This window comes from Methylorubrum podarium (genome assembly GCF_040270385.1).
GTDB lineage: Bacteria > Pseudomonadota > Alphaproteobacteria > Rhizobiales > Beijerinckiaceae > Methylobacterium > Methylobacterium podarium.
In genome coordinates this window covers 1-55,477 of the sequence record NZ_JBELQE010000052.1, presented here as the reverse complement: position 1 = coordinate 55,477, position 55,477 = coordinate 1, and the positions used below count along the sequence as shown (strand labels likewise).

At 71.5% G+C, this 55,477-nt stretch carries 54 protein-coding genes and 1 tRNA gene; 23 read left to right on the top strand and 32 right to left on the bottom strand.

Translation table 11 applies throughout. The features are described from left to right. Both ABS772_RS09120 and ABS772_RS09115 read right to left on the bottom strand, forming a co-directional pair. The coding region (locus tag ABS772_RS09120; protein WP_350393905.1) for a glycosyltransferase at nucleotides 1-611 on the bottom strand (611 nt) is incomplete at its 3' end. Between the two features lie 78 nt (nucleotides 612-689). Beyond that, nucleotides 690-1,532: a polysaccharide deacetylase family protein gene (locus ABS772_RS09115; RefSeq protein WP_350393904.1), complete on the bottom strand. Its 843-nt coding sequence runs from the start codon at nucleotides 1,530-1,532 to the stop codon at nucleotides 690-692. Nucleotides 1,533-1,734: 202 nt separating this feature from the next. Here ABS772_RS09115 and ABS772_RS09110 point away from each other — a divergent pair, with 202 nt between their 5' ends. Further along, entirely contained in the window at nucleotides 1,735-2,733 is a 999-nt protein-coding gene (locus ABS772_RS09110) for a lipid II:glycine glycyltransferase FemX (protein WP_350393902.1), read from the top strand. Between the two features lie 26 nt (nucleotides 2,734-2,759). After that, nucleotides 2,760-4,112 (top strand): lipopolysaccharide biosynthesis protein, encoded by a 1,353-nt coding sequence (locus ABS772_RS09105; protein ID WP_350393901.1) that lies wholly within the window; start codon nucleotides 2,760-2,762, stop codon nucleotides 4,110-4,112. 43 nt (nucleotides 4,113-4,155) lie between these two features. Here the strand turns inward: ABS772_RS09105 and ABS772_RS09100 are convergent, their stop codons facing one another. After that, nucleotides 4,156-4,863, bottom strand: coding sequence for a YoaK family protein (locus ABS772_RS09100; RefSeq protein ID WP_350393900.1), 708 nt, complete (start codon nucleotides 4,861-4,863; stop codon nucleotides 4,156-4,158). Nucleotides 4,864-5,008: 145 nt separating this feature from the next. Continuing rightward, nucleotides 5,009-5,215 carry a hypothetical protein gene (locus ABS772_RS09095; protein WP_238257262.1) on the bottom strand — a complete coding sequence of 69 codons (207 nt, stop codon included), beginning with the start codon at nucleotides 5,213-5,215 and terminating at the stop codon, nucleotides 5,009-5,011. Nucleotides 5,216-5,325: 110 nt separating this feature from the next. On the opposite strand from ABS772_RS09095, the gene ABS772_RS09090 reads away from it, so the two are divergent. Continuing rightward, entirely contained in the window at nucleotides 5,326-6,195 is an 870-nt protein-coding gene (locus ABS772_RS09090; RefSeq protein WP_350393898.1) for a LysR family transcriptional regulator, read from the top strand. 11 nt (nucleotides 6,196-6,206) lie between these two features. On the opposite strand, the gene ABS772_RS09085 is transcribed toward ABS772_RS09090, so the two are convergent. The 4 genes from ABS772_RS09085 to ABS772_RS09070 all read right to left on the bottom strand — a co-directional run bounded on the left by ABS772_RS09085 (nucleotide 6,207) and on the right by ABS772_RS09070 (nucleotide 12,742). Next, complete coding sequence (locus tag ABS772_RS09085) at nucleotides 6,207-7,232, bottom strand: patatin-like phospholipase family protein (protein WP_350393897.1); 1,026 nt, start codon at nucleotides 7,230-7,232, stop codon at nucleotides 6,207-6,209. A gap of 101 nt (nucleotides 7,233-7,333) precedes the next feature. Continuing rightward, nucleotides 7,334-10,543, bottom strand: coding sequence for an error-prone DNA polymerase (locus ABS772_RS09080; protein ID WP_350393895.1), 3,210 nt, complete (start codon nucleotides 10,541-10,543; stop codon nucleotides 7,334-7,336). Continuing rightward, nucleotides 10,540-12,042 carry a DUF6504 family protein gene (locus ABS772_RS09075; protein WP_350393894.1) on the bottom strand — a complete coding sequence of 501 codons (1,503 nt, stop codon included), beginning with the start codon at nucleotides 12,040-12,042 and terminating at the stop codon, nucleotides 10,540-10,542. The genes ABS772_RS09080 and ABS772_RS09075 overlap by 4 nt, the downstream gene beginning before the upstream one ends. Continuing rightward, nucleotides 11,957-12,742, bottom strand: coding sequence for an ImuA family protein (locus ABS772_RS09070; protein ID WP_350393893.1), 786 nt, complete (start codon nucleotides 12,740-12,742; stop codon nucleotides 11,957-11,959). Before ABS772_RS09070 ends, ABS772_RS09075 begins: the two co-directional genes overlap by 86 nt. 396 nt (nucleotides 12,743-13,138) lie before the next feature. Here ABS772_RS09070 and ABS772_RS09065 point away from each other — a divergent pair, with 396 nt between their 5' ends. Next, nucleotides 13,139-13,543 (top strand): response regulator, encoded by a 405-nt coding sequence (locus tag ABS772_RS09065; RefSeq protein ID WP_238257003.1) that lies wholly within the window; start codon nucleotides 13,139-13,141, stop codon nucleotides 13,541-13,543. Between the two features lie 126 nt (nucleotides 13,544-13,669). Here ABS772_RS09065 and ABS772_RS09060 read toward each other — a convergent pair whose 3' ends face one another. From ABS772_RS09060 to coaD, 4 genes are all read right to left on the bottom strand, one after another. Continuing rightward, entirely contained in the window at nucleotides 13,670-14,131 is a 462-nt protein-coding gene (locus ABS772_RS09060) for a peptidylprolyl isomerase (protein ID WP_012456782.1), read from the bottom strand. A 3-nt stretch (nucleotides 14,132-14,134) separates the two neighbouring features. Then, the gene (locus ABS772_RS09055) at nucleotides 14,135-14,566 is read right to left on the bottom strand and encodes a hypothetical protein (protein ID WP_350393890.1); all 432 of its coding nucleotides are present in this window, start codon (nucleotides 14,564-14,566) and stop codon (nucleotides 14,135-14,137) included. A 71-nt stretch (nucleotides 14,567-14,637) separates the two neighbouring features. Next, a complete protein-coding gene (locus tag ABS772_RS09050; protein WP_238257001.1) occupies nucleotides 14,638-15,177 on the bottom strand; it encodes a peptidylprolyl isomerase in 540 nt (179 codons plus the stop codon). Between the two features lie 25 nt (nucleotides 15,178-15,202). After that, nucleotides 15,203-15,706, bottom strand: a complete 504-nt coding sequence (gene coaD, locus ABS772_RS09045) for a pantetheine-phosphate adenylyltransferase (RefSeq protein ID WP_350393888.1) — start codon at nucleotides 15,704-15,706, stop codon at nucleotides 15,203-15,205. 185 nt (nucleotides 15,707-15,891) lie between these two features. Here coaD and ABS772_RS09040 point away from each other — a divergent pair, with 185 nt between their 5' ends. Further along, complete coding sequence (locus ABS772_RS09040; protein WP_350393886.1) at nucleotides 15,892-16,149, top strand: GIY-YIG nuclease family protein; 258 nt, start codon at nucleotides 15,892-15,894, stop codon at nucleotides 16,147-16,149. 219 nt (nucleotides 16,150-16,368) lie between these two features. On the opposite strand, the gene gyrA is transcribed toward ABS772_RS09040, so the two are convergent. From gyrA to ABS772_RS09020, 4 genes are all read right to left on the bottom strand, one after another. Continuing rightward, a complete protein-coding gene (gene gyrA, locus ABS772_RS09035) occupies nucleotides 16,369-19,095 on the bottom strand; it encodes a DNA gyrase subunit A (protein ID WP_350393884.1) in 2,727 nt (908 codons plus the stop codon). A gap of 326 nt (nucleotides 19,096-19,421) precedes the next feature. Beyond that, nucleotides 19,422-20,024 carry a molybdenum cofactor guanylyltransferase MobA gene (mobA, locus tag ABS772_RS09030; RefSeq protein WP_350393882.1) on the bottom strand — a complete coding sequence of 201 codons (603 nt, stop codon included), beginning with the start codon at nucleotides 20,022-20,024 and terminating at the stop codon, nucleotides 19,422-19,424. A gap of 44 nt (nucleotides 20,025-20,068) precedes the next feature. Then, nucleotides 20,069-21,202: an Mrp/NBP35 family ATP-binding protein gene (locus ABS772_RS09025; RefSeq protein WP_350393881.1), complete on the bottom strand. Its 1,134-nt coding sequence runs from the start codon at nucleotides 21,200-21,202 to the stop codon at nucleotides 20,069-20,071. 89 nt (nucleotides 21,203-21,291) lie between these two features. Next, nucleotides 21,292-21,564, bottom strand: a complete 273-nt coding sequence (locus ABS772_RS09020; protein WP_238257391.1) for a hypothetical protein — start codon at nucleotides 21,562-21,564, stop codon at nucleotides 21,292-21,294. Nucleotides 21,565-21,706: 142 nt separating this feature from the next. Here ABS772_RS09020 and ABS772_RS09015 point away from each other — a divergent pair, with 142 nt between their 5' ends. The 4 genes from ABS772_RS09015 to ABS772_RS09000 all read left to right on the top strand — a co-directional run bounded on the left by ABS772_RS09015 (nucleotide 21,707) and on the right by ABS772_RS09000 (nucleotide 24,593). Beyond that, nucleotides 21,707-22,210, top strand: a complete 504-nt coding sequence (locus ABS772_RS09015; protein WP_238257392.1) for a pyridoxamine 5'-phosphate oxidase family protein — start codon at nucleotides 21,707-21,709, stop codon at nucleotides 22,208-22,210. A 315-nt stretch (nucleotides 22,211-22,525) separates the two neighbouring features. Next, complete coding sequence (locus ABS772_RS09010) at nucleotides 22,526-23,824, top strand: nicotinate phosphoribosyltransferase (protein WP_350393878.1); 1,299 nt, start codon at nucleotides 22,526-22,528, stop codon at nucleotides 23,822-23,824. Between the two features lie 104 nt (nucleotides 23,825-23,928). Further along, the gene (locus ABS772_RS09005) at nucleotides 23,929-24,156 is read left to right on the top strand and encodes a hypothetical protein (protein ID WP_238254366.1); all 228 of its coding nucleotides are present in this window, start codon (nucleotides 23,929-23,931) and stop codon (nucleotides 24,154-24,156) included. Beyond that, nucleotides 24,153-24,593, top strand: coding sequence for a type II toxin-antitoxin system RelE/ParE family toxin (locus tag ABS772_RS09000; RefSeq protein WP_350393876.1), 441 nt, complete (start codon nucleotides 24,153-24,155; stop codon nucleotides 24,591-24,593). Before ABS772_RS09005 ends, ABS772_RS09000 begins: the two co-directional genes overlap by 4 nt. On the opposite strand, the gene ABS772_RS08995 is transcribed toward ABS772_RS09000, so the two are convergent. The 3 genes from ABS772_RS08995 to ABS772_RS08985 form a co-directional block, all read right to left on the bottom strand. After that, nucleotides 24,502-25,899, bottom strand: a complete 1,398-nt coding sequence (locus ABS772_RS08995; protein ID WP_350393874.1) for an RtcB family protein — start codon at nucleotides 25,897-25,899, stop codon at nucleotides 24,502-24,504. The genes ABS772_RS09000 and ABS772_RS08995 overlap by 92 nt on opposite strands. Before the next feature lie 67 nt (nucleotides 25,900-25,966). Further along, entirely contained in the window at nucleotides 25,967-27,574 is a 1,608-nt protein-coding gene (locus tag ABS772_RS08990) for a TROVE domain-containing protein (protein ID WP_350393872.1), read from the bottom strand. A 427-nt stretch (nucleotides 27,575-28,001) separates the two neighbouring features. Then, a tRNA-OTHER gene (locus ABS772_RS08985) sits at nucleotides 28,002-28,068 on the bottom strand. A gap of 728 nt (nucleotides 28,069-28,796) precedes the next feature. Between ABS772_RS08985 and ABS772_RS08980 the strand changes: the two genes are divergently transcribed. The 4 genes from ABS772_RS08980 (at nucleotide 28,797) to hisN (ending at nucleotide 33,076) form a co-directional block, all read left to right on the top strand. Further along, nucleotides 28,797-29,114 carry a helix-turn-helix domain-containing protein gene (locus ABS772_RS08980; protein ID WP_350393870.1) on the top strand — a complete coding sequence of 106 codons (318 nt, stop codon included), beginning with the start codon at nucleotides 28,797-28,799 and terminating at the stop codon, nucleotides 29,112-29,114. Beyond that, nucleotides 29,111-29,878, top strand: coding sequence for a LamB/YcsF family protein (locus ABS772_RS08975; RefSeq protein WP_350393868.1), 768 nt, complete (start codon nucleotides 29,111-29,113; stop codon nucleotides 29,876-29,878). Before ABS772_RS08980 ends, ABS772_RS08975 begins: the two co-directional genes overlap by 4 nt. A gap of 264 nt (nucleotides 29,879-30,142) precedes the next feature. Next, nucleotides 30,143-32,188: an AI-2E family transporter gene (locus tag ABS772_RS08970; RefSeq protein ID WP_350393866.1), complete on the top strand. Its 2,046-nt coding sequence runs from the start codon at nucleotides 30,143-30,145 to the stop codon at nucleotides 32,186-32,188. A gap of 96 nt (nucleotides 32,189-32,284) precedes the next feature. Beyond that, nucleotides 32,285-33,076: a histidinol-phosphatase gene (hisN, locus tag ABS772_RS08965; protein ID WP_350393864.1), complete on the top strand. Its 792-nt coding sequence runs from the start codon at nucleotides 32,285-32,287 to the stop codon at nucleotides 33,074-33,076. On the opposite strand, the gene ABS772_RS08960 is transcribed toward hisN, so the two are convergent. Further along, a complete protein-coding gene (locus ABS772_RS08960; protein ID WP_350393862.1) occupies nucleotides 33,066-34,049 on the bottom strand; it encodes an alpha/beta hydrolase in 984 nt (327 codons plus the stop codon). The genes hisN and ABS772_RS08960 overlap by 11 nt on opposite strands. 182 nt (nucleotides 34,050-34,231) lie before the next feature. Between ABS772_RS08960 and ABS772_RS08955 the strand changes: the two genes are divergently transcribed. Next, nucleotides 34,232-34,702 carry an Hsp20 family protein gene (locus ABS772_RS08955; protein WP_183436965.1) on the top strand — a complete coding sequence of 157 codons (471 nt, stop codon included), beginning with the start codon at nucleotides 34,232-34,234 and terminating at the stop codon, nucleotides 34,700-34,702. 77 nt (nucleotides 34,703-34,779) lie between these two features. On the opposite strand, the gene ABS772_RS08950 is transcribed toward ABS772_RS08955, so the two are convergent. Genes ABS772_RS08950 through ABS772_RS08940 form a run of 3 tightly spaced genes read right to left on the bottom strand, consistent with a single transcriptional unit; the run spans nucleotide 34,780 to nucleotide 35,991 of the window. Next, nucleotides 34,780-35,094, bottom strand: a complete 315-nt coding sequence (locus ABS772_RS08950; protein WP_350393860.1) for a hypothetical protein — start codon at nucleotides 35,092-35,094, stop codon at nucleotides 34,780-34,782. A gap of 45 nt (nucleotides 35,095-35,139) precedes the next feature. Further along, nucleotides 35,140-35,553, bottom strand: coding sequence for a cupin domain-containing protein (locus ABS772_RS08945; RefSeq protein ID WP_350393858.1), 414 nt, complete (start codon nucleotides 35,551-35,553; stop codon nucleotides 35,140-35,142). Nucleotides 35,554-35,556: 3 nt separating this feature from the next. Continuing rightward, complete coding sequence (locus ABS772_RS08940; RefSeq protein WP_350393856.1) at nucleotides 35,557-35,991, bottom strand: RNA polymerase subunit sigma-70; 435 nt, start codon at nucleotides 35,989-35,991, stop codon at nucleotides 35,557-35,559. 349 nt (nucleotides 35,992-36,340) lie between these two features. On the opposite strand from ABS772_RS08940, the gene ABS772_RS08935 reads away from it, so the two are divergent. After that, nucleotides 36,341-37,210, top strand: coding sequence for a Kdo hydroxylase family protein (locus tag ABS772_RS08935; protein WP_350393854.1), 870 nt, complete (start codon nucleotides 36,341-36,343; stop codon nucleotides 37,208-37,210). On the opposite strand, the gene ABS772_RS08930 is transcribed toward ABS772_RS08935, so the two are convergent. Then, nucleotides 37,200-38,294, bottom strand: a complete 1,095-nt coding sequence (locus ABS772_RS08930; RefSeq protein WP_350393853.1) for an AI-2E family transporter — start codon at nucleotides 38,292-38,294, stop codon at nucleotides 37,200-37,202. The genes ABS772_RS08935 and ABS772_RS08930 overlap by 11 nt on opposite strands. A 308-nt stretch (nucleotides 38,295-38,602) precedes the next feature. Between ABS772_RS08930 and ABS772_RS08925 the strand changes: the two genes are divergently transcribed. From ABS772_RS08925 to ABS772_RS08895, 7 genes are all read left to right on the top strand, one after another. After that, nucleotides 38,603-39,088, top strand: coding sequence for a hypothetical protein (locus ABS772_RS08925; protein WP_350393851.1), 486 nt, complete (start codon nucleotides 38,603-38,605; stop codon nucleotides 39,086-39,088). Nucleotides 39,089-39,338: 250 nt separating this feature from the next. Next, a complete protein-coding gene (locus tag ABS772_RS08920) occupies nucleotides 39,339-39,635 on the top strand; it encodes an acyl carrier protein (RefSeq protein WP_003601886.1) in 297 nt (98 codons plus the stop codon). Nucleotides 39,636-39,663: 28 nt separating this feature from the next. Then, nucleotides 39,664-40,128, top strand: a complete 465-nt coding sequence (locus tag ABS772_RS08915) for a 3-hydroxyacyl-ACP dehydratase FabZ family protein (protein WP_238256953.1) — start codon at nucleotides 39,664-39,666, stop codon at nucleotides 40,126-40,128. Next, nucleotides 40,125-41,270 (top strand): beta-ketoacyl-ACP synthase, encoded by a 1,146-nt coding sequence (locus ABS772_RS08910; protein ID WP_350393847.1) that lies wholly within the window; start codon nucleotides 40,125-40,127, stop codon nucleotides 41,268-41,270. Before ABS772_RS08915 ends, ABS772_RS08910 begins: the two co-directional genes overlap by 4 nt. 138 nt (nucleotides 41,271-41,408) lie before the next feature. Continuing rightward, the gene (locus ABS772_RS08905) at nucleotides 41,409-42,695 is read left to right on the top strand and encodes a beta-ketoacyl-ACP synthase (RefSeq protein ID WP_238256951.1); all 1,287 of its coding nucleotides are present in this window, start codon (nucleotides 41,409-41,411) and stop codon (nucleotides 42,693-42,695) included. Beyond that, entirely contained in the window at nucleotides 42,692-43,453 is a 762-nt protein-coding gene (locus ABS772_RS08900) for an SDR family NAD(P)-dependent oxidoreductase (RefSeq protein WP_350393845.1), read from the top strand. The genes ABS772_RS08905 and ABS772_RS08900 overlap by 4 nt, the downstream gene beginning before the upstream one ends. 12 nt (nucleotides 43,454-43,465) lie before the next feature. Further along, complete coding sequence (locus ABS772_RS08895; protein ID WP_238256949.1) at nucleotides 43,466-43,750, top strand: SH3 domain-containing protein; 285 nt, start codon at nucleotides 43,466-43,468, stop codon at nucleotides 43,748-43,750. A gap of 19 nt (nucleotides 43,751-43,769) precedes the next feature. Here ABS772_RS08895 and ABS772_RS08890 read toward each other — a convergent pair whose 3' ends face one another. Continuing rightward, nucleotides 43,770-47,354 carry a PAS domain-containing protein gene (locus tag ABS772_RS08890; protein WP_407942975.1) on the bottom strand — a complete coding sequence of 1,195 codons (3,585 nt, stop codon included), beginning with the start codon at nucleotides 47,352-47,354 and terminating at the stop codon, nucleotides 43,770-43,772. Between the two features lie 382 nt (nucleotides 47,355-47,736). On the opposite strand from ABS772_RS08890, the gene ABS772_RS08885 reads away from it, so the two are divergent. Further along, complete coding sequence (locus ABS772_RS08885) at nucleotides 47,737-48,759, top strand: zinc-binding dehydrogenase (protein ID WP_350393841.1); 1,023 nt, start codon at nucleotides 47,737-47,739, stop codon at nucleotides 48,757-48,759. Nucleotides 48,760-48,778: 19 nt separating this feature from the next. On the opposite strand, the gene ABS772_RS08880 is transcribed toward ABS772_RS08885, so the two are convergent. The 7 genes from ABS772_RS08880 to ABS772_RS08850 all read right to left on the bottom strand — a co-directional run bounded on the left by ABS772_RS08880 (nucleotide 48,779) and on the right by ABS772_RS08850 (nucleotide 55,253). Continuing rightward, nucleotides 48,779-49,666 carry a LysR substrate-binding domain-containing protein gene (locus ABS772_RS08880; protein ID WP_350393839.1) on the bottom strand — a complete coding sequence of 296 codons (888 nt, stop codon included), beginning with the start codon at nucleotides 49,664-49,666 and terminating at the stop codon, nucleotides 48,779-48,781. Between the two features lie 316 nt (nucleotides 49,667-49,982). Beyond that, complete coding sequence (locus ABS772_RS08875; RefSeq protein WP_350393837.1) at nucleotides 49,983-50,426, bottom strand: DMT family transporter; 444 nt, start codon at nucleotides 50,424-50,426, stop codon at nucleotides 49,983-49,985. An 18-nt stretch (nucleotides 50,427-50,444) separates the two neighbouring features. After that, complete coding sequence (locus tag ABS772_RS08870) at nucleotides 50,445-51,662, bottom strand: Gfo/Idh/MocA family protein (protein ID WP_350393835.1); 1,218 nt, start codon at nucleotides 51,660-51,662, stop codon at nucleotides 50,445-50,447. 117 nt (nucleotides 51,663-51,779) lie between these two features. Next, a complete protein-coding gene (locus tag ABS772_RS08865; protein WP_238255223.1) occupies nucleotides 51,780-52,220 on the bottom strand; it encodes a cupin domain-containing protein in 441 nt (146 codons plus the stop codon). Then, complete coding sequence (locus ABS772_RS08860) at nucleotides 52,217-53,878, bottom strand: DUF4166 domain-containing protein (protein ID WP_350393833.1); 1,662 nt, start codon at nucleotides 53,876-53,878, stop codon at nucleotides 52,217-52,219. The genes ABS772_RS08865 and ABS772_RS08860 overlap by 4 nt, the downstream gene beginning before the upstream one ends. Nucleotides 53,879-53,901: 23 nt before the next feature. Beyond that, nucleotides 53,902-54,801, bottom strand: coding sequence for a hypothetical protein (locus tag ABS772_RS08855; RefSeq protein ID WP_407942976.1), 900 nt, complete (start codon nucleotides 54,799-54,801; stop codon nucleotides 53,902-53,904). A gap of 14 nt (nucleotides 54,802-54,815) precedes the next feature. Continuing rightward, nucleotides 54,816-55,253 carry a hypothetical protein gene (locus ABS772_RS08850; protein WP_350393830.1) on the bottom strand — a complete coding sequence of 146 codons (438 nt, stop codon included), beginning with the start codon at nucleotides 55,251-55,253 and terminating at the stop codon, nucleotides 54,816-54,818. Nucleotides 55,254-55,477 lie beyond the last annotated feature (224 nt).

Below are 55,477 nucleotides of genomic sequence, written 5' to 3'. Positions count from 1 at the left end.
ATGTGTATACGACACAGGGCGGGGGGCGTCCAGGCGGGGAAGAGCGGGCTCAGGACGAACCGTCCGGGCGGCAGACCGTAGCGGGCGAGCACGGCGCCGCTGCCCTCGCTCGGCCCGATCCCGGCGGCGGCCCCCGAGACGATGGCGCGGCGCAGCCAGCGATGCGGGGCCGAGCGTTGACCGGGATCGGTCTCGATCACCCCGTCGGTGCGGACCAGGGTGGGGATCCGCCGCAGGCGCGTGGCCGCGGCGGCGAACAGCATGGTCGGCGAGAAGTCGTTGAGCACGACCGCCGCCGGGCGGAGGGCGGCGAGCCGCGGCACCACCGCCGGGTTGAGGTAGAGGTTGCGGATCGAGGAGCGGTGCCAGCGCAGGCCCGGCAGCACCGCGTGCCGATAGAGGCGCGGCGGCGGCATCACCCATTGCCGGGCGCTCTCGCGCGGCGTGCAGGACAGGACGTGAAGGGCCCGCCCGTCACGGTCGGCGAGCCGTTCCGCCAGGCGCTCGTAGAGGACATGCGTGTAGGGCGCGAGCGCCCCGGTCACGACGACGACCGGGGGCGGACCGGACTCACCGGAGACGATGGCGGACGGACTCGCACCGGCTGGCATGGATGGGCGACCTCGGATCGGGAGCCGCGGGGCTGGACCGGCCCGGCGCCGCTCGCCAGCGGTAGACCGGAAATCTTCTCAAGCCGTTCCTTTTGCCGTTCCTTTTGCCCACGATCCCGACTTCCGGCCGCCCATCAGGGCCTCGAAGTCGGAGACCGGCCAGTGCGGTTCGACCACGTAGCGGGGCATCGCGGAAAGGTCGGCGGCGCCCAGCGCCCGGCCGCGCCGCGTGGTGAAGAAGGTCCGGTAGCCGCTCTCCAGGGCCAGAGGCGGATCGAGCTCCGGGTTGAAATCGTGGCCGGCCACGCCCCAGGGGCAGGCGAAGTGACGGATCTCCCGGCCGGTGAGGGCGGCGAGGTCGCGCCGCGAGCGGGCAATCTCGTCCGCGACCGAGGCGCGGCCGAGCCGGCTCAGGCGCCGATGGCTGGCGGTGTGCGATCCGATGTCGAGGCCGTCCGTACACCAGGCCGCCACCTCGGCCCGGTTCATGTAGAGGCGGCCGCTCGGCGACAGGGATGTCGCCCGGTCGAGACCGGGCGGCGTGTCCGGCGGTGCGTCGATCCAGTCGCTGACGAGGAAGACGATGCCCGGAACGCCCAGGGCCTTGAGGACGGGCCGCGCCACCTCGAAGGTGTCGGCGTAGCCGTCGTCGAAGGTGACGAGGAAGGCGCGCTCACCGGCCGGCCAGCCCGCGGCGAGGCGCTCGATGGCCCCGTCGGCGTCGATGAAGTCTCCATATCGGCCGAGATGGCGCAGCTGCGCGGCGAACTGGTCCTGCCGGGCTTCCGGCACCTGATGGTAGCACAGGGTGTAGAGGCCGGCTTCGGCGCAGGCCAGCGACTTGAACAGGGCGCCGCCGCGCAGAGCGAGCGCGCGCAGCGCCGGCGCCCGGCGCAACGTCGTCTTGAACCAATGCTTCATCCCAGCCCCACCCTTTGAGTCAGGCGCTATCACAAAAATGTTCTGATGGCACCTGTACAATCCATCCCGGAATACGGCGGTTAATCTGGTCAATGGGTTTCACTATTGATGCGGGCGCCCTGGCTCGCGGCTTGCTGAGGAGCGGGAGGCAGGCCATGGAGTGTCCCGGTTCGGGATGTCCGGCACGCGAAGGGTTATCAGGGTGGGTCAAACAACGGTCGTCGACGTGACGGACGATCCCGATTGGGACGCGGCGGTCTGGCAGCAGCCGGGCGCCAGCCTCTACGCGTCGCGCCGCTGGGGCGAGTACAAGCGTCGCGTCGGCTGGGACGTGCAGCGGTTCACGATCCGCGCCGGCGACGGGCAGGCGCTCGCCTACGCGCAGGTTCAGCGCCGCCGCCGCTGGCTCGGCCACATCGTGCTGGCGCAGGGCTGCCCGATCCTGACGCCGCTGGGGGAGAAGCGGGCGGACGCCGTGTTCCGCGCCTTCCTCGACCATCTCCACCTCCGGCGCTTCGACCTGCTCGGCGTGAACTACCAGCAGTTCCAGTCGCCGGCAGCGGCGCTGGCGCTGCTCGGCCACGGCTTCGCGCCGGTCGTCACCACCCGGACGCACACGCTGGAACTCGATCTCACTCAAGGAACGGAGCGGATTCGCTCCGGCATGGAGGGCCGCTGGCGCGACGTGCTGAAGGTTGCCGAGCGCAACCCGGACCTCACGACCGGCTTCCCGAGCGGTCCGGCCGAGCGGCTGTCCGCCTTCGAGACCTTCGGCCGGCTCTACGCCGCCCTGAAACGGCGCAAGGGTTTCCGCAACAGCCTCGACACCGCGGCCTTCCGCGACTTGGCCGCGAACGACCCGAATCTCGTGTTCCTTGAGATCCGCGAGCGGAACGAACCGATCCTGGTGCGGATCATCCACCGGACGGCGAACCGCTGGACCGATTTCTACGTCGCCTCGAACGAGCGGGCCAAGGTCACCGGCGCCGGTCGCCTCGCGCTCTGGCGCATGATCGAGCGGGCCCGGCGCGAGGGGGCATCGGTGCTCGATCTCGGCGGGATCGACCCGGCCGGCAATCCGGGCGTCTACGAATTCAAGCGCGGCGTCAGCCGCAACGTCGTCGCGGCCAACCCGCTCTGGCTCTTCAGCCGGACCCGGCTGCTGCGCCGCGCCGCGACGGCCGTCCTGGCCACCCGCTGACCCAGGACACGAGCAGGAGATCCGCGATGACCGAAGCCTCGACCGCGCCCGGCCGGCTCACCGGCCTCGTCCGGCGCGTCGCCGGCCTCGTCCGGCGTCCGCCCGCCGCGCTCGCGGCCCTGGCCGATCAGGGCGTCGTCAGCGGCTTCGGCTTCGTCAGCGGCATCGCCGCCGCCCGCCTGCTCGGCATCGCCGAGTTCGGGCATTTCGCGATGATCCTGATCGTGCTCTCCTTCGCCCAGGCGCTGCACAACGCCCTCATCACCGCGCCGATGATGACGCTGGTCGGCGCCCGCAAGGGGGTCTCGACCGCCTACGCCGCGACCATCCTCGCGGGCGCCTTCCTGCTCTCGGTGCCCGGCGCCGTCTTCGTGGTGATCGCCCTGCTGATCGCCGGGATGTCGGGCGAGACGCTCCTCGCGGCCTGCGCCCTGATGCTGGCGCAGAACCTCCAGTTCACCCTGCGCCGCCTCCTGTTCGCGAAAGGCCGGGGCGTGCAGGCCCTGCTGATGGATTTCGCCCGCGCCGCGAGCTTCCCCCTCGTCGCCCTGGTGCTCTGGCTGGAGCATGACGTCATCGGCGGCAACGGCTTCGTCTGGCTGCTCGCGGCGACCTCGCTGGCCACCTGCCTGCCCTTCGTCATCTCGGTCGGCCGGCCGATCCTGCGCCGGCCCGGCCTCGTGCAGACCGGTGCGGTCTTCCGGCGCCACATCCCGCTCGCGCGCTGGCTCCTGCCGATCGTCTTCGTCACCTTCGTCCAGGAGCAGCTCATCTGGCTGGTGGCGGGCTCGACCCTCGGCCTGGAGGAACTCGGCGGCCTGCGGGCGGCGCAATACCTCGTCGGGACCGTTCTGCTGCTGCTCTCCGCCACGGAGAACGTCCTGCCCGTGGCCGCGGCCCGCGCCCAGGCCGAGGGCGGGGATGCGGCCCTGCGCAGCTACCTGCTGCGCGCGGGCGTGAAGCTCGGGGTGCCGATCATCACGATCCTGGCGGTCCTCGCCGTTCCCGGCGAGATGTGGCTGCGCCTGATCTTCGGGTCGGAATACGCGGCCTACGCCAACTGCCTGCGCATCCTCTCGGTCAGCGTCGTGATCGTGCTGGCCCGCGACCTCACCTCCAACTACTTCCGCGCCAAGCAGAACACCCGGGTGCTGTTCGAGTCGCTGTGCGTGAGCATGGTCGTGTCGCTCGCCGTGGTGGTCCCGCTGATGCGCGGCGGCGGCGTCAGCGGCGCGGCGGCGGCGGTGGGCGCCGGGCACCTCGCCTCCCTCGTCTACCTCGTGCTGGCGGCGCGGCGGCAATCCTGCCCGGCCCCGGCCTGGCCGTCGCCCGGCTGGTGGCGGCGATCCCTCGGGCTCGCCCGATCCGCGCGGACCTGAGCGGGGTTCAGGATCGGTCGAAGCTCGGCGGGCCTGACGCCGCTCACGTCGCGGCGTTCGCTTCGGCCGGCGCCATCGCGACGAGGGTGAACAGGCCGACCAGGACCATGATCGGCAGGACGACGGAGCCGAAGGCGAGGTGGGCGATCCCGAACGCGCCGCACAGGGCGCCGACGGCGAAGGCCGCGATGGCCGGCAGGACGCGCAGCAACCGCGCGCGGGTCTGAGCGGGGTTGCCGGAGGTTCTCAGGGCGAGATCCGTCGCGTCGATGACGGCTTGGCTCACGCTCACGGTCATCACCGTGGTCGGCGCGAGATGGCCGAGCGAGAGACGGCCGATCGCGTTCTGCACGCCCATGGCCGCGACGGCGAGCATGCCGACGGTCAGGGCCGGGGCACCGTCCGGCGCATCCAGCGGCGCCCAGAGGGTCCCGCACACGCCGAAGCCCGCGAGGAGGGCCGCCTCGAGGGCGAGCAGCCAGGGCAGCGGATCGGCCTCCCGCCGCTGCAGGAGCAGCGCGAGGATGCGGGCGCCCGCCACCGCCCCCATGAAGACGGGCAGCGCCAGAAGCTTCGCCAGCACGCCGGTCGAACTCGCGATCAGTTCGGCGCCGATGAGGACGAAGTTTCCGGTGACATGGGCCGTGAACAGGCCCGTCAGCGCGATGAAGGCCGCCGCATCGACGAAGCCGGCGACGAAGGCGAGGGCGGTTCCGGCGGACGTTCCGCCACCCGAGATCTGCGGCTTCAAGAGACCTCCCCTGATCTCCAGACGTTGGAGGGATTGCGATGCGCTAGATCCCTGCCCGACCTGATCGCATCGGGTCGGCGTCTCCGGACCCTTGCTCGGACGCGCATTCTCTCGACGAACCGGCGACCCTTCGCCGGACCGCGCGCTAATCGTCGACCGGGGTCGTCGTCACGGTGATCGGCACTTTGGGGTTGGCGTAGTAATCCGGCCAGCGATCGCAAGCGTAGATGATCGCAATCACCAGCACGAGGGTCGCCAGAAGGAAGAGGAGCCCTTCCGTGATCTGATGGGCCCATTTGCCGAAGGCGGGGATCGCGACAAAGCCGCCGATGAAGATCATGGTGATGGCCACGGGGGCGTTCATCGCGAGAAACCTGCCTCTGGTGATGGGACGCGGATTCGGCCCGGACCTTAAGCCTCCCGCGCGCCGCGCGGTAAGGATATCGGCTATCACGAACCATGATGAGCAACCTGAACGTCGAACAGATCCGCTCGTTCCTGTCCGTCGTCGAAAGCGGCAGCTTCACGGCCGCCGCGCAGGCGCTCGGCGTGCGGCAATCCACGGTCAGCGGGCATATCGCGCGGCTGGAACAGGCGCTGGACCGCTCGCTCCTCATGCGGGACACCCATCGGGTCGCCCTGACGCCAGACGGCCAGGCCATGGTCGGCTTCGCCCGCGACGTGCTTGAGGCGCATGACCGGCTTCGTGCCTTCTTCTCGCCGGGCGGCCTGCGCGGCCGCATCCGCCTCGGCGTCTCCGAAGACTGCACCCTGTCGGCCCTCGCCCAGGTTCTGGCGCGGTTCGCGGACCGGCACCCGTCCGTCGATCTGCAGCTGACGGTCGGCCTCAGCCGGGCCCTCTACCAGGGCTACGACGCGGGCGAGCTGGACGTGATCTTCTGCAAGCGCCGACGCGGCGATCCGCGCGGCGAACTGGCCTGGGCGGAGGAGTTGATCTGGGCGGGCCGGCCCGGCTTCGTGCCCGATCCGGCGCTGCCGTTGCCCCTGGTCCTCTATCCGCCGCCGTCGATGACGCGCATCCTGGCCCTCGATGCCCTCGACGCGGCGGGCCGCGGCTGGCGGATCGCCTGCACGACCGGCAGCCTGATGGGGCTGCGCGCGGCCGTCGAGGCGGGTCTGGGCATCGCGCCGCACTCGGCCCGGGTGATGCCGCCGGGGCTGGCCCCGATCCCGGCGACGGCCGGGCTGCCCCCGATCGGCGAGGTCGAGTTCGTGGTGCTCGGCTCGGGCCGTCAGCACGCCGTCGCGACGGCGCTGCAGGAGACGATCCTGGCCAGCACGGCGGAGATCCAGGCCGTCCCCGAGGGGTGAGCGGCGCGCGGTCACGGGCTTGCGTAGCGGAAACGCCCCTGCGCGGGCGGCAGCGCGGCCAGCCGGTCGAGACCCCGCTCCATGTCGCGGGCGCCCGCCTGCCAGCGGTCGCGGATCGAGGAGGGTGAGAAGTCGAAGCTCTTCGAGGCCAGCTGGTCGGCGCCGGCCCGGTGCACGAGGTGCAGCAGCGTCGCGACCGGCCCGTCCGGATCGAGCCGCTCGCGCAGGGCGTAGCTGCGCGCGAGCCCCGCGACCGCGCGCCGGGCGGCGCTGGCGAAGATGAGGTCGTTGGCCCGTTCCAGCACCGCGTCGAGGGAGCGCGGCGTGTCGGCCCGCAGGGAGAACAGGTCGAGGGCGATGCAGAGCAGGTCGCGGGTCGGCTCGGGCTCGAACAGGGGATCGAGGGGCAGGTTGTTGGTGTAGCCGGCATCGCACAGCATCCGCCCGCCCACCTCGACCGGCGGGAAGGCCGGCAGCAGGGCCGCGCTCGCCAGGATGTGCTCGGGCCCGAGCCTCTCGCGGGTGTTGTCGAAATAGACCTCCTCGCCGGTCGCCACGTCGATGCAGGCGACGGTGAGACGGATCTCGGCCCGGTTCAGGCGCTCGAAATCGACCAGCCGGCTCAGGGTGCCGAGCAGGGGCCGGTGATCGAACAGGGCGACGTCGTTGGGCACCCAGGGCAGCGCCGACCACAGGCCGGGATAGCGGTGCGTGAAGATGTTCGGTCGCCCCCAGACCAGCGTCAGGAGCGCGTGCAGGGCGTTGTAGTACTGCCGCGGCTTGAGGAGATCGGTGCCGGTGAGGCCGGTCTGCAGGGTCGCCTCGTTCCAGAAGCGGTGAAGCCGGTCGATCCGGTCCTCCGGCGCGTTGCCGGCGATGATCGCCCCGGTGATGGCTCCCATGGATGCGCCGACCACCCGGTCCGGCCGGATGCCGCGGGCCTGAAGAACCTCGAAGGCCCCGGAATGGTAGGCGCCGAGCGCGTTGCCGCCGCCGAGCACGAGGGCGATGTCGCGGGTGGGGGACGTCGTGTGCATGCGGTGGGCGGACCCTTCCTCTGTGCCGCGGAGCGGCGGCCGGCATCGGTGCGGGAACCCGGCGGAGGCAGGATGGATGCATGGAAAGGGAGAGCCGCCGGTCAGCGGAAATTCCGCGCCCGCACCGGCAGCGCCGACGCGCGCGGATCGGGCCGGATCTCCTGGCCGGTCTCGTCGCCGCGGCCGGTGCGCAGGGCGATGGCCTCCTCCTCCTCGCCGATCCGCCGCAGCAGGCCGGAGCGGTCGAACAGCTCCGCCGCCACGAGGTGGACGACTTGGCCGACCCGCTGCACCCGGCCGCGGCAGGCCATCAGCCGAGCGCCGAGCACGACCCGGCGCTGCCGGTCGAACAAGTCGGGCCGGACGATCAGGTTGGCGATGCCGGTCTCGTCCTCCAGGGTCATGAACATCGTGCCCTTGGCCGAGCCCGGCCGCTGGCGCATCAGCACGATCCCGGCCACGACGATGCCCGTCCCGTCGCGCGCCCGATCCAGCGCCGCGCAGGGCCGGGCGCCCAGACCCCCCAGGGTCTCGCGCAGGAAGGCGAGGGGGTGCGCGCGCAGGCTGAGGCCCTTGGCGCAGTAATCGGCCACGACCTCGCCGCCCTGGCTCAGGGCCGGCAGCGACACGGCCGGCTCGGCTCCTTCCGCCGGCTCGGCTGCCGTCGTCTCGGACAGGGCGGCGAAGAGGGGCAGGGGGTCGGACCGCAGGGCCTTGGCCGCCCAGGCCGCCTCGCGCCGGTTGAGGCCGAGGGAGCGGAACGCGTCGGCCCGCACGAGGCAGGTCAGGGAGGCCGCCGGGAGGCCGGTCCGGTCGGCCAGTTCGGGCAGGGAGACGAAGGGGCGCTCAGCCCTCGCCCTGGCGAGACGCCGTCCGTCCCCCTCGGGCAGGCCGCCGGCGAGGCGCAGGCCCAGGCGCACCGCGAAGAGCTTCCGGCCCTCGCCGAGCGGTTCGAGGGTGCAGTCCCACTCCGAAAAATTCACGTCGAGCGGGCGGATCTCGACGCCGTGGGCGCGGGCGTCGCGGACGATCTGCGCGGGGGCGTAGAAGCCCATGGGCTGCGCGTTGAGCAGCGCGGCGCAGAACACGTCCGGATGGTGGCACTTCATCCAGGAGGAGGCGTAGGCGAGCAGCGCGAAGGAGGCGGCGTGGCTCTCGGGGAAGCCGTAGGAGCCAAAGCCTTCGAGCTGCTTGAAGGTGCGCTCGGCGAAGTCCCTGGCGTAGCCGTTGGCGACCATGCCCTCGACGAGGCGCTCCTGGAAGCGGTGGACCCCGCCGGTGAACTTGAAGGTCGCCATGGAGCGGCGGAGTTCGTCGGCCTCGGTCGCCGAGAAGCCGGCGCCGACCATCGCCACCTGCATCGCCTGCTCCTGGAACAGCGGCACGCCGAGGGTCTTCTCCAGCACCGCCTTCAGCTCGGGCGTCGGGTAGGTCACCTCCTCGAGACCCTGGCGGCGGCGCAGGTAGGGGTGGACCATGTCGCCCTGGATCGGGCCCGGACGCACGATCGCCACCTCGATCACGAGGTCGTAGAATTTTCTGGGGGCCATCCGCGGCAGCATCGCCATCTGCGCGCGGCTCTCGATCTGGAACACGCCCAGCGTGTCGGCGCGCCGGATCATCGCGAAGGTGGCCTCATCCTTCGCGGGGATCGAAGCAAGATCGAGCGGCTCGTTCTTGACCTCGGCCAACAAATCGAAGGCGCGGCGCAGGCAGCCGAGCATGCCGAGCCCGAGCACGTCGACCTTCATGAACTTGAGGGCGTCGATATCGTCCTTGTCCCACTCGATGACCTGACGGTCGGCCATCGCCGCGGGCTCCACCGGCACCAGCTCGTCGAGCCGGTCCAGCGTCAGGACGAAGCCGCCGGGATGCTGCGAGAGGTGGCGCGGCACGCCGATCAGCTCGCGGGCGATCTCCAGCGTCAGGCGCAGGCGCCGGTCGCCGGGGTTGAGGTTGAGTTCGCGCAGCTCCCGCTCGCCGACGCCCTCGCTGCTCCAGCTCCAGGTCAGGCGGTTGAGGGCGCCGGTCACGTCCTCGGGCAGGCCCATCACCTTGCCGACCTCGCGCAAGGCACCCCGTGAGCGGAAGCGGCTGACGATGGCGGTGAGCGCCGAGCGGTGGCGGCCGTAGGTCCGGAAAATCCACTGGATCACCTCCTCGCGGCGCTCGTGCTCGAAATCGACGTCGATGTCGGGCGGCTCGCGGCGCGCCTCGGAGACGAAGCGCTCGAACAGCAGGTTCTGCCGGATCGGATCGATCGAGGTGATGCCGAGACAGAAGCAGACCGCGGAGTTGGCGGCCGAGCCGCGGCCCTGGCACAGGATCTTCTGGCCGTTGGCGAAGGCGACGATCGATTCGACCGTGAGGAAGTAGGGGGCGTAGGCGAGCCGCCCGATCAGGTCGAGTTCGTGGCGCAGCTGGCGCGTCACCATCTCCGGCACGCCGGCCGGATAGCGCCGCTGCGCGCCGGCCCAGGTGAGGGTTTCCAGGCGCTCCTGCGGCGAGAGCCCGTCCGCGCGGGCTTCCGTCGGGTAGGTGTAGGCGAGGTCGTCCAGCGAGAAGGTGCAGGCGGCGGCGATCTCGTCCGCCCGCGCCAGCGCCTCGGGGAAGCGCGCGAACAGGCGCGCGGTCTCGGCCGGGGGTTTGAGGAAGCGGTCGGCGTGGCGCTCCTTGGCGAAGCCCGCCCGGTCGATGGTGAGTCCGAGCCGGATGCAGGTCACCACGTCCTGCAGGCGGCGCCGTCCCGCGACGTGGTAGAGGATGTCGCCGGTGGCGACGGCGGGCACCCGCGCGGCGCGCGCGGCGGCGGCCAACGCGTCGAGCCTGTCCGCGTCGTCGGGGCGGAAGCGGCGGGTCAGCGCGAGGGAGGCGCGGGCTCCGAACGTTTTCTTGAACTGGGCGAGAGCGTCCGGGAGGGTCGGCCCCGGCCGTTCGGGGAGAAGGATCGCGAAAAGTCCTTCGTGCCACTCCCCGAGGTCGGCCCATGTCAGGCGGCAGCGGCCCTTGCCGCCGCGCGCCTTGCCCAGGCTGAGCAGGCGGCAGAGCCGGCCGTAGGCGGCCCGGTCGGTCGGATAGACGAGCAGCGGCGAGGAAAGATCGTCGAGGTCGAGCCGGCAGCCGACGACGAGGCGCACGCCCGTCACCTTCGCCGCCTGATGCGCCCGCACCATCCCGGCGAGCGAGCCGTGATCGGTCACCCCGAGCGCCGGGATGCCGAGGAGGCTCGCAGCCGAGAACAGTTCCTCCGGGCTCGACGCGCCGCGCAGGAAGGAGAAGTGCGTCGTGACCTGAAGCTCCGGTGTGCTCACGCCTCGCCGAGCCCGTGCAGCCACCAGCGCCCCTGCGCCTCCATCGGCCCGTCGCGAAACAGCCAGAAGCGCTCGCCGGCTTCCGTCTCGACCCGGTAATAGTCGCGGGCGAGGTCGGCCTCGGCATCCGCGACCCACCACTCGCCGAGGATGCGCTCCGGCCCGTCGGCGCGGGCAATGAGGTGGCGGGTGTTGCGCCAGACGAAGAACAGCGGCGGCGCGTCGGGGATCTCGGCCACGGCCGTGACCGGCTCCGGCGGCGCCAGCAGCCGCGCCGGGCGGGGCAGGTCGGTGGGCCAGACGGCGCCGAGGGGATCGGCCAAGGCCGGCACCCGCCGCACCGCCCGCTCGGGCAGGTCGCTCTCCACCGGCGCCAGCCGGTAGACGCGGGCGGCGCCGAGGCGCACGAGCAGGGTATCGACCAGGGCGGCGAGGTCCGGCGCCTGCGGGCCGGCGGCGAGATGGCTCGCTTGACGCGCGGCAAGGGGCTCGACCCGCGAGGCGCCGAGCCACGCCTCCTCGATGCCGAAGCCGGGATCGACGAGCGCGAGGCGCTCGGCGAGCAGTCGGGCGAGGTGGGCGGCGTCGCGGCTCGGCCGCGCCGTGCCGATCCGGATCGCCTGATCGAGGCGGTCGACCCGGACGAAGACGAGGTCGAGCCGGCGGGCGCCGAGGCCGCGCCGCTCCAGCTCCGGCACGAGCCGGGTGCAGAGATCGGCCACGACCCGCTCCAGGCTCTCGCGGGCGCCGACCGGCTCGGCGAAGCGCAGGGCCACGCAGGGCGTCTCGGGCACGGCGAGCGCCGCCAGCGGCTCCGGCTCGCGGCCGAGCGCCCGGTCGAGGCGGAACAGCAGTTCGGCACCGAAGCGCAGCCGCAGGGCGGCGCGCGGCTTGTCCGTCAGCTCGCCGACGCGCGTCAGGCCGACATCCTGCAGCGCCCGCACCGCCTCGGGGCCGAGCCGCAAAGCCGCCACCGGCAGGGGCGCCAAGGCCTGCGCCGCGCCGCTCGGCGGCACGATCCCGCCCGCGCCGAAGCGGGCCAGACCCCAGGCGCCGCCCGGCGTGTCGGCGAGTGCCAGCCGAACCGCGATGCCCGTTCGCTCCAGGCGGGCGGCGAGGTCGGCGAGCAGCGGCGCCTCGCCGCCGAACAGATGCGCGGCGCCGGTGACGTCGATCAGGAGCCCGTCGGGCGGGTCGAGGGCCACGATCGGCGCGTAGCGCTGGCACCACAGGCCGAGCCGCTCCAGCGCCGCCGCATCCGCCTCGGGCGCGGCGGGCACGAGGTGCAGGCCCGGCACCAGCGCCTGGGCGTGGGCCGCGCTCATGCCCGGGCGCAGGCCGAGGCGGCGGGCGGCGGCGTCCACGCCGGCGAGCACGCGCCGGGCGCCATCCTGCGCCACGGTGGCGAGGGGCTCATCCGGCGGCGCGGCGCTGGACCCGCTCCGGCGCAGCCGGTCGGTCGGCCAGGCCGGCAGGTACAGCGAGACGACCCTGCGCATCGCATGCCTCCACGATCCAAGCCCCCGGCGCCCCGCCGCGGCTGCGCTGCAACTCGAGCCGCCAGCGCGGCCGGCCCAGATGACGGTCCACGCGACGGTTCGGTCCGTCCGAGGGAGCGGGCGCCACCCGCCAGCGGGTTCGCGCGGCGCTGGGCTCGGGCTCGGCGGCCTCGCCCGCGCAGAGCCGGTGCACGACGAGCGCGGTGACGCCCGATCCCTCCGCCGCGAGCTGGAGCCGGCGGGAGGGGGTGAGCCCCATGCGAGTGAGCTCGCCGACGACCCCGGCGAGCCCACGGTGGCGCAGGCCCTCTTCCATGGCCGGCAGCACCTCGGCATCGCGCCACGTCTCGCAATAGACGACCCGGTCGGGATGGAGCCCGACCCGGGCCAGGGCCGGGGCGAACAGGTCGCGGCTGTGCAGGCACCACAGCACCGGCCCGTCGAGCCGGGCCAGGATGCCGCCGGCGAACAGCACGGCGGTGGCGGCGTAGCGCCCGCGCGGGCCCCCCTCGTGGATCTGGTGGAGCGCGCCCAGCGCCAGCCCGCCGCCGGGCAGGGCCGTGTCGAGCCCGCCGACGCCGAAGGGCAGGGTGGGTTGGGCCTCGGACCCGGCGCCGGATCCGGCACCAAGCCCGGCGGTATCCGTCAGCCGGCGAAGCTCGGCCAGCGTCGGCGCGTCGGGGGAGCGGGGAGAGGGCATGGGCGCGGGTTCGAGGGTTGGCTTGCGGGACGTCTCTTAGAACAAAGAGTGAACGCACCTGAGCCGTAACCCGTCAACCGTCCGATCGTTGCCATCCCTGTTGAAAATGCGGATTTTATTCCGGGCGTCGGCTTGACCGCCGAGTCGGCGATGATTCCGCGCCGAGAGCCCTGCACGCAGTGCGGGTGCGACGGCTTATCCCACCTCGAAACTGCATGCGTCACCCTGGCGGATGCAACAAAACCGCCTGCTGTTGCCGCTGAACGACAGACGTTCGGCCCCGCCGTTCTATCGTAATGTCTGCCGGGGACTTTGCCGGAGGATGTCGCGTGGGACGCGCAATCTGCGTTTTTCCCGCGAGCTCTCAAGATATGCCAGGGTCATGAGTGACCGGTCATGAGTGACGCACGACCCACAGGCCGCCGGCCCGTCATCCTCGTCGTCGAGGACGAGCCCGACGAGCGCTACCTCGCGGCCGAGCTGCTGGAGGAGAAAGGCTTCGAGGTGATCGAGGCCGAGACGGCCGAGCGCGCCCTCGACATCCTGCGCCAGCGCGGCGACGGGATCGACGTGGTCTTCTCCGACGTGCGCACGCCGGGCACGATCGGCGGTTTCGAGCTGGCGCGCATCATCGGCGTGACCTGGCCGCGCATCCGCATGCTGCTGACCTCGGGCGACGCGGGCGACCAGCCGAGCGACCTGCGCGTCACCGCGACCTTCATGCCCAAGCCCTGGCGGGCTCCGGAGATCCTGACGTGGCTGGAAGAGGCCGCGGGGCTCAAGGAGCCGCCGGAGGGGTGAGGGCTTCTCTCCTCCCCCTTGCGGGGAGGAGCCGGAGGTGGGGGTGGTGCAGGAGGCACCGCTGAGCCTCGTCCGGAACGACCCCCACCCCGAACCCCTCCCCGCAAGGGGGAGGGGAAATCCCTGTTACGCCGCCGCGACGGTCGCCTTCACGATCCGATCGGGATCGCGCACGGGCTCGCCGCGCTTGATCGTGTCGACCACTTCCATGCCCTCGATCACCTTGCCCCACACCGTGTACTGGCGGTCGAGGAAGCGGGCGTCGGAAAAGCAGATGAAGAACTGCGAGTTGGCCGAGTGCGGGAAGTTGGTGCGCGCCATCGAGCAGGTGCCGCGCACGTGCGGCTCGGCGTTGAACTCGGCGTTCAGGTCGGGCAGCTCAGAGCCGCCGGAGCCGGTGCCGGTCGGGTCGCCGGTCTGGGCCATGAAGCCGTCGATGACCCGGTGGAACGGCACGCCGTCGTAGAAGCCCTGGGAGGCCAGGGTCTTGATCCGCTCGACGTGGTTGGGGGCGAGGTCGGGGCGCAGCGCGATGACGACGCGGCCCTTGGTGGTCTCCAGGACGATGGTCTCGTTCGTCTCTGCCATGGCTTAAATTCCCTGTCCTTTGGGTCCGTCGTAGATGAAGCGCAGCGCCAGGGGGCGCCCCGCGATGGCTCCGCCGAGGGCCGGGGTGAGCCGGACCGGCGTGCAGCGGGCGATCGCGTCGAGCGTCGCCCGAATCAGGATGTCCCGGGTCCGCGCGTCGCCCGGCGCCTTCGCGAAGGTGATCTGCGGCGTGCCGATCACCGAGCCGTCCCGGCGCAGGGAGAGGCGCGCCGTGATCTCCGCCCGCTCGAACCGGCTCAAGCCCTCGGGCACCCGCCAGCAGGCGGCGAGCGCCGGATAGAGCCCCCGCAAAGTGTCGGCCGGGGCCGGTTCCGCCTCCGAGGCGGGCAGCGGTACCCGCTGCGTGCCCCGCAAGGTCTGGGGCAGGCTGCGCCAGGGTTCAATGCCCTCGAACGCATCCGCCCTGCCCGGCACGAGCAGGGCGAGCCCGGCCGCGAGGAGGCCGGCGAGAGCGCCGCCCCAGCGACGCCCGGTGCGTCCGGCCGCTATTGGCCGCCTCCGAGCGTCATCTTCACGATCTTGTCGGGGTTCTGCACCGAGCCGTTATCGGCCTTGGAGCCCTTCTTGATCTTGTCGACCACGTCCATTCCGGAGGTGACGACGCCGACGACGGTGTAGTTGTTGTTCAGGAACTCGGCGTCGCCGATGCAAATGAAGAACTGAGAGTTGGCCGAGTTCGGATCGCCCGAGCGGGCCATGCCGACGGTGCCGCGCTTGAACGGGGCGGAGGAGAACTCGGCGGGGATGTTGGGCAAGCTGGAGCCGCCGGTGCCGTTGCCCTTGGGGTCGCCGGTCTGGACCATGAAGCCGTCGATGACCCGGTGGAACTTCAGGCCGTTGTAGAATCCTTGGGAGATCAGCGTCTTGAGCTGCTTGACGTGCTTCGGCGCGATCTCCGGGCGCAGCTCGATCGTGACGCGCCCGTCCTTGGTCTCGAGGGTGACGGTGTTCTCGCCGGCCCGCGCCGGGGCGGCGAAGAGCGCGGCGGAGAGAGCGAGGCCGAGGAGGGCGTGGCGGCGATTCATGCGGGCGGAAGCTCCGTGGTGGGGATCAGGATTTCGCGAAACGGGCGGCGAGCCGCTGGGCGACGACGGACGGGACGAAGGGCGAGACGTCGCCGCCCATCGCCGCGATCTGGCGCACCAGCGTCGCGGTGATCGGCCGCACGCCGGTGGAGGCGGGCAGGAACACGGTCTGGACCTCGGGCGCCATGGCGCCGTTCATGCCGGCGAGCTGCATCTCGTAGTCGAGGTCGGTGCCGTCGCGCAGACCGCGGATGAACAGGCTGGCGCCGCAGCGCCGAGCGGCCGAGACGGCGAGGTCGTCGAAGGTCACGACCTCCAGGCTCGCCTCCTCCGCGTCGGCGAGCGGTCCGCAGGTCTCGCGCAGCAGGGCGGCGCGCTCCTCGGCCGAGAACAGGGGCGCCTTGCCCGGATGGACGCCGATGGCCAGCACCAGCCGCGGCACGAGGCGGCAGGCCTGCCGCACCACGTCGAGGTGGCCGTTGGTGACCGGATCGAAGGAGCCGGCATAGAGGGCGGTGCGGGTCGTCACGGGACGGGCCTAGAGCATTTTCCCCGCAAACGGAACCCGATCGGCTTTCCGCGTCGTCACATCCCGCCGTCATTCCGGGGCCGCGCAGCGGAACCGGGAATCCATCCGTGATATGCGGCCAAGCATGGCATCACGGGTAGATTCCGGGTTCGCCTTCGGCGCCCCGGAATGACGGAGAGGACAATGTGATCTGTGCCGTCTATCTTCTCGCGCATAAGCGGGACGGCACGCTCTATCTCGGCGTCACCCGCGATTTGAGCCGGCGCGTGTGGGAGCACAAGACCAAGGCGACGCCGGGTTTCACGGCTCGCTACGGCGTCGATCGTCTCGTCTGGTACGAGGTCTACGATCGGATCGATGAGGCGATCGCGCGTGAGAAGGCGCTCAAGAAATGGCGCCGTGCCTGGAAGATCGCTCTGATCGACGCAATGAATCCGAATTAGGTCGATCTCTATGATCGGTTGAACGCCTGATCGGACGACGCACGGCCGCCCTTCCTCCAAATCTCGACACCCGTCATTCCGGGGCGCCGAAGGCGAACCCGGAATCCACCTGTGACGCGCGGCTGAACCGAGTGTCGCGTCTCTTCATGGATTCCGGGTTCCGCTGCGCGGCCCCGGAATGACGTCGAGCGAGAGGAAAAGACCGAGAGCGTCCGCCACTCAGGCCTCGTCCTCGCCGTTCTCCTCCTCGCCCTCGATATGCTCCACCGAGACGACGCGCTCGGCCTTGTCGGTGTTGAACACCGTCACGCCCTGCGAGGCGCGGCCGACGATGCGGATGTCGTCCACCGGCACGCGGATGAGCTGGCCGGCATTGGTGACCAGCATGATCTGGTCCGAGGCCTCCACGGGGAAGGAGGCGACGAGGTGGCCGTTGCGGGGGTTGACCCGCATCGCCGTGATGCCTTTGCCGCCGCGGCCCGAGGTGCGGTACTCGTAGGAGGACGAGCGCTTGCCGAAGCCGCGCTCGGACAGGGTCAGCACGAATTGCTCGGCCCCGCCCATCTCGTTGTAGCGATCCAGCGAGATCGCCGCCTCGGCCGTGCTCTCCTCGGCCTCCGGCGCCTCGGCCTCCTCGCCCGCATCGCCGATCACGGCGCGGCGCATCTTCAGGTAGCCGGCCCGCTCCTCGGGCGAGGCGTCGAAGGCGTTGAGGATCGCCATCGAGATGACGCGGTCGTCCTTGGCCAGCGAAATGCCGCGCACGCCGGTCGAGTCGCGGCCCTTGAAGACGCGCACGTCCTCGACGGGGAAGCGGATGCACTGGCCGAGCGCGGTGGTGAGCAGCACGTTCTGGTCGGCCCGGCAGATCTCGACATGGACGATGTGGTCGCCCGGATCGAGCTTCATCGCGATCTTGCCGTTGCGGTTGACCTGCACGAAGTCGGACAGCTTGTTGCGGCGGACATTGCCGGAGGCGGTGGCGAACATCACGTCGAGGGTCTCCCAGGACGCCTCGTCCTCGGGCAGCGGCATGATCGTGGTGATGCGCTCGCCCTCGTTCTGCAGGTGCAGGATGTTGACGAGCGCCTTGCCCCGCGCGTTCGGGGCGGCGACCGGCAGGCGCCAGACCTTCTCCTTGTAGGCCTGGCCCTGGTCGGAGAAGAACAGGACCGGCGTGTGCGTGTTCGCCACGAACAGCCGCGTGACGAAATCCTCGTCGCGGGTGCTCATGCCGGAGCGGCCCTTGCCGCCGCGCTTCTGCGCCCGGTAGGTCGAGAGCGGCACGCGCTTGACGTAGCCGGCATGGGACACGGTCACGACCATGTCCTCGCGGGCGATCAGATCCTCGTCCTCGACGCTGAAATCGGAATCGATGATCTCGGTCTTGCGGGGCGTCGCGAAGAGTTCGCGCACCTCGGCGAGCTCCTGCTTGACGATCGCCTGGATGCGGGCGCGCGAGCGCAGGATGTCGAGATAGTCGGCGATCTCGTCGGCGAGCTTCTTCAGTTCGTCGCCGATCTCGTCGCGTCCGAGGGCGGTGAGGCGCTGGAGGCGAAGGTCGAGGATGGCGCGGGCCTGGGTCTCGGACAGGCGGTAGGTGCCGTCGTCGGCGACCCGGTGGCGCGGGTCGTCCACCAGCGCGATCAGCGGGGCGATGTCGTGCGCCGGCCAGTCGCGGGCCATCAAGGCTTCGCGGGCGGTGTTCGGATCCGGCGAGGTGCGGATCAGGCGGATCACCTCGTCGATGTTGGCGACGGCGATGGCGAGGCCGCACAACACGTGGGCGCGCTCGCGGGCCTTGTTGAGCAGGAACTTGGTGCGCCGGGAGACGACCTCCTCGCGGAAGTCGTTGAAGGCCAGGAGCAGGTCCTTCAGGTTCATCAGCTCCGGCCGCCCGCCGTTCAACGCCACCATGTTGGCGCCGAACGAGGTCTGGAGCGGGGTGTAGCGGTAGAGCTGGTTCAGCACGACGTCGGCCATGGCGTCGCGCTTGATCTCGACGACGATGCGCATGCCGTCGCGGTCGGATTCGTCGCGCAGGTCCGAGATGCCCTCGATGCGCTTGTCCTTCACCAGCTCGGCGATCTTCTCGATCAGCGTCGCCTTGTTCACCTGATACGGGATCTCGGTGAAGATCAGCGCCTCGCGCTCTTTCCGCAGCTCCTCCACATGCGAGCGGGCGCGCATGATGATCGAGCCGCGGCCGGTGGTGTAGGCCTGCCGCGTGCCGGCGCGGCCCAGGATCATGCCGCCGGTGGGGAAGTCAGGACCCGGCACGATCTCGTTGAGCGCCTCGATGGTGAGGGCCGGATCGTCGATCAGGGCGACGCAGGCATCGACCAGCTCGCCGAGATTGTGCGGCGGGATGTTGGTGGCCATGCCCACCGCGATGCCGCCCGCGCCGTTGACCAGAAGGTTCGGGAAGCGCGCCGGCAGAACCGTCGGCTCCTCGCGGGAATCGTCGTAGTTCGACTGGAAGTCGACGGTGTTCTTGTCGATGTCGCTGAGCAGCGAGATCGCCGGCCGGGCGAGCCGCGACTCGGTGTAGCGCATGGCCGCGGGCGGATCGCCGTCGACCGAGCCGAAATTGCCCTGCCCGTCGATGAGCATCAGGCGCATCGAAAAGTCCTGCGCCATGCGGACCAAGGCGTCGTAGATCGATTGGTCGCCGTGCGGGTGGTACTGACCGATCACGTCGCCGACGATGCGGGCCGACTTGACGTATTTGCGCTCCGGCAGGTGCCCGGACTCGAAGGCCGAGTAGAGGATGCGCCGGTGCACCGGCTTGAGGCCGTCGCGGGCATCGGGCAGCGCCCGGCTCACGATCACGCTCATGGCGTAATCGAGATAGGAGCGACGCATCTCGTCGGTGATGGAGACGGGCTTGATGTCGGTCGCGGGCGGCGGCGTGCCGGCGCCGGGTGCGTCGTTGTCGTCTGCCAACGTCGTTCTCTCGGATTCTGGTTCGGTCGCCCACGGCAGAGCGCCGACGGACGGAGGGGACTACCAAGGAAAGGTCAACAGGCCGCCAATCCCGACCAATCCCCTCATCCTGAGGTGCCGCGAAGCGGCCTCGAAGGATCCTCCAGATCCCGCGCGAGTCCTGGAGGATCCTTCGAGGCTTCCGCTTCGCTCCGGCACCTCAGGATGAGGGGGAGGAGAGGGATAGCCCATCGCCAGCCAAAGGCCGTCGTTTCAGTTACTTAAATATGAATTCCGGGGCTCCGGCACAACATCTGCGGCCCCTCCGATGGCACTTTGCCGACACCTCAGGGACACCGCGCCAGCATCGCCTCGGCGGCGGCCAGATCCTCCGGTGCGTTGAGGTTGAGGAAGGGATCGACCGGCTCCACCGGCCAGGACGCGACCGCCGCCCCGTGCCGCTCGATGAAGCCGCCGACCCGCCGCTCGCCGCGCTCCAACCAGCCGCGCAGGTCGTCGCGCAGCGCCACCGGCCACAGCGCGGAGGTGAAGTGGCGCCGCTCGCCCGAGGCCGCCAGCGCGATCGGCCGGCCCTCCGCCGCGGCCGCGGCGACGAGCCGGGCGACGAAGTCGTGCGGCAGGAACGGCGCGTCGCCGGGCACGCTCGCGACATGGGTGATGCCGGGACGTTCCGCGGCCGCCTCCATCCCGGCGAGGAGGCCGGCCAGCGGCCCCGGATGATCCGGGATCGTGTCGGGCAGGACGGCGCCGGAAAACACGGCCTGGAAGCGGGCGGGATCACCGTTGGCACTGAGCACGAGGCCGCCCGCGCATTGCGGCGCGAGGCGCTCGGCGACGCGCTCCAGCAGGGTGCGTCCGGCGAGCACGCGCAGGGGCTTGTCGCCCCCGCCCATCCGCCGCGACAGGCCGCCGGCCAGGACGAGGCCCAATATCCCCGACCCCGATATCCCCGACCCGGAGACCGGGCGAGAGCTCACTCGATGACGATCCGCGGCGCCGCCCGGCCGGCGGGCGCGCCGGTGAGGTTGCCCCAGAGCTTCTCGGCGATCTCGCGGTAGACCTTGGCCTGCGGCCCGTCCGGATCGGTGGCGACCACGGGCCGGCCGGCATCCGAGGTCTCGCGGATCGCCATGGTGAGCGGGATCTCGCCGAGGAACGGCACCTCCAGCCGCTGCGCCTCCTGGCGGGCGCCGCCATGGCCGAAGATCGCGGAGGCCGCCCCGCAATTCGGGCAGATGAAGGTCGCCATGTTCTCGATCACGCCGAGGATCGGCACCGAGACCTTGCGGAACATCGTCACGCCGCGGCGCGCGTCGATCAGCGCCAGATCCTGCGGTGTCGAGACGATGACGGCGCCCGACAGCGGCGTCGCCTGGGCCATGGTGAGCTGCGCGTCGCCGGTGCCGGGGGGCATGTCGACGACGAGCACGTCGAGCTCGCCCCAGGCCACGTCCCGCAGCATCTGGGTGATCGCCGACTGCACCATCGGCCCGCGCCAGATCATCGCCGATTCCGGCTCGATCAGGAAACCAATCGACATCGCCTTGAGGCCGTAGGCCTGCATCGGCTCGAGAGTCTTGCCCTCGATCACCCGCGGCTTGCCGGAGAGCCCGAGAAGCTTCGGCACCGAGGGGCCGTAGATATCGGCATCGAGCAGGCCGACCCGCAGGCCCTGCGCGCCGAGCGCCAGGGCGAGGTTGCAGGCGGTGGTGGACTTGCCGACGCCGCCCTTGCCCGAGGCCACCGCCACGATGTGGCGCACGCCCGGCAAGGCATTCCCATGGGCGTTGCCCTGGCGCGGCGGCGCACCGGGTCCGGGCGGGCGCGGCGCGGCGCCCGGGGCGGGCGCGTTCGACGCCCGCTCGGCGGTGAGGCTCGCCAGTACACTCGACACGCCGGGCAGCGCCAGCACGCGACCCTCCGCCTCGCGGCGCACCGGCTCGAACCGCTCGGCCTCGCTCGGATCGATCAGGATCGAGAACATCACCCGGTTGCCCGGATCGATCACCACCTGGGACAGGCGGCCGGAGCCGGGCAGGGTGGTGCCGCCGCGGTCAACCGTCACGGTCGAGAGCGCCTTCAGCACGTCGTCGCGCGTGATCGCCAAAACTCAAGCTCCATCGGGCGTCGGGCGGAACCGTCCGCCCCCGTTCATCTAACCGGCCCCGCGCGAAACGCCAGCCCGAGCGCGTCGCCTCACCGCCGCCGGCCCGGCGGAATGGCGATCAGGTTGCACTCCTCCATCGGCCCGCGCACCACCGAGCCGTCGCCGCGCCGGTAGACGCCGCGGCGGACATGCCGGCAGCCGACCGGGCCGCGCAGCCGCCTCACCCGCTCGATATGGACGCTGCGGTAGCGCCGGTTCGAGAAATCGTGGCCGCCGATGCGCACGCCGGGGCCGAAGCGCACCTCGGCCGAGGCCGGCCCCGCGAGGGCCGCCAGCAGCACCGCGAACCATGCAACCCTCATCTCGTCCCCTTCCGAAGTCCTGCCTGAACCAAGCCCGGCCTCGCTCGTTGTCGAGGCAATCGCCGGGTGGCGCTCATGGGGCCGCGCTGATGGCCGCTCCCGCCCGGCTCACGCCATCGACGACATTCGGAGAACGGATCTCATGCACCAGGGCAACCATCGCGACCACGAGGGCGCGAAGAAGCTCTTCGAGCTGACCAAGGACGTCAAGGTCGCGATGCTGACCACCGCCGACCAGAACGGCACCCTGAACAGCCGCCCGATGTGGAACAACGAGATCGACGAGAACGGCGATATCTGGTTCTTCACCAAGTTGCACAGCCCGAAGACCGCCGAGATCGGCCGCGACAACCAGGTCAACCTCGCCTATTCGGACCCGTCGAGCCAGACCTACGTCTCGATCGCCGGCAAGGCCGAGGTGATCCGCGACCAGAAGCTCATCGACGAGAAGTGGCAGGAGAGTCTCAAGACGTGGTTCCCCAACGGCAAGGACGACCCGGAGGTCGGCCTGATCCGCATCCACCCCGAACAGGGCGAGTACTGGGACAGCCCGTCGAGCAAGATGGTCCACCTCTACGGCTACGTGAAGGCTTCGCTCACCGGCGAGAGCCCGAAGACCGAAACCAAGAAGGTCAACCTCGCCTGATTTTTTCGGAAGGGAGCCTCTTACGGCCTCCGACCGATCGCTTCGGGGTCCGCTAAACTCCGTCATCGCGAGCGTCGGCGAAGCGATCCAGTCCGCGACATTTCCGGAGGGGTCGCGCCCTGGATCGCCACGGCTTCGCCTCGCGATGACGGGGAAGAGGCCGGAGCGTTCGTTCCACGGCTTTGCATGACGCGTCACGCTCCCGCCTCAAGGGCGGGGGCGCTTTTTTCGTCATGCGGCCTTGCACCCGTCGCCGTTGATCGCCGAGACGATCCGCCTCAAGCTTGGGCGACACGCCCCGAACACGGACGGCCCATGATCGACCTCGCGAAGCGGGTTTACGACCACAACTTCCGCATCGACCCGATCGTGCGCTCGCTGCTCGATACGGATTTCTACAAGCTCCTGATGGCGCAGATGATCTTCCGCCGTCATCGCGACGTGGCCGTCACCTTCGCGATCCAGAACCGCACGCGGAGCGTGCGGGTGGCCGACGAGATCGATCTCGGCGAGTTGCGGGCGCAACTCGACCACGCCCGCACGGTCGGGCTGAGCCGGGGCGAATCCACCTGGCTTCGCGGCAACACCTTCTACGGCAAGCGCCAGATCCTCTCCTCCGACTTCATGGCGTGGTTCGAGAATTTCCGCCTGCCCGAGTACGAGCTGGAGGTGCGGGAGGGGCAGGTGGCGCTCACCTTCCACGGTCCCTGGGTCGAGACCACGATGTGGGAGGTGCCGGCGCTGGCGATCCTCAACGAGCTGCGCTCCCGCGCCGTGCTGCGGGATCTCGGCAAGTTCGAGCTGCAGGTGCTCTACGCCCGCGCCATGACCCGGGTCTGGGAGAAGATCGAGCGCCTGAAGCGCCTCCCCGACCTCTCCATCGCCGATTTCGGCACGCGCCGCCGCCACGGCTTCCTGTGGCAGGACTGGTGCGTGCAGGCGATGATGGAGGGCTTGGGCGAGCGGGCCTTCCTCGGCACCTCGAACTGCCTGATCGCGCTGCGCCGCGAGGTCGAGGCGGTCGGCACCAACGCCCACGAACTGCCGATGGTCTACGCCGCACTCAGCGGCGACGACGACGCGGCCTTGGCAGCCTCCCCCTACGCGGTGCTCGCCGACTGGCAGCAGGACTACGCCGGCAACCTGCTGGTGGCGCTCCCCGACACCTACGGCACCACCGGCTTCCTCGCCAACGCCCCCGACTGGCTCACCGCCTGGACCGGCATCCGGATCGATTCGAAGGAGCCGATCGAGGGCGGCGAGGAGGCGCTGGCCTTCTGGGAATCGCGGGGCTGCGACCCGCGCGAGAAGCTCGCGATCTTCTCCGACGGGCTCGACATCGACGACATCGAGGCGATCCACGCGCAGTTCCACGGCCGCATGCGCATCGGCTACGGCTGGGGCACCCGGCTCACCAACGACTTTCGCGGACTGGTGCCGGAGGGGCGGCTCGACCCGATCTCGGTGGTCTGCAAGGTGACGGAGGCGCAGGGCCGCCCGACGGTGAAGATCTCCGACAACCCGAGCAAGGCCCAGGGACCGGCGGCGGAGGTGGAGCGCTACAAGCGGGTTTTTGGGGTCGGCGAGCAGGCCGCGATGGCGGTGGTGGTGTGAGTCGAGGCTCCGCGAGAATATCCCGCTGAAATCGGACCGATTCCGACACCAGTGGTTTCGTTGGACTGATTTTCCGACGTCCGTAAGTCGTGCATAATGGACGCATGACCGAACTTCTGGAACGGGCGATCGAGCGCGTTCGCGCCCTCTCGCCCGAAGCGCAGGACGACATGGCCCGCGTGCTTCTCAGCCTTGCCGGAGACGACGAGCCGGTCTTCACGCTGACACCCGAGGAGGAGGCGTCGTTCGCCAATTCCCGTGCCCAGGCGGCGCGGCGGGAGTTTGCGACGGACGAGCAGGTGCGAGCGATCTGGGCGAAGCACGGCCTGTGAGGCTGCGCTACACTCCGGACGCCGCCGCGGAACTCGACGCCGTCCTGGCCTACATCGCCGAACGGTCGCCACAGGGCGCGCGACGCGTCCAGCGTCGCATCCGGACCGTGACCGATCTGCTGTTGGAGCATCCTCGCAGCGGGCGCCCAACCAGCCTTCCGCGCATGCGGCGCATCGTGGCGACACCCTATCCCTATCGATCTTCTACGAAGCGAGCGAGGACGACCTCATCATCCTCGGTATCCGGCACGCCGCCCGTGATCCGGCATCCATGCCCGACATGCCCTGAGACGCGTCGGCGAAACCGCAAAAAAGCGGCGCCGGGCTTCTCACCCGGCGCCGCCGTCACGTCGCCGCCTCCGCGGCCGCCTTGGTCGCCCGCTTCGCCTCCGCCTTCTTCCGCCACGGCGCCTCGGCCTCCCAGTCGCCGGCCATGATGCAGCCGTAGGGCTCTACCGTGTCGACGACCTCGGCCAGATCGTACTTGGCGATCTGGGCCCGGACGCTGCCGGCGTCCTTGTAGGCGCCCGGCAGCTCCGAGAGGTCCGGCTTTCCGCAGAAGAAGCGCACGTCGATGCCCTCGGGCAGGACGGACGCGTTCTCGCGCAGGAAGGCCTTGCGGCTCATGTTGCGGCCCGCCCCGTGCGGGGCGAAACCGAGCGAGGCCGCGTGGTCGCGGTGGCGGGCGATCAGGATCGGCTCGGCCATGTTGAGCGGGATCAGCGTGCGCCCGTCATCGTCGGCCGAGAACCCCGCCCACGACGGGGTCGCCCCCTTGCCGTGGTAGTAGAGCCCGTCCGCGCGGCGGAAGACGAAGTTGTGCTCGTTCCAGAACCGGTCCGCGACGGCGTTGCCCAGCTTGCGCGCCACGAGGTCGTGGAGCGCGAAGTGGCTGGCCTTGGTCCAGTCCCGGACGATCTGCAGCGCCTCCCAGTAGGCCCGGCCGTCGTCGGATTCCACCTTGATCCAGGCGTTGTGCGCCGGGACCCGCGGAGCGACGATCGCCGTGTGGCGGCGCGCGGCGGCCAGGCCCTTCTTGTAGAGCTGGGCGCCGAGCCCCCGCGAGCCGTGATGGGTGACGAGCGCCACCTGCCCCGTCGAGGCGAGGTGCCCCACAGAGGCGAAGTGGTTGCCGTCGCCCTGGCTCGCGAAATGCCCGACCGCGAGCCCGGCGAACTCGGCGAGGAAGCGGTTGCCCGCCACCCCCGCCATCACCGCGTCCGGCGGCGCGACCACGCCCTTGCGCCCGCCGGGCCCGAAATGCGTGACCGCCTGCACGGCGTCGAGCACGCGCTTCGGATCGTCGGCACGGCGAAAGACGGTGATCGCCACCGAGCAGCAGATGTCCGCCGAGTGGAAGCCCGGATGGATCGCGTCCTCGCAGGCGACCGCGCCGCCCACGGGGATCGTGCCCTCGGCCAGGCCCGAGGGGCAGGCATCCGGCATCACCGCGCCCTTGACGATGGTCGGCACCCGCATGAGCGCGTCCATATGCGCGATCACCGCGGCCGCGTTGGCCCGCTCGGCCGCCGTCTCGGCGTCGAGGAAGACGCCGAAGTCGAGTCCGTTCGTGCGCATCGGGATCGGGTTGGCGCCGGGCTCGATCGCGCGCAGATGCGCCAGGATCGCCGCGTCGTCGGCGCCCTCGCCGCGCATCGCGTTGGCGATGGCCACCGCGCGCTTGAACCACTCGCCGGGCCGGAAGCCCCAGGCGATGAGATCGCGTCCGTTGATCGCGGACATGGTGCCGCTCCGTCTTCTCGAGGTCTCGGGACCGGAGCGGACGGCGCATCGCCGTCCGCTCCTCTCGTCAGCCGCCGCGGATAAAATCCGCGATCAGCGCGGGCGCCGCCGTGTCGAAGCCGACCACGTCGAGCATGCCCGCGTCCTCCGGGTCGGCGATGCTGAAGCCGTTGGAGACGAGCCCCACGACCACGAGCTTCGCCGGAATCCCGGTCTTCTCCCGGTACGCCCGCAGCGCCTGGACCGGGTGGACCGGGCCGGCCCAGGTCTCCGAGTCCGTGTAGACCACGAACGCGTCGGCCTGGACGCCCCGCTCCAGCGCCCACCGCATCGGCAGCGCGCAATCCGTCCCGCCGAAGGGCAGGTCGGCGGTCGCCGCCACCGCCTGGTCGAGCCGCATGGACGGCCCGATCGGGAGGCTGGTCAGCACCGTCCCCTCGCTCCAGGACTGGCCGGGCTCAGCGGTGAAGCCGAGAACCTGCCAGTGCTCCTCCGTCGCCGCGGTGACGAGCGCCATCGCGGCGGCCGCCTCCCGGGGCGTCAGGGCGGAACCCGCGACCGAGCCGCAGGCCATGGAGCCCGAGACGTCCAGCGCCAGCACGAGGCGCCGGCCCGTGGGCTCGACGTTCGCGAAGGCGGTGTAGAACGCCGCGTTCAGCGCCTCGACGATGGCCGCCACCGGCTCCCAGGAGAGCCGGCCGCGCTGGCCGTGCCCGGACGCGTAGGTCCGGAGCGCGACGAGCAGCGCCATCGGGTGCAGGCGCGCCTTCAGCAGGCGCTCCCGGTCCGACAGCACGGACACCACGTGCTCGGTCGCCGCGGTGAAGGGCGCGAGCGCCCCCGACGCGGTGAGACGGCCGAGCTGGCGCACGAGGGCGCCGACCGGCATGCGCTCGATCAGGGCCTCGTTCACCGCGCGGCTCGTCATCAGCCCCGTCGGCAGCGCCTCCCAGGGGAGGTCGTGCGCGCGCACCTGCGCCGCCGCGAAGGCGCCGTCGACGCCCTCCGCCTGCACCGCAGCGAAGGCGTGGACGAGGGCGGGGGTCGCCTCGGTCAGCGTGCCGCGGCAGATCCAGTCGAACAGCGCCTTCCGGGCCGGCTCGTCCGTCTCCGGATGAGCGAGCCGCAGGAGGTCGCGGTGCGACCAGCCCTGGCGGGCGCGGTACTTCACCGCCTGGTAGGCGAGCGCGTCCACCGGACGCGCCCGGTACCACTCCCCGACCGCGCGCCGCAGCGCCCGGCCCCAGCCGCGCATCGCCTCGACGGCGCCCGCGAACTGGAACAGGTGCGTGCCGGTGCGGCAGACCCGGGGCAGGGCGGCGAGCGCCAGCCGACGGGTCTCCTCCGCTTCCGCGGAGGCCGCGAGCGCGAGGGCGAAGATCGCCGGATCCTGCTTCGGCGCGCGGCCCGCCGCGCTCATCGCGACGATGACCGCCACCGCCCGGGCGCCGTCCTCACGGATGCAGCGCATCACCGCGGCGGCGTTCTCCCGGGTCAGGTCCCGCTCGCCCGCGTAGTACGAGCCGCCCTCCGCGCCGAGCACGAGGAAGCGGTCGAGCCGCGCCCAGTCGCTCACGGCGAAGGAATGGCCGCCGGCCGAGTTCGGCACGGTGCGGGGAAGGGGCTCCGACTGCGGGGTGCGCCGGAGCGAGAACAGCTTTCCATAGTTCAACATCGCTCGCTCCTTTCTCCGCGGGGTTCTTGTGGGACTTGCCCCGAGGCTCGTTGCGGCCGTGCGGGCGTGGATCGTTGCGAGGGACCGGCGCCTTGCGACGCCCGGGATTCGAACCCTGAGGACCAGATCACCCTCGCAATCCGGCCCGCACGGCCGAATTGGTTTTTTGTCGGCGACCGTGCGGGCGTGGGGGGAGACGGGCGCTCCGCTCGCGTGGCATGCGTCGCCCGTCCGCCACCCGGGCATCGGACCTCGCGGCCCGTGGGATTCGAACCCGGCCTTCCGGCCGACGTTCACCCGTCTCCATCGGCCCGCACGGCCGATTCTCTTGTCGGTTTGCGCCCTCGGGCGGACGATCGTCCGCCTCCGGGTCGCGCGGTCATGGGGTGAGGAAAGAGGCACTCTATCCGGACTGAGCTACGGGCCTTGCAGCCCGGCGGGATTCGAACCCGCGACCTCCTCATGAGAATGATAACCTTTCCTCCTCGGCCCGCGCGATTTAGCTATATTTTCCTATTGTCCGGCCGCGCTCGGCCCTGCGGTCATGGGGATCGGGGACGGGTGTGACTGAGCTACGGGCAAGCCCGGCGGAGTTCGAATCCGCGACCTCCGCGGCGGATGCCGCGGCGCTCTACCGAGAACCGTCCCCTGCCGGCCCGCAGGGGCCGCCGGGATCAGATCGGGGGATCAGGCCTTCAGCCGGAGCGAAGGCCACGCGGGCATGGGGGTGCGAACGGGAATGTCCTTGCGGACAACCGCGCCGTCCACCCGAGGGCGTCCGGCATTCGATTCCCTGAGATAACCGTCCGCTATCGGCCCGCGTGGCCGAACAGCTCCCGTGCGATCGGATAGGACCGCATCGACCCTGGCCGCCCGGACCCTGGACGGGCGAAAGCGGCGACGCATAGATCGTCGTGTTTCATGCCTTGCTCCGTCGAGGCGGGGCCAATGGGAAGCGCGGACGTGTGAACGGGCAATCGGATGGCTTCACGTGACAGGTGATAACCGATGCCCACCGGCCCGCGCCGGTGATGATTGTTCGAGCCGAGAGCCGGGCGTGGATGCGAAGGAGCGGCCGATACCCGAAAAAGAGAAGGGGGTCGGGTAAGGATAACGCTCGATCTCCGGCCCGGCTGAGCCGATGGGGGCGTGCTTACGGTCACGCCCCCATCGCGTCAACCGGAAACTTGAAAATTCTTTCAGTTTCGCCCATCTCCCATCCATGAACGCATCCGCCATCACCCCCGCCCAGATCCGCGCCGGCCGCGGCCTTCTCAAGTGGACGCAAGGGGCTCTGGCCCATCGCGCGGCGGTCTCGGTCGTGACCCTGAACATGATCGAGAGCGATCAGGTCGCCCCGCGCGCAAAGACCCTCGACGCGATCCGCTCGGTGCTCGAAGGGGAGGGGATCCGCTTCATCGGCGATGAGGCGGAAGGGTTCGGCGTGATGATGCGGCCGAGGTCCGGGTCATCGCCGGCCCACAGCCGATCCGAGCCGCGGCAGGCGAAGGCGTCGAGATCCATGCGGGCGGCCGAGTGAGCGCCCGCATCGACCTCAACGCCGATCTCGGCGAGGGTTTCGGACCCTGGCGCACGGGCGACGACGCCGCGCTCCTCGACATCGTCACCTCGGCCAACGTCGCCTGCGGCTTCCACGCGGGCGACCCCGACATCATGGTCGAGACGGCCGTCGCCGCGAAGGCGCGGGGCGTGGCGATCGGCGCCCATCCGGGTTTTCCGGATCTGCGCGGCTTCGGTCGGAACCGGATTCAGGAAAGCCCCAAAAGAATCGAGCGCGACATCGCCTACCAGATCGGCGCGCTCCGGGCCTGCGCGGCGTTGGCGGGCGCCCGCGTCACCCACGTCAAGGCGCACGGGGCGCTGGCCAACCTCTCCAACGAGGACGAGGCGGTGGCCGAGGCGCTCGCCCGCGCCGTGGCCGGCGTCGATCGGAGCCTCGCCCTGGTGGTGATGCCGGGGCTTCCCGCCGAGCGGGCGGGGGAGCGCGCCGGGCTCACCCTCGTGCGCGAGATCTACGCCGACCGCGCCTATGCGGAGGACGGCACCCTCGCCCCCCGCGGCTCGACCGGCGCGGTGATCCATGACGCGGAGGAAGCCGCGGCCCGCGTCGTCCGCATGGCCGGGGAAGGCGCGGTCTTCACGTCGAGCGGACGACGCCTTCCGGTCGCGATCGACACGGTCTGCGTTCACGGTGACAATCCCGAGGCTCTCGCCATGGCACGGGCCGTGCGCGCCGGGCTCGAGCGGGCCGGTTTTAGCCTGCGCCCCTTCGCGGAATCTTAGGCCGCGTCTTTCGCGGAGCCTCGAAGACCGGCCACGTTACGGCGACGTTTCAGGGATCGAATTCGGCCCGCTCACGGTTTCTTGAGCTCAGGTGCCTCCGGGCGCTGGCCCGTGCGCCGACCCGCGACGACGGCCGCCCGGACCGGGTGCCGACGGTCGTGCGGAACACGCGCGGACCCTCGTGAACAGGACCGGGGCCCGCGTCGCGAAGCGATCCGCCGGGCCTCGGATGAAGCGTGGCGTGAGAGGGAAGTTCGGCCTGACATGAAGCGCATATCCCCCGCCGAGGGCTTCATCGTGCCGCCACGCCCCACGCGGGTCGCCGCCGCCGAGACGCCCAAGGGTCCGCTCGCCTCCTCCCTCGTGGTCTTCGCGATCATCGTCGCGGGCCTGTTCCTCGCGCGCGAGGTGCTGATCCCCATCGCGATCGCGGTGCTCCTGTCCTTCGTGCTCGGCCCGCTGGTGAATTTCTTGCGGCGGCTGCGGCTGGGGCGGGCGGTGGCGGTGCTTGTCTCCGTGCTGTTCGCCGCCGGCCTCATCGCCGCGGTCTCCACCGTCATCGGCGTGCAGGTCGCCGAACTCGCGCAGGACGTGCCGCGCTACCAGCGCACCGTCGAGCGCAAGATCGAGGGCCTGCGCAACGGCTCGCTCGGCCAGACGATGGACTACATCGCCAACATCAACCGGGCGATCCACCAGGGCGGCGAGGAGAACAAGGAGAGCGCCGAACGGGCCAAGGAGCAGATCAAGCGCGAGCAGGCGGCCCGCGACAATGCCCGCAAGGCCGAGCCGGAGCCGGCCAAGCCCCTGGTGGTGCAGGTGGAGGAGCGGCGCCCGAGTTCGCTCGAACTCGCCACCACGGTCCTCTCGCCGGTGGCGCAGCCGCTGGCCACCGCCGGCATCGTCATCGTCGTCCTCCTGTTCATCCTGATGCAGCGGGAAGATCTGCGCGACCGCCTGATCCGCCTCGCCGGATCGAGCGACCTCCACCGCACCACCGTGGCGATGGACGACGCGGCGCGGCGGCTCTCGCGCTACTTCCTCGGCCAGCTCGCCCTCAACACTGCCTTCGGCATCGTCATCGGCGTCGGGCTCTGGTTCATCGGCGTGCCGAGCCCGGTGCTGTGGGGCATCTTCGCGCTGGTCATGCGCTTCGTGCCGTATATCGGCGCCGTCCTCTCGGCGGTGCTGCCGATCGCGCTCGCGGCCGCCGTCGATCCGGGCTGGAGCATGATGCTGGCGACCTTCCTCCTCTTCGCCCTCGTCGAGCCCATCGTCGGCCATGTCATCGAGCCGCTGGTCTACGGCCACTCCACCGGCCTCTCGCCCTTCTCCGTGCTGGTCTCGGCCCTGTTCTGGACCTGGCTGTGGGGACCGGTGGGACTGCTGCTCTCGACGCCGCTGACCGTCTGCCTCGTCGTGCTCGGGCGCCACGTCGATCGGCTCGAATTCCTCGACGTGCTGTTCTCGAACCGTCCGGCCCTGACCCCGGTCGAGAACTTCTATCAGCGCATGCTCGCCGACGACCCGGAGGAGGCACAGGAGCATGCCGACCTGATCCTGCGGGAATGCTCGCTCTCGGCCTATTACGACGACGTGGTGCTGAAGGGTCTCGAACTCGCCGCCCGCGACGCCGCCCGCGGCGTGCTCACCCCCGACCAGAAGGACGAGATCCGCGCCTCGATCACGGCGCTGGTGGAGGAACTGGAGGATCGCGCGGACGCGGTCCCCGATCCGGCCTCCAAGGCGAGCCGCCTGATCCCCGACGCGACGAGCGAGGGGGAGAGCGCCTGCAAGAGCGATCCGATCCCCGAGCCCAACCCCGACGAATTGCCCGACGCGTGGCGGCGCGACGGCGCGGTGCTCCTCGTCTCCGGCCGCGGCTTCCTCGACGGCGCGGCCACCGCCATCGCCGACCAGCTCCTGCGCAAGCGCGGCTTCGGCACGAGGCAGGTGCCCTTCGCCGAGGTCGCGAGGGTGCGCATCGGCGGGTGGGAGCCCGGTCCGGCCCAGGCGATCTGCGTGATCTCGCTGGCGCTCGGGGGAGAGCCGACCCATCTGCGCCGCCTCGTCTCGCGGCTGCGCCAGAAGATCGAGACCGTGCCGATCGTCGCCGGGCTGTGGCGCCTCGACGAGCCGATGCTCTCCGACGAGGCGCTGCGGGCCAAGCTCGGGGCGGACGACCACGTCACCTCCCTGCGCGACCTGATCGAGACGATCCTCGCCATCGCCCGCCACGGCACGCCGCAGGGGCCGCAGCGCCAGGAGGCGGCCACGCCGCCGCGGCAGGCGCTGCCCGAACCGGTCTGAAGGGAAAGGCTTGAAGAAGGGAACGGCTCGGGACGGGTTGACGGCACCGCCTCGCGGCGTCTTCGTCTCAATCCGTCAATGGGAGGCTGCCCCTCGATGAGCGTCGTCGATCTCGCCCGGTTCATGGAAGACCTCGCCACCCAGTCCGGGGCGGCGATCCTGCCGTTCTTCCGGGCGCATTTCGGCCTGGACGACAAGTCCCACGGGACGGGCCGCGCCTTCGATCCGGTCACCGAGGCCGACCGCGCGGCGGAGACGGTGATGCGGCGGATGATCAAGGATCGGCTGCCCCATCACGGCATCCTCGGCGAGGAGTTCGGCGCCGAGCGGGCGGATGCGGAATGCGTCTGGGTGCTCGATCCGATCGACGGCACCCGTGCCTTCATCAGCGGCCTGCCGACCTGGGGCACCCTGATCGGGCTCACCCATCACGGCGCGGCGGTGCGCGGGCTGATGCACCAGCCCTATCTCGGCGAGCGCTTCCTCGGCGACGGCAAGACCGCGACCGTGCGCAGCCCCAAGGGCGAGCGCCGCCTGCACACCCGCCGCAGCGAGGCGCTGGGCGACGCCATCCTCGCCACCACCGATCCGCGCCTGTTCGCCGAGGGCGAGGAGGCGGAGCGCTTCCGGGCGGTGGAGGGGCAGGTGAAGATGTCGCGCTACGGCGCCGACTGCTACGCCTACTGCATGCTGGCTGCGGGCCAGATCGACCTCGTGGTCGAGGCAGGGCTCAAGCCCTACGACATCGTCGCGCTGATCCCCATCGTCGAGGGCGCGGGCGGGGTCGTGACGCGCTGGGACGGCGGCCCCGCCACCGGCGGCGGCCGGATCGTCGCGGCCGGCGACCGCCGCCTGCACGAGGCGGCGATGCGGATCCTCAACCCGTGAGCGCCCGAGCCTCCTCGGCGACGGCCTGGTGGCCGTGGCCGGGGATGAAGGCGTCGAAGGCCGCCCAGAAGTCGGCGCGGATCGCGTCGCACTCGCTCAGGATCTCGTGGCGGGCGCCCGGCAGCACGATGAGGTTGCCGGTCTTGAGCCGGGCGACGAAGCGCTCGATCGTCGGCGTGCCGCAGACGGGGTCGGCCCCGGCCCCGATGATGAGGCAGGGCGTGCGGATCCGCCGGATCATCGCCGGATCCTGCAGCCGGCGCATCGCCCGGAAGGCGGAGGCGAGCCAGGCGACGGTCGGGTCGCCGACCGCCCCAGCGCCGACCTCGCGGGCGGCGGCGGCGTTGCGGGCGTAGCGCACCGGGTCGGTCGAGAGGCGGTTGCCGGGAAACGGCTTCGTCGCGATCGAGACCTTGCTGCCGGAGGGCACGTAGCAGCGCCCGAGGCCGAGCCGGTGCAGCCCGCGCGCGAGCAGCGAGACCGCCGCCGGCCAGCGCACCATGCGGATCGACAGCATCGGCGCGACGGTGACGAACCGCCGGAACGGCAGCCAGCCCTCCGCCGAGCCGGTCAGGGCCACCGCCCCGCCCATGGAATGGGCGAGCCCGAAATACGGCTCGGGCATCATCGGCACGAGCACCGCCTCGGTGATCGCCTTCAGATCGAGGCGGTAATCGTCGAAGTGGCGGACATGGCCCTTGTGGGCGTCGCGGACCTGCCGGCCGGAATCGCCCTGGCCGCGCCAGTCGAAGGCGACCACGCAGAAGCCGCGGGCGCGCAGGTCCGCGATCGTCTCGAAATACTTCTCGATGAACTCGGCCCGGCCCTGGAGCAGGCAGACCGTGCCCTTCACGCCGCGGGTCGTCGGCTGCCACGTCGCGACGCGCAGGGGCACGCCGTCGTCGGTCTCGACCGGCACGAGACGGGCACCGGGCGGCACCGGATTGCCGGGGGTGGGTCGCAAGGTCAGCACGGCAGGCGCTTCCGGCAAAAATTTTCGCTCAAGCTCACGCAAAAACCCCGCAAGCAGACCCTTGCGCGGTTTTCCGGGTCCACCAATATCAACCCTGCGCCGGCCGAGACGGCGGCGCGACGGTCCGGCCCACGGGCGGACCCGAATACATCGAGCATGTTGCTTCTTCTGGAGGATATGTGATGCGTCAGTTCGATCTGGCTCCCCTGTACCGTTCCACCGTCGGCTTCGACCGCCTTTTCGCGGCCCTCGACGGTTTCGTGAGCGCCGAGGCTGCTCCGACCTATCCGCCCTACAACATCGAGCGCACGGGTGAGAACGTCTACCGCGTCACCGTCGCGGTGGCCGGCTTCACCGAGGCCGACCTGTCGATCGAGGTGAAGGAGAACGCGCTGACCATCAAGGGTGAGCGCAAGCCCGCCGAGGGCAAGTCCGCCGAGGTTCTCTACCAGGGCATCGCCGCCCGCGCCTTCGAGCGCCGCTTCCAGCTCGCCGACCACGTCCAAGTGACCGGCGCCGTGCTCGAGAACGGCCTCCTCCACGTCGATCTCGTCCGCGAGGTCCCGGAGGCGAAGAAGCCGCGGCGCATCGAGATCGCCAGCCGGCCGTCGAGCCAGCCGGTCATCGAGGGCTCGGTCCAGCAGGCCGCGTGACCGCCCGGCCGCGAGGCTGACAATCCCACAGCGGAGCGCCCCGGCCGTCCCGGCCGGGGCGTTTTCGCGCGGATCGGTCAGAAATCGCCAAAGCGGTCGCCGCGGCTCGGCTCGTAGCAGGTGAAGCCGACGAAGCAGCCCGGCGTGTCGCGGGTCGGCACGAAGGCGCGCCGGCCGATCTCCGTCGCCTCGCAGAACGAGCGGTCGCGCACGAAGCGGTCGTAGGTCGCCCCACCGGTGCCGAGCACCGCCGCGCCCTGCCGCGTGACCAGGGCGCGGGCCTGGGCGCAGGTGAGATTCGTGGTGGAGGGGCGCTGCGCCAGCGCAGGCCCGCTTCCGGCGATGAGCAGGGCCACGCAGAGGGAGGCGCAGCGCGAGGGGAAGCGTCGCATGGAAAGGGTCCGGCGCGAGGAAAGCTGCCTCCTCAACAGCGCCGGTCACGGATGTATCCCGTCGAGGTCCGGCAGCAAAACGACGCTCTCCTGCTCGTTCGGATCGGTGCGGGCGATGATCGCCGTGCAGGGCTCGCTCGGGCTCGGATTGTAGGGCAGGTGCGGCACGCCGGCCGGGATGTAGAAGTACTCGCCGGGCTTCAGCTCGGCGTGGTGCTCCAGCCGCTCGCCCCACCACGTGCAGGAGGTGCCGGCCAGCGCGTAGATCGCGGTTTCGTGGCCCTCGTGCTTGTGGGCCTTCGCGCGGGCGCCGGGCGGGATCGTCACCATCTGCAGATGGATGCCGGTCGCGCCCGCCGTCTCCGCGGAGATGCCGGGGGCGTAGGACAGGCCCTGCTTGCCGACGAACGCGTCGCCGGGCCGCACCAGGCGGCAGCGCGCCTCACCCGCCCCGGCCATCGCCTACAGATCCCCGAAGGCGAGCTGCCCCTGGGGCGCGGCCGGCTTCCGCGCCGCGCGAGGGGCCTCCTTGCGGGCGGACGGCTTCGGACGCGGCTTCGGGTCCGCCCGCATGCGCGCCTTCGCCCGGTCGCGGGCCACGGCCTCGGGGGCGTGCGGGTCGTCGTCGAGCCACTTGCCGCGCTTGATCACCTCGTTGACCCGGCCCTGGTTCACCCCGACCTTGAAGGCGATCTCCTGCTGGGTCATGCCGGTTGAGGCGTGCAGTTCCAGGATCGCCCGGGCGAGGTCGGGCGTCATCTTCTGGCCGGTGAGGCGCCGGGCCGGGCGGATGGTGCGGGTCTGCCGGTCGCGCTCGCGCAGGCGCTCCAGCAGGGCGAGCGCCATGTGCATGCCGTGCTCGCGCAGAGCCTCCTCGAATTCCTTCAGCGTCGCCATGGCCGGCTCCTCGTCCGGGGGGCGGACATCCGGCGGGGAAACGCCCCGCCCGCGTCGCAAGTTGCCTCTGCCCCAGGGTCGCGATCAGGAGACGCGCGCGCGGGCATCGGGGCAAGCCGACCGAATGCCTCGTCCACCGCAAAACGCCCGAGCCGTCCGGTGACGGTCTGCGGCGGGGGGCGTGTTGGCAGAGCCTGCGCCTGTCGGTTACACCGCGCACCATCCGAGACCATCGTCCTGGATACCGGATCCAGGACGATGGTCTCGGGTTTTGATCCCGCGTCGTCTGTTTCCGAAAGCCGGCCACCGCCTTTCGGGACGATGACCTATCGTGCGGAAGACACCAGCCATGATCAGCCCCGTCCTTCCCGTCTCCCGGTCCGAGGCGGTGCCGGGCGCGCCCGGCCTCGTCGAGGCGCTGGAGAGCGGCTCGGTCCTCGTCTTCCGCGACCTCGATTTCCCCTTCGACGCCTTCGAGCAGCGCTTTGTCGAGCGCCCCTTCGCCGACGGCAAGGCCAAGAACGTCGCGATCCGCAGCGAGAGCGCCGAATTGCGGGGCGGGGCCGGGAGCCCGGAGGAGCAGGCGCGCCTGCGCGACCTGCTGGTGCGCTACCGCCGCTTCGCGGAAAGTCTGATCGAGACCTATCTCCCCGCCTATCGCGGAAAGGTCTCGCTCGCCGGCACCTCCTACCGGCCGTTCGACGTGGACAAGCGCAAGCTGAGCTGGCGGCGCGACGACACGCGCATGCATGTCGATGCCTTCCCCTCCAACCCGATCGGCGAGCGGCGCATCCTGCGCATCTTCCGCAACATCAACGCCGAGGGGCAGCCGCGGCTGTGGCGGGTCGGCGAGGATTTCGGCTCGATGGCGGAAAAGTTCCTGCCGAAGCTGCCGGGCTATTCCGGCTTCTCGGCGAGCGTGCTGGCCGCGCTCAAGATCACAAAGGCGAAGCGCTCGGAATACGACCACCTGATGCTGCACCTCCACGACGCCCTGAAGCGCGACCTCGACTACCAGGCCAACGCTCCGCAGGCGGATGTGCGTTTCCAGCCCGGCGAGACCTGGGTGACCTTCTCCGACCTCGTGATGCACGGCGCCATGGGCGGGCGCTACATGCTGGAGCAGACCGCCTACATCGCGGTGGCCGACCAGGCCGACCCGGAGAAGAGCCCGCAGCGGATCCTGGCGCGCAAGCTCGGGCGGCCGCTCAAGCACTGAAAGGCCGCGCCGGCTCCTTCGGTCCTTCCGTCAGCTCCCGCCACAGCAGGATCAGCGCGGCCATCACCGCCGGGCCGACGAACAGACCGAGCAGTCCGAAGGTCTCGACGCCGCCGAGGATGCCGAGCAGCACCCACAGGAAGGGCAGGCGGGTGGTGCCGCCGATCAGCGCCGGGCGCACGAAGTGGTCGGCGACGAAGGTGACGACAAGGCCCGCCGCCACCACGATCACCGCGGGCACGACGGCGCCGCCGGCTAGGAGCAGCACGGCGGCGATCCCGAAGGCCAGCGGCGCACCGAAGGGGATCATCGCGGCGACCGCGGTGAGCGCCCCGAACAGCACCGGATGCGGGACGCCCGCGAACGCGTAGACGATGCCGAGAAGGAAACCCTCGCCGATCCCGACGAGGACGAGCCCGTCCACGGTGCCGTGGACGGAGGCCACCATCTGCCGCGCCACCCGCTCGCCGTGGGCCCCGAACAGGCGCTGGCTCGCCCTCAGCGCCTGCGCGATCACCGTATCGCCCTCGCGGAACAGGAAGAACAGCGTCAGCAGGCAGAAGCCGAACAGCACCACGCGGTGCACCAGCCCGACCCCGAGGGTGCGGGTGAGGTCGCGGTTCGAGGCGGTGTTGAGCCGCTCGGTCAATTCATGGGCGAACCCGGCATGGGCGAGGTTGGCGTTCCACCACGCGGTGACGGCGGCGGCGCCGTAGGGCAGGTGGGCGACGAAATCCGGCACCGGGATGCCGGTGCGCTCGGCCTCGCGGGCATAGGCGAGGAGGTCGTGCGCCTCGCGGCCCGCCTCGACCGCCAGCACGGCGATGGGCAGCAGCAGGACCAGGGCGACGAGGCCGGTGAAGACCGCCGGCCAGAGGATGTTGTGCCGCCCCGGCGGAAAGCGGCGGCGCGCGCGGGCGAAGAGCGGCCAGAGGGCGACGGCGAGCACCACCGCCCAGATCAGGGCGCGCAGGAAGCCCGACAGGAGATAGAGGCCCAGCGCCAGCAGCCCGGCGACGAGGAGGGCGCGCATCACCCTCTGGCTGCTGGCGGTCTCGCCCTCCATCGCATCGGTGCCGCGCATCGCCGCCTCGCTTCGTTCCGCCGAAAGGGCGGCGCGGGCAACCTATGGCGGCCGGCGCTGCAATCCAGAGGCCGCCTCGGCCGGCCGCGCGGTTGCGTCCTCGCCTCCGTCCGGGCCGGGGGGGCGTCCGCACGCTTGCAACGGCATTCGACCAGCTCCGCCGCCGCAACCTCGACCCCAGATCGGCTCTCAAAATCGGAACGAACTGCGAACAAAGGCTTGACCGATCGCGCGTGCGGACGCACTGTTCATGGAACGTTCCGGACCGATTCGCCGCCTCACCGCGGCGGGCAAGGCAGGAGGCTTCCATGATCGAGATCGGCTTCGACGACGACGGGCTCGACCGGCCGGCTTCCGCGGCGCAGCCTGCCCCCGACCGCGACTGGCGCATCCTCGACGACGGCCTGGAACATCGGGCGAACGGCTACTTCATCGCCCGCGAGGAGATCGCCAGCCGCCGCGGTGACGGGCTGTGGACCTGGCCGATGCAGCTCGCCGAGAAGGCGTGGTGCGCGCCGCTGGGCTTCCACCGCGTCTTCACCGCCGCGCTCGAGCGCTACGGCGTGGCGGCGGACGTGGAACTCGCGCGCTCCTTCGCCCTCGGCTTCGGCATCCAGGATGCGGGACAGCGGCACAACGACCGCTTCGTCGCCCTCGGCGAGCTGGTGCGCCCGCGCACGGCGGAGCGCAAGCGGGTGCTCTCGGGGGAGGGCCGCCGCACCGGCCGCGAGCGTCCGCGTCAGGGTGCGGACACCCGCGCACCGGCGCTCGACCTCAGCCGCTCGGCCGGCTGAGGGAGGACGGCGAAGGGAGGACGGCGACAGGGCCTGCGGCAGGGCGCGCCGAAAACCGGTGATGGTCCGGCGCGATGCCCGAGGTTGCCCGCGCTCCATCGCTTCGTGTAAGGGGTCGCGATCTTTTCAGAAGCGCCATCGGGAACCGGCGGCGAAGCGGGGCCGCAGACCGGCTCGGGCGCCATGGGGGCGTGCCGCGTGAGGGGTCGGCGACGCCGGACTTGAAGAATCGAGAAAGCGGCCAGCCCTAATGTCGAACGAGACCGCCACCTTCGACCGCGTCGCGGACATCATCGCCGAGACGGCGGACATCCCGCGCGACAAGATCACCCCCGAGAGCCACGCCATCGACGATCTCGGCATCGACTCCCTCGCCTTCCTCGACATCGCCTTCGCGGTCGACAAGGCGTTCGGGATCAAGCTGCCGCTGGAGCGCTGGACCCAGGAAGTCAACGAGGGCAAGGTCCCGGCCGAGCAGTACTTCGTGCTGAAGAACCTCTGCGCGCGCATCGACGCGCTGGTCGCCGAGAAGGCCGCCAAGGCCTGATCCGTCGGGCTCCAGGGATTCACGCGCGATGCGGCTCGAATATTTCGAGATGATCGATTCCGTGGTGCGGCTCGACCGCGCCGCCGGCCGCATCGAGGCGCGGGCGCTCGTCCCCGAGGCGAGCCCGGTCTTCGAGGGGCATTTCCCCGGCCACCCGCTGGTGCCGGGCGTACTCCTCACCGAGACCATGGCGCAGGCCTCCGGCTACCTCGTCCTCGCCCATCTCGACTTCGCGCAGATGCCGTTCCTCATGGCCGTGGACAAGGCGCGCTTCCGCTCCTTCGTCGGCCCCGGCGCCGCCCTCGACATCACGGCGAGCCTGGAGCACGACGGCTCGGGCTACGCGGTGACGAAGGCCGCGATCCGCCACGAGGGCAAGGCGCTCTGCGACGCGGAACTCCGGTTCCGCACCATGCCGTTCCCCGCCACCATGGAATCGTTGATCCGCGAACGCGCCCGGAAGATCGGCCTTCTCGAGGGAGACCAGCCGTGAGCCGCCAGCAGGCCCGCGACGTCGTCGTCACCGGGATCGGCCTCGTCTCCTGCGCGGGCGAGGGGATCGAGGCGCATCTGACGGCCTTCGCCTCGGACGCGCCGCCGCGCACGGATGCCGAGACCTTCGCGCCTTATCCGGTGCATCCGGTGGCGCCGCTCGCCCTCGACACGCAGATCCCGAAGAAGTCGGATCAGCGCCAGATGGAGCTCTGGCAGCGGCTCGGCGTCTACGCCGCCGGCCTCGCCCTCGACTCGGCCGGCGTGAAGGACGACGCAGGCTTCAAGTCGGCGCTTCCGCTCGTGGTCGCGGCGGGCGGCGGCGAGCGCGACTACGCGGTCGACGGCGCGATCCTCACTGGCCTGCGCGGGACGAACGAACCCGGCGCCTTCCTCAACGAACGGCTGCTGAACGACCTGCGGCCGACCCTGTTCCTGGCGCAGCTCTCGAACCTGCTCGCGGGCAACATCAGCATCGTCCACGGCGTCACCGGCGCCTCGCGCACCTTCATGGGCGAGGAGTCGAGCGGCGTCGATGCCTTGCGCATCGGCCATGCCCGGATCGCTTCGGGTCAGGTCGAGACGATGATGGTGGGCGGCTCGTACAACGCCGAGCGGCCGGACGTGATGGTCATCCACGAGATGGGCGGCTTCCTTCTCAAGAGCGCCTACCGGCCGGTGTTCGAGCGCGGCGGCGAGGGCAATGGCGGCTTCATCCTCGGCAGCGCCGCCGCCTTCCTCGTGCTGGAGGCGGCGGAGCATGCCGCGTCCCGCGGCGCCCGCGCCTTCGCCCGGCTGATGCCGGTGGCCAACGATCGGGTGGCCCGCGCGCCGGGCAGCGTCGCCGCGAGCCTGACCCGGCTGATCGGTGAGGCCGGGATCGAGCGGCCGGACGTGGTCCTCTCGGGCGCCACCGGCCTGTCCGACCTCGCCGCGGAAGAGATCGCGGGCATCCACGCGGCGCTGCCGGGGGCGGGCATCCGCGCCACGGGCGACGTGATCGGCCACCCGATCGAAGTCGCGGCCCCGTTCGGAGCGGCTCTGGCGGCCGCGCTCTGCGCGGTGGGCTCGGCTCGGGAAGTGGCGGTCACCTCCGTCGGCCACCGCCGCGGCGAGGGCGTGATCCGGGTGGTGAAGGTCTAGCGCATCGTCCCGAAAGGTGGTTGCCGGCTTTCGGAAAAACATGATGCGAAACGAAGAGCTCGAGCATCGTCCTCCGGACGGTGGCCGCCGTGGCCGTTCGGATGTGTCCGGGCGACGAAAGAATGGTCTGAGGCCCCGATGGCAGAACCGCGCTCCTCATCCACCCACGACGCCCAGGGACGCCCGCTCGTCGCGGTGACGGGCCTCGGCATCGTCACCTCGCTCGGCCGCGGCGTCGCCGAGAACTGGGACGCGCTCACCGCCGGGCGCTCGGGGATCCGGGCCATCAGCCGCTTCCCCACCGAGGGGCTGCGCACCCGGATCGCGGGCACCGTCGATTTCCTCGACACCGACCCGCTGGTGGCGCCGCTCCTGTCCGAGCGCTTCGCCATGGTCGCGGCCGAGGAGGCGGTGACGCAGTCCGGCATCGGCGCCGGCTTTCCCGGCGGCCTGTTCGTGGCGGTGCCGCCGGTCGAGATGGAATGGCCGCAGCGCCAGGCGCTGGCGGAGGCCGCGGCCGAGCCGGGCGAGGTGACCTATGCCGGCCTGCAGCGCGCCGCCGCGACCCGCCGCTTCGACGCGTGGCACGACCTGTTCATCTTCGGCACGGTGGCCGACCGGCTCGCCGACCGCTTCGGCACGCGCGGCTCGCCGATCTCGCTCTCGACCGCCTGCTCGTCCGGCGCCACCGCGATCCAGCTCGGCGTCGAGGCGATCCGCCGGGGCGAGATGGACGCCGCCCTGTGCATCGGCACCGACGGCTCGGTGAACCCGGAATCGCTGATCCGCTTCTCGCTGCTCTCGGCGCTCTCGACGCAGAACGACCCGCCGGAGGGCGCCTCGAAGCCGTTCTCGAAGAACCGCGACGGCTTCGTCATGGGCGAGGGCGCCGCCGCCCTGGTGCTCGAGAGCGCGGAATCCGCTAGGGCGCGCGGGGCAAAAATCCTCGGCTACGTGCTCGGCTGCGGCGAGAAGGGCGACGGCTTCCACCGCACCCGCTCCAGCCCGGACGGGGCGCCGGTGATCGCGGCGATGCGCGCGGCGCTCGACGATGCCGGCATCGGGCCGGATCGGATCGATCACGTCAACGCCCACGGCACCTCGACGCCGGAGAACGACAAGATGGAGGCGCTCGGCTGCTCGGCGGTGTTCGGCGAGCGGGTCGGACAGCTGCCGATCTCGTCCAACAAGTCGATGATCGGCCACACGCTGACGGCCGCCGGGGCGATCGAGGCGGTGGTCTCGCTGCTGACGATCCGCGAGGGCCGCATCCCGCCGACCATCAACTACGCGGTCCCCGATCCGGCGCTGCTCCTCGACGTGGTGGGAACCGCCCGCGACGCCCGCGTCGCGCGGGTCCTGTCGAATTCCTTCGGCTTCGGCGGGCAGAACACCTGCCTCGTCCTGGGAGACGAGCCGGCATGAGCGCGGAAAAGCGATCCGTCCTCGTCGTCGGCGGCGCCTCCGGGCTCGGCGCGGCGACCGTCCGCGCCCTGGCCTCGGCCGGCCACGCCGTGACCTTCACCTACCGCTCCTCGCCGGAGCGCGCGGCGGGGCTCGCCGACGAGCTGGTACGGGCGCACGGGGACGGCAGCGCCGCCGCCCGCGCCCTCGACCTGTCGGACCGCGACGCCGTGGAGGCGTTCTGCGACTGGGCCGAGACGCAAGGCTTCTACGGCTACGTCCACAATGCCGGCCAGTCGGCCGACGCGCTCGCGGCCATGCTCGACCGCGAGCGGTCCGAGGCCGCGATGCAGGTGAACTTCTGGTCGATGACCCGGATCGCCAAGGCGCTGGTGCGCGGGATGATCCGGGCACGCGCCGGCCGCATCGTCGCCATCGGCTCGGTGGCCGCGCTGCAGGCCAATGCCGGCAACGCCGCCTACGCGGCGACCAAGGGCGCCCTGATCGCCTATTGCCGGACGCTGGCGATCGAGTCGGCCAAGCGCGGGGTGACCGTCAACGTCATCGCCCCCGGCTTCATCGACACCGAGATGCTGGCGGCCTATGCCGGCCACCGCGAGGGCATCGAGCGCCAGATCCCGCTCGGGCGCTTCGCCCGGCCGGACGAGGTCGCGGCGCTGGCCGCCTTCCTGATCGGGGAGGGCGGCGCCTACATCACCGGGGCGGTGCTGCCGGTCGATGGCGGGCTGACCGCGATGATGGGCATCCATCGGACCTGACGCGCGCCCGCGATGACCCGCCTCCTGCCCGCCCTGACCCTCGCCCTCATCCTCGCGGGCGACCTGTCCGTCCGGGCGGCCGAGACGTTCCGGGTCGAGGGGCTGCCGCGGGACGACAGCCTGACGATCCGCGAGGCGCCGGATGCGGGCGCGCCGGCTCTCGGGCAGATCCCGGCCGGCCGCCGGGTGCTCGGCTTCGGCTGCACCAACGAGACGCCGAGCGGCCTGACATGGTGCCGGGTCCGGTTCGACCGCACCCTCGGCTGGGCGCGCCGCCGCTACCTGACGCCGGATTGAGCGCCGGCCGGGTGCCGCGTCAGCGCCCGGCCAGCAAGGTCTCGGCCAGGAAGTGGACGACGCGCCGCAGCTCGACCGGCTTCTGAAGCCGCTCCACATCCGCGAAGTCCGGCGGGATCACGCCCTCGTCGTAGCCCGTGATGAACACGAACGGCACGCCGCGCTCGCGAAGCAGGGCCGCCAGGGTGAAGGACGGCCCCGAGCCCAGGTTGATATCCACCAGCGCCGCCTCCGGAGCGCCGTCCTCGAGCGCGTCGCGGGCCGCCTCCTCGGTCGGGCAGGGACCGATCACCTCCGCTCCCGCGCTCAGCAGGGCGCGGGCGGTGTCGGTGGCGAGGTAGTAGTCGTCCTCCACCACGAGGACGCGGTGGCCGCTCAGTTCTGGTTCGCCGGTCATGTCGAGCGCTCCTCCGGACACGGTCGCGCGCTGCGGGGCATCCGTTTCCAGGATGCTCGCTCCGTCGCGCAGGGGAAATTCGAGCCGGCACCGGGCGCCGTCCGGACCGATCTCCAGACGGCCGCGCCCGCTCAGCTCGTAGGGCAGGCGGCCCTCGACCAGTTCGCGGCCGAAGCCGCCGCGAACGGGCGCGGCGTGCGCCCTTCGGCCCTCGTCCCGAGCCGCTCCCGGGCCGCCGGCCTCCACCCAGTCGAATCCCAGCCAGCGCTCGTCCTGCTTCTCGAACAGCGCCCAGCGCACCCGCACGCGGCCCTCCGGCACCGAGAGGGCGCCGTATTTCAAGGCGTTGGTCGCCAGTTCGTGCACCGCGAGCGTCAGGATCTCCGCCGCCTTGGGCGACAGCTCGACCTCGGGTCCGGCGAGGTCGTACTGGTCCTCGCGCAGGGCCTGGGCGCTGACCTCGTCGTGGACGATGGTGGCCACCGGCACGCCCGCGTTGGCGGAGCGGGTCAGCAGCGCCTGGACGCGGGCGAGCGTCAGGAGCCGGCCGCCGACGAGGGAGGCGTAGTCGGCCACGCTCTCCGCCCGCTCGCCGGTGCGGGCGACGATCGAGCGGGTCACCGCCATAATGTTGCGCACCCGGTGCTGCAGTTCGGCCAGCAGCACCGCCTGGTGCCCGGTCAGCAGCTTGGCCTCGGTGGTGTCGGACGAGAGGCCGCCGATGCGCCGCACCCGGCCCTGCTCGTCGCGCAGGGGGAAGAGCGTGCTGCGGATCCAGCGGAAGGCGCCGTCGCTCGGGCGCATGATGCGGAACTCGTTCAGCAGCGGCTCGCCGCTCGCCGCCCGCTGCAGGTTCCGCAGGGCGCGCTCGCGATCCTCCGGCAGCATGTGCCCGGCCCATCGCTGGACGTCGCGCCCGAGCACGTTCGGTTCGATGCCGTAGACCGTCCGCAGCGCCGGGCTGACGAACTCCATCTCGAGCGTCTCCGCGTCGCGGATCCAGAGCACGTCGGAGGACGCCTCGGCGAATTGCCGGAAGCGCTCCTCGCTCTCGCGCAGGCGCAGCTCGGCGCGCTTGGCGCGCAGGGCGTGCCAGATCGCCGGCGCCAGCGCCTCCGCCGCCTCGAGATCCTCCGGCCGGTAACCGCCCTCGCGGTTGCCGAGCCCGATCAGGCCCCGCGTCTTGTCGCCCTGCTTCAGCGGCACGCCGAGGAAGGCGGTCAGCGGCACGTGGTCGGCGGGGGTGCCGACGCGGTCGGGATGGGAGGCGGGGTCGTTGACGATGAAGCCTTCCCCGTCCCGCAGTACCCGGCCGTAGATGCCGTGGACCGCGAGCCCGAGCGCCATCTTGCCCAAAGGGAGGCTGCTGCTCCCCGTGGGCGTGCGGGCGGCATAGTGGGCCCGGCTCCGGTCGCTGAAGAACAGGCCGTCGAGGAGACCGGTCGCCTCGTCGATCTCGCCCATGAAGCCGATGGCGCTGCCGGTCAGCTCCTCGGCCACGTCGAGAGAGATGCGGGCGAGCTCCTCCTCGGACGACGCGCCCAGCGTCTCGCTGAAGACGAGGTTGATCGCCTGCAGGACGGCGTTGTTGCGTCGGACGCGCTCCTCGGCCTGCCGACGCTCGGTGATGTCGATCGCGACGCCGACGAAGCGGTCCTCGCCGAGCGGCTGTCCGGAACTGCTGAGCCAGCGATACTGGCCGTCGAAGCGGCGAGCGCGGGCCTCGTGCGTGAAGGGCCGGCGCTGGGCGTAAGCCTCCTCGAAGGCGGCGATGTGGGCCGCCGCGTCGTCCGGGTGCAGAAACCGCTCCCAGCCCCGCCCGGAGACGGCATCGAACGCGACACCGAAGAAGTCGAGATAGTGATTGTTGACGAAGATCGTGCCGCCCGCGTCCACGTCCCAGGTCAGGACCGGCGCGGCGTCGGCCAGGGTGCGCAGCCGCATGTCGGCGTCGCGCGCCGTCCGCTCGGCCCGGGCCCGCTCGATCGCCGCCCAGATGCGCTCGCCGGTCTCCCGCGCGAGGGCGATCTCCGCCTCGGTCCACTCACGGGGCGTCACCATGGAGACCGAGAGGGCGCCGACCAGTTCGCCCCGCTTGAGCAGCGGGATGCCGATCCACGCGACGAGGAGGCCTGTGGCCACGGCGGGTCGGTAACGTTCGGGAACGAGGGGCGACGTGGTGACGTCGGTGAAGGCGATCGGCTGACCCTGCTTGTAGAGGGGGATGCCCCACTCGATGAGAGACACGGGATAGGTGCCGACGAGCGAGGGCCGATCGCCGCTCACGTAATCCTGCCGGATGATCGCGAAGCCCTGCGCCTCGTAGAGTTCGATGTAGTAGGCGTAGTCCGCCTTCAGGTGCTCGCCGAGCAACCGGCAGGCCTCGCCCTGGATCGCGGCCGGATCGGCGAGGGGACGCAGGGCATCGCTCAGCCTGAGCAGGAAGGCCTGCTGCTCCTCGCGCTCGCGCAGGGCCAGTTCAGCGAGCTTGTACTCGTGGATATCCTCGCTCGTTCCGTACCAGCGGACGATGCGTCCCTCGCCGTCGCGGCGCGGCGTGGCCCGCGAACGCAGCCAGCGATAAGTACCGTCGCGCATGAGCACGCGGTGCTGCATGTCGGCGGGCTCGCCGGTGCGGACGCATGTGCTCCAGTGCTCGGCCATGCGGCCGGCATCGTCCGGGTGCTGCGCCGCCATCCAGCTCTGCCCCACGCCGGACAGGCCGGTCCATTGGTGGAACCGCAGCGGGCAGAAGTCGATGGTCCCGTCGGCCGAAGCGGTCCAGGAGATCTGGGGATTGGACTCGACCGTGTGGCGCAGGTGCTCCTCGCTCTCGCGCAGGGCCCGCTCGGCCAGCACCCGATCGGTGGTCTCGAAGGCCCCCATGTAGAAGCCGGCGATGCCCCCGCCCTCGTCACGTAGGGGCGTCCAGCTCGCGGTGTACCAGCCGAAGGGCCGTTCCGGGCGGGAGACGATGTCCCAGTAGCGATCGGTCGTGTGGCGTGCCTGTCCTTGGAGGAGCAGGTCGGCGATCTGACGGCCTTCCGGCGCGGGCCAGCAATCGACGAAGGAGCGTCCCAGCGGCGGCGGCTCGATCGCTCGCAAGACTTCGTCGTACTGGTCGTTATACATCACATTGAGATCCGCCCCCCAGGCGATGACGCCAAGATGGGGCGCGCCGAGCATCATCTCGACGACGGTCTTCAAGCTCTGCGGCCAGCCTTCGATCGGCCCAAGCGATGTGCGCGCCCAATCGAAAGCGCGAATACGCTCAGCCATTCCTCCACCGCGGGGCCAGTCGCTCGTCTCTCTGCGCATCTCTCCGTGTAGAGACACGCTTTGCCCCGAAAAGTCACTCACGCGGATTTGCGGATCTGTGACGGAATTGGAAAAGACCGATCTCGGGGCGCCGTGGGGTTTATGACCCGCTTGACCCGGATCATCCCCCTGCCGGCGGCGGCGCGGCCGGAGCCCTCCACGCCGCCGCCGTTTCGCGATAGGGAGACCCCGGCCACACCCGGCCGGCCTCCCCCAGGGATCCCGGTCGGGAGCGGCCGGCCCATCCCGACGGCAGACGAGATCACTTCAGATGCAAGCCCTCCAGCTCTTCGGCGACCGCGACCTGCGCCTCACCGAGGTCGAGCCGCCGCCCGCGCCCGGGCCGGGCGAGGTGCAGGTGCGGGTGCGCGCCGTCGGGCTCAACTTCATCGACGTGTGGGGCTTTCGCGGCATGGCGTTTGCCAAGCGCAAGCTGCCGCTCACCGTCGGCGCGGAGGCCGCGGGCGAGATCGCGGCGGTCGGCGAGGGCGTTGAGGGGCTGTCGGTGGGCGATGCCGTGGTGCCCTACGGCGCCCTGACCTGCGGCCGGTGCCGCGCCTGCCGCGAGGGCCGCGACAACCTGTGCGAGGACGTCTCCGGCGTGATGGGCTTCCATCTCGACGGCTTTTCCCGCGAGCGGGTGAACCTGCCGGCCCGCCTGGTCGTGAAGGTGCCGGCGGGCGTCGATCCCGTCCAGGCGGCCTGCGCCGGCATCGCCTTCGGCACCGTGCAGCACATGCTGTTCGACAACGCGCGGCTGGAGGCCGGCGAGTCGATCCTCGTCCATGCCGGCGGCTCGGGGATCGGCACGGCGGCGATCAAGATGGCCAAGGCGATCGGCTGCACCGTCTACACGACGGTGGGCGACGACGCGAAGGGCGAGAAGGCGCGCGCGCTCGGGGCCGACCACGTCATCAACTACCGCGAGGAGCGCTTCGAGGGCGAGGTGCGCCGCCTGACCAAGCGCAAGGGCGTGGACGTGGTGTTCGAGCATGTCGGACCCGAGACCTGGAACGGTTCGCTGCTCTGCCTGAAGCGCGGCGGACGGCTCGTCACCTGCGGCTCGACCTCGGGCGTCTCGGTGCAGATGAACTTGATGCAGCTGTTCCAGCAACAGTACCGCATCACCGGCTCGTTCGGCTGCCGCATCGCCAACATCCGCGAGAGCCTCGACAAGATGGCCGCGGGCCTCACCCCCGTCATCGATACGGTGCTGCCGCTGGCCGACTTCGCCAAGGGCCTGGAGCGGCTGGAATCGCGAAAGGTGTTCGGGAAGATCCTCGTGACGCTCTGACGCTCTGACGCTCTGACGCTCAGGCGAAGAGCCGGGTCGCGAGGCCGGGAAGGTCGCGGACACTGTCCGCCACGTGGCCCGCGAGCGCCCGCGCCGCGGGCCCGGCGCCGTCGCGCAGGCGCATCAGCACGTCGTAGCTGCCGAGCGGCGGCAGGGCCGCGATCCGCTGGAAGGGCGGGCGGGCGACGCTCGAGGGGAGCGGCGCCACCGCGAGGTCGGCCTCCACCGCCGCGATCTGTCCCTGGCAATGCTCGCTGGTATAGGCGATCCGGTAGGGGATGCCCGCCTGATCGAGCGCGTCGACCGCCGCCGCCCGCCAGGTGCAGCCGCCCTGGCAGAGCGCCAGGGGCAGGGGCCGGCGCGCCGCCGCGAGGCCGCCGCCGAGGCCGATCCAGACCAGATCCTCCGAATGGACGACCTGCGCCGCGCGGTTCGACGGGAGATGTCCCGTGTAGAGCACGAGGTCGAGGTCGCCCTGGGCGACCGCCTCGACCAGCAGGCGGCTCGCATCGAGCCGGACATCCACCTCGACCTGCGGGTGGGTGGCGGCGAAGCGGCGCAGCATGGCCGGCAGGGCGAACAGGCCGGAATCGTTGGGCGCGCCGAACCGCACCCGCCCCTCCATCGGCGGCGCATCGAAGAAGGCCACCACCTCGTCGTTCACCGCGAGCAGGCGGCGGCTGAGGCCGAGCAGCGCCTCGCCGTCGGCGGTCGGCACCACCGCGCGGGGCTGGCGCAGGAACAGCGCCCGGCCCAGGCGCTCCTCCAGCCGCTTGACCTGAAGGCTGACCGCCGAGGGTGTCCGCCCGACCCGTTCGGCGGCGCGGGCGAAGGTGCCGGCCTCGCAGATCGTCACGAAGGTGCGGACGAGATCGAGATCGAGGTTCGACGGATGGAGCGCGCTCACGGTCCGACTCCGGCGGAAGGGCAGTGCGATGAGCTTCGCTCATCGTTCTCGTAAGATCAATTCGTTCGACTCACGGCGTCGTCGGCCGCATCCTCGCCGCAGCAACAACGGAGGCAGCGATGATCGAGCGGTTCGGAGATGTCCTGCGTCGGGGAATCGACGGTCTCGCCGGGCGATGGCACCGCCGACGGGCGGCTTCACGCGCGGGACGGAGCCGAGCACTCACGGAGGCGCTGGCGGGCCTCGACGACCGGCTTCTCGCCGATCTCGGCGTGACGCGGACGGGCCGGTTGGTCGCCGACGGAGGCGGGCCGCCTCAGCGCAGGCAGACGAGAACGAGGCCGCCGATCATCAGCGCGCAGCCGAGGATGCGCCACGGGTCGGCGCTGTGCTGGGCGAACCCCACCCAGCCGAAATGGTCGAGCACCACCGAGGTGACGATGGCGGCCGTCACGGTGAGGCCGGTGAACACCGCGGCCCCCAGCCGCTCGGCGATGAAGATCGTGGCGAGCACGTAGGCCGCGCCCATGGCGCCGCCGAGCCAGGCCCACCACGGCACGCCCGCGAGCCGCTGGCTCCCCGGCCAGCCGATCCCGACGAAGGGCGCGGCGGCGAGGTAGACCGCGACGTTGGCCGCGGTGACGACCAGCGCCGCGAGGATCGGCTGGTCGAGCGCCTTGTTCAGCGAGGCGTTGGCCCCCGACTGCACCGTGTTGAGGATGCCGGCGAGGACGGCCACGGCGGCGATGAGGAACGGCATCGGTCGGCTCCGCGGAAATCAGCCCTCTCGCACGGTCATGTCCGGGTTGAGGTCGAGCCAGCGGCGCTCGCGGGCGGCGCGGTAGAGCGCCTCGATCAGGCGCACGTCGCGCAGGCCCATCTCGCCGGGGGTGCGCACCGCGGTGCCCTCGCTCACCGCCTGCGAGAAATGGTCGATCTCGCCGGTGAACTGGGCGGCGCTCGTCTCCTTCGTCAGCACCTCCTCCGACTTCGTCGCGTTCGCCACGACGAGGCGGTTGCCCTGATAGGCGGTGGCCGGATCGAGGGTGGCGACGAGCCGGTCGCCCCACAGGTCGATCCGCTTCTTGCTCGCGGTGTAGCCCGAGGAGATCGTCGCCCGCCGGCCCGAGGGGAAGGCGAGTTCGGCGGTGAACACGTTCTCGATCTCCGCGAAGCGCGGGTCGTCAGGGGGCGCGTGCATCGTCGCCGCGACGGCGCTGGGGCTCTCGCCGAGGAACCATTGCAGCCCGTTGAGGCAGTAGATGCCGATATCGACGAGCGAACCGCCGCCGGCCACCGACCGCTGCATCCGCCACCGGTCGCGGGGGAGGGCGGGGTCGAGGGGCCGGTGGTGGTCGGAGGAGGCGAACCAGACATTTCCGAGTTCGCCCGCGTCGAGCATCTCCTTGGCGCGAAGGTTGTGCGGTTCCCAATGCGCCCGGTAGGCGATCATCAGCTTGCGGCCGGCGGCCTTGGCCGCATCGATCATCCGCTGGCACTCGGCCGGCGAGTTCGCCATCGGCTTCTCGCAGAAGACGTGCTTGCCCGCCTCGAACGCCTTCACCGTGAGGTCGGCATGGGTGGCGTTTGCGGTGACGATGTAGACGACGCCGACCGCGTCGTTCTCGGCGAGCCGCCCCATCGTGTCGTAGCCGTAGAGCGCGTTCTCCCCGACGCCGAAGCGCGCGGCCACGGCCTTCGCCTTGTCGGCGTTGCCCGAGACCAGGGCGACTGCTCGGGAGCGGCGGGACCGGGCGAGCGCCGGCAGGACGTAGCCCTGCGCGTAGTCGCCGAGGCCGACCACGGCCCAGCCGACGCGGCGATCGAGCGGCAGCGGCGGCTCCTCCTCGAGCTTCGGCTCCGGGCGCCCGACGGGTGAGGTCGGGATCTCGCCCCCGCCGCCCTGCGCGGCGGCCCGGCCGGCGGTGATCACGGCGCCGAGGCCGACGGCCCCTCCGGCGAGGAACAGGCGGCGGGTTTTCGAGGGGATGTGCAAACACGCTCTCCGGGTGGCGGGCCAGACGCGGCAGGGCTCTCATCCGGGAACGTCCGGCCCGCCCCGGCCGCACTGCGGCATGATGCCCCCGACGGCTGCGCCCCGGTGGCCCGGCGTTCAGCGCCGCGGCGTCGGGCGCCAATCCTCGGGCGCCATCTCGAAGCCGGCGAACTCGAAACCCGGCGAGACGGTGCAGCCGACGAGCGTCCAGGCGCCGAGGCTGGTCGCCGTCTGCCAATGGCCCGCCGGCACCACGATCTGCGGGCGCTGGCCGCGCAGGAGGTCCGGCCCGAGATGGTGGGCGGAGGCATCGTGGCCGTTGGGGCTCACCGTGATCACCATCGGCGCGCCGGCATGCCAGTGCCAGATCTCGGCCGCGTCGACCCGGTGCCAGGCCGAAGTCTCGCCGACGCCGAGCAGGTAGTAGATCGCGGTGCCCACCGAGCGCCCCTCGACGGTGCGGGGATCGCGGAACGTCTCGCGGTAATGCCCGCCCTCCGGATGGGGTTGGAGCCCGAGGGCGTCGATCACCTGGGCGGCCGTCAGATCGTCGGTCATGGGATCTCTTCCTCTCTCCCGTCGCAGCGGACCAGCCAGCCGCGGTAATGCACGAGCAGCCCGACGAGCGGCAGGAACAGGGCCACGTCGAAGCGGAAACGGCCCTGCGCGTCGACCCGCTCGCCCGCCCGCGTCGTCGGCCGCAAGGCGCGCGGGAGCGGCAGCGGGCCGAGCCGCCAGCCCGTCACCGCCATGTCGAGCCCGTCCGCGCGGGCGCTCACCGCGAGATCCATCGCGAACGGGCCGAAATGCTCGCGCACCCGCCCGCTGCCATCCGGCCCGGCAAGCCGCATCCGGCTGGAGAAGCGGCGGCCGGGAAAATGCCGCGTCCAGCGCTCCGCGCCGGTCTCCGGGTCGGACTCCATGGTGACGCGGATGGGTCCGTCCGCCATGGCCGGCGGCAGCCGGAACACCAGGGCGACGAGGGCGACCAGGGGGCCGCGCCCGCGCAGAACCTCGGCCCGGCCGCGGAAGGCGCCGTCGCCGACGGCGCCGTGCAGGGCGCGCACCGCCTCCGGCATCCCCGCGAAGCCGGCGCCGAGCGCCCGCTCGAACAGCGGCACGGGGTGATCGGTATCGCGGCGGGTGCGGATGGCGAGGCGGTCCATCTCCGCCTCGATCGCCGCCAGCGGCAGCACGCCGACGCAGGGGCGGGCGCCGGGCGGGATCGGCGCGGCGGCGGGATCGGTGAGCCGGCGGATCGCGGCGAGCGCCGGCAGCGTCGGGACGAAGGGTCCGTCGCCGGCCTCCGCGACGAGGCTCCACACGGCGCGGCTCGGCCGTCCGGCGGCGTCGCGGCCCAGGACCTCGACGCTCATGCCGCCGCGGTCGCTGCCGAACCGGTCGAGCCAGCCCGCCATCGCCAGGAAAGGTCGAGCGAAGGGCAGGAGCGACGGCAGGAGGCGCCACCGCACCGGCAGGGTCGCGAGGCTCAGGCCCAGATGCAGCGCGGGCAGTTCGAGCCCGGCCCGGAACAGGGCCGTCCGCAGCGTGGGGAAGCGGGCGGGGAGGATGTCGAGGTCGGGCGTCTCGCACAGGCTGGCGAAGCGCCGGCCGAGGCCCGGCACGGTGATCCGGTCGAGCAGGCCCCAGCCGGGCCGGTTCTGCCACGTGCCGGCCCGCAGCACGCGCACGGGCCGCCCGGCATAGGAGAGGATCGCGCGCATCACCGAGAGGCCGCGGGGCGCCCGGTTGCCCGGCACGATGGCGACCCGCACCGTCTCGACCGAGCGCCAGCCCGCGGTGAGCGCGTCGAGCGCCGCGTTCGACAGGGCCGGGGTCGAACTCGCGCCGGTGAGGGCGACGACGCCCGCGGCCCGCGCCGCCGCGTCGAGGGCAGGGAACGCCGCCACGAAATCGCGCCCGTCGGCGAGGTCGAGATAGGGCAGGCCGGCCTCGATCGCCGCGCGGGCGAGCGCCGGCACGCCGCCCTGGAACGGTCCGGCAGCATCGACCACGACCGCCGCGCCGAGCGCCCGCAGCTGTGCGGCCTCCGCTTGCGTCGCATCGAGGCGCGCGGCCCTCCCGCGCCCGTCCGGCACGGTGCGGGCGACGGCCTCCGCCCGCGCCAGGTCGCGGCCGGCGACGATCACGCGAAGGTCGGTGGTGGCGGCGAGGCCGGCGACGAGCCGCGCCCCGAAGGCGCCGGCCCCGCCCACCACGAGGATGGCGGGCGGCTGCGTCAGGGAATCGCCCCCTGCGGCAGGGCGGAGCCCGGCGCGCGCGGCGGCGGGAGATGGGGAGCCGGCTTCACGCCGGCGGCCTTCGCGGCATCGCGCGCCGCGGCCTTGGCGGCCTTTTCCGCCTTCTCCGCCTCCGCCGCGACGGCTTCGGGCGTGGGCGCCATGCGGCGGGCCTTCGGCGGCGGCAGGAGCTTGCCCGAGGGCGCGGCGCCGCATTCGCGGAAGCGGAGCTCGGCCAGGGGCTCGCCGGTCTCCGCGTTGATCGGCAGGTTGTCGGGGAGCGGCACCAGGGACGCGTCCCACTGGATCCTGCCGCCGATGGTCCCCTCCAGCGTCGCCGGGGATCCGCCCCGGCGCAGGGACAGCAGGTCCGGCCCGTAGGCGGTGGCGACCTTGCCGGCGACCACGACCTGGAGGACGCGGGTCGTGTCGGGGGTGAGCGGGCGCAGGGGGTTGTCGATGGTGATGGCGCCGCTGCGGGTCACCCACAGCTCGATGGTCTTGGCGATGCTCGTGGCGGTGCCCTGGTAGCGGACGGCCTCGCCCGGTTCGCAGGCGACCGGCGGCGCGGCGAAGTTCGTCGCGGCCGGCGCCGGGACGGCGGACGGGATCGGATTTGCCGCCTGCTTCGGATCCGCAGCCCTGGCATCCGCGGGCGCCGCCTCGGCCGGCCGCGATGCGGGCTTGGCCTCGGGCTTGGCCTCGGGCTTGGCCTCAGGCTCGGCCTGCGGCTTCGGACGGGGCTTGGGCCGCGGCTTGGGCTTGGGTTTGGGCTTCGGCGCTTCCGGCACCGCCTCGGACTCGGCGGGCGCCTCGTCCTGCGCGAGAGCCATGGGAATCATCGCCGGGCCGAGCGCCATCCAGGCCGCAAGCACGGTGATCGGACCGAGCCGTCTCATCAGACTCATCGGGTTCATCGAGCCGTCCGGTGCTTCGCCTCGTTGGGCGGGGTCGGGGCGGGCTCCAGCGTCTGCTTCAGCGCCCGGTCCTGCTGGTCGAGAAGTTGATCGAGCATCCGGCTATCGAGTTCTTCCGCGTCGAACCTTCGGGAATCCCCGGGGTCGCTCCCGTGCACGGGACGTGCGGAGGTGTCCACCACCTCGCCCTCGATGATCGGACCGTCGGCGGTCCCGCCATCGATGACGCGGGCGTCGAGCACCTGCGCCCCGCGGTCGATCGGACTGGGTTGCCGGCCGATCAGCACCTTGGAGACGGCATCCGCGTCGTCGGCCCACTCCTCCTCGCGGGGGAGGCGCAGGGGAGGCCGGCGCGGCCCTTTGGAGAGTGTGACCACGAAGATGCAGGCGAGCAGGGTCGCCGCCACGGCGGCCAGGATCACCAGGGTTTCCATGATCGGGCCGACCCTAGACCGGATCGCGCGCCGTTGCACCTGCTGGGGACACGGCCTCCCATTCGGGAACGGTCCTTGCGTCGCGGGCCGAAGGGTGAGAACCGCGTGGTCGCCTCCGCCCGACGGTCACCGGCCGCTCACGCTCAGGAACGCTCGATGCCCCTCGAAGACCCCCGCTCCGGCCAAGCGCAGCCTCCCGCGCCACCGCCGCCACGAGCCGATTC

Excerpts from the sequence above, each read along its gene's own strand:
- ABS772_RS09065 (WP_238257003.1), top strand. The coding sequence starts at position 13,139 with ATGAGTGACGCACGACCCACAGGCCGCCGGCCCGTCATCCTCGTCGTC.
- ABS772_RS08855 (WP_407942976.1), bottom strand. The coding sequence starts at position 54,801 with ATGAGACGGCTCGGTCCGATCACCGTGCTTGCGGCCTGGATGGCGCTC.
- ABS772_RS09005 (WP_238254366.1), top strand. The coding sequence starts at position 23,929 with ATGACCGAACTTCTGGAACGGGCGATCGAGCGCGTTCGCGCCCTCTCG.
- ABS772_RS09070 (WP_350393893.1), bottom strand. The coding sequence starts at position 12,742 with ATGCCCTCTCCCCGCTCCCCCGACGCGCCGACGCTGGCCGAGCTTCGC.
- ABS772_RS09060 (WP_012456782.1), bottom strand. The coding sequence starts at position 14,131 with ATGGCAGAGACGAACGAGACCATCGTCCTGGAGACCACCAAGGGCCGC.
- ABS772_RS08885 (WP_350393841.1), top strand. The coding sequence starts at position 47,737 with ATGCAAGCCCTCCAGCTCTTCGGCGACCGCGACCTGCGCCTCACCGAG.
- ABS772_RS09015 (WP_238257392.1), top strand. The coding sequence starts at position 21,707 with ATGCACCAGGGCAACCATCGCGACCACGAGGGCGCGAAGAAGCTCTTC.
- ABS772_RS08915 (WP_238256953.1), top strand. The coding sequence starts at position 39,664 with ATGCGGCTCGAATATTTCGAGATGATCGATTCCGTGGTGCGGCTCGAC.
- ABS772_RS08995 (WP_350393874.1), bottom strand. The coding sequence starts at position 25,899 with ATGTCCGCGATCAACGGACGCGATCTCATCGCCTGGGGCTTCCGGCCC.
- ABS772_RS08900 (WP_350393845.1), top strand. The coding sequence starts at position 42,692 with ATGAGCGCGGAAAAGCGATCCGTCCTCGTCGTCGGCGGCGCCTCCGGG.
- hisN (WP_350393864.1), top strand. The coding sequence starts at position 32,285 with ATGAGCGTCGTCGATCTCGCCCGGTTCATGGAAGACCTCGCCACCCAG.
- ABS772_RS08850 (WP_350393830.1), bottom strand. The coding sequence starts at position 55,253 with ATGGAAACCCTGGTGATCCTGGCCGCCGTGGCGGCGACCCTGCTCGCC.
- ABS772_RS08925 (WP_350393851.1), top strand. The coding sequence starts at position 38,603 with ATGATCGAGATCGGCTTCGACGACGACGGGCTCGACCGGCCGGCTTCC.
- ABS772_RS09020 (WP_238257391.1), bottom strand. The coding sequence starts at position 21,564 with ATGAGGGTTGCATGGTTCGCGGTGCTGCTGGCGGCCCTCGCGGGGCCG.
- ABS772_RS08950 (WP_350393860.1), bottom strand. The coding sequence starts at position 35,094 with ATGCGACGCTTCCCCTCGCGCTGCGCCTCCCTCTGCGTGGCCCTGCTC.
- ABS772_RS09085 (WP_350393897.1), bottom strand. The coding sequence starts at position 7,232 with ATGCACACGACGTCCCCCACCCGCGACATCGCCCTCGTGCTCGGCGGC.
- ABS772_RS08895 (WP_238256949.1), top strand. The coding sequence starts at position 43,466 with ATGACCCGCCTCCTGCCCGCCCTGACCCTCGCCCTCATCCTCGCGGGC.
- ABS772_RS08930 (WP_350393853.1), bottom strand. The coding sequence starts at position 38,294 with ATGCGCGGCACCGATGCGATGGAGGGCGAGACCGCCAGCAGCCAGAGG.
- ABS772_RS09010 (WP_350393878.1), top strand. The coding sequence starts at position 22,526 with ATGATCGACCTCGCGAAGCGGGTTTACGACCACAACTTCCGCATCGAC.
- ABS772_RS08970 (WP_350393866.1), top strand. The coding sequence starts at position 30,143 with ATGAAGCGCATATCCCCCGCCGAGGGCTTCATCGTGCCGCCACGCCCC.
- ABS772_RS08955 (WP_183436965.1), top strand. The coding sequence starts at position 34,232 with ATGCGTCAGTTCGATCTGGCTCCCCTGTACCGTTCCACCGTCGGCTTC.
- ABS772_RS08905 (WP_238256951.1), top strand. The coding sequence starts at position 41,409 with ATGGCAGAACCGCGCTCCTCATCCACCCACGACGCCCAGGGACGCCCG.
- ABS772_RS09115 (WP_350393904.1), bottom strand. The coding sequence starts at position 1,532 with ATGAAGCATTGGTTCAAGACGACGTTGCGCCGGGCGCCGGCGCTGCGC.
- ABS772_RS08920 (WP_003601886.1), top strand. The coding sequence starts at position 39,339 with ATGTCGAACGAGACCGCCACCTTCGACCGCGTCGCGGACATCATCGCC.
- ABS772_RS08940 (WP_350393856.1), bottom strand. The coding sequence starts at position 35,991 with ATGGCGACGCTGAAGGAATTCGAGGAGGCTCTGCGCGAGCACGGCATG.
- ABS772_RS08865 (WP_238255223.1), bottom strand. The coding sequence starts at position 52,220 with ATGACCGACGATCTGACGGCCGCCCAGGTGATCGACGCCCTCGGGCTC.
- ABS772_RS08935 (WP_350393854.1), top strand. The coding sequence starts at position 36,341 with ATGATCAGCCCCGTCCTTCCCGTCTCCCGGTCCGAGGCGGTGCCGGGC.
- ABS772_RS08945 (WP_350393858.1), bottom strand. The coding sequence starts at position 35,553 with ATGGCCGGGGCGGGTGAGGCGCGCTGCCGCCTGGTGCGGCCCGGCGAC.
- ABS772_RS09090 (WP_350393898.1), top strand. The coding sequence starts at position 5,326 with ATGAGCAACCTGAACGTCGAACAGATCCGCTCGTTCCTGTCCGTCGTC.
- ABS772_RS09075 (WP_350393894.1), bottom strand. The coding sequence starts at position 12,042 with ATGCGCAGGGTCGTCTCGCTGTACCTGCCGGCCTGGCCGACCGACCGG.
- ABS772_RS08990 (WP_350393872.1), bottom strand. The coding sequence starts at position 27,574 with ATGTTGAACTATGGAAAGCTGTTCTCGCTCCGGCGCACCCCGCAGTCG.
- ABS772_RS08980 (WP_350393870.1), top strand. The coding sequence starts at position 28,797 with ATGAACGCATCCGCCATCACCCCCGCCCAGATCCGCGCCGGCCGCGGC.
- ABS772_RS09105 (WP_350393901.1), top strand. The coding sequence starts at position 2,760 with ATGACCGAAGCCTCGACCGCGCCCGGCCGGCTCACCGGCCTCGTCCGG.
- ABS772_RS09050 (WP_238257001.1), bottom strand. The coding sequence starts at position 15,177 with ATGAATCGCCGCCACGCCCTCCTCGGCCTCGCTCTCTCCGCCGCGCTC.
- ABS772_RS08875 (WP_350393837.1), bottom strand. The coding sequence starts at position 50,426 with ATGCCGTTCCTCATCGCCGCCGTGGCCGTCCTCGCCGGCATCCTCAAC.